The organism is Swingsia samuiensis (genome assembly GCF_006542355.1).
Lineage (GTDB): Bacteria > Pseudomonadota > Alphaproteobacteria > Acetobacterales > Acetobacteraceae > Gluconobacter > Gluconobacter samuiensis.
Map to the genome: position 1 here is coordinate 277501 of NZ_CP038141.1, position 57086 is coordinate 334586.

The window sequence follows — 57086 nt, forward strand, 5'->3', positions numbered from 1 at the left end:
ACAATATCGCCTAAAAACAGAATTCTCAATCTGGAACCTTTCAACAAACCATTACGTCTATTATTTAACCTGTATCGTTTCCCGTTCTGTAATAATTACCGATAGAGGAATATCGTATTCGTCTATCGGCACACTATTTACTTCCTGAAAAGAAAAACCGTAGCCTACTGTCATAACATTCGATTGTGTCAAAGTCCGGTCGTAATAACCGCCTCCGTAACCCAAACGATACCCTTTGCGGTCAAACGCCAAAAACGGAACTAATACGACATCCGGTTGCATCACACGCCCTTCTGGGTATTGCGTTCCATACAGACCATCTAACATTTTTGAATTTTTGGTCCATTGCCTGAAAATCAGCGGAAAGCCCTTCTTGGGGGTTTCAGGCAAAACGACAATTTTTCCCATCTCTTCCAATTGAGAAATCAACCAACGCAAATCAATTTCTTCTGGAAGAGGCCAAACTGCTGCAATAATCTGGAAATCATACACCAACAACGATTGAATAAGCCGCTGTAATAAAGCTTGCTCGCTCTCAAGAGAAAACATTTGCTTTCTCTTAACGGCCATAACTTTTCGTAAATCTTTTTTTGGGGAAAGTATCATTTAACAAATCAATAAAATGGAGCCACCAAAGCCGTTGGTTTGTTCAGCCCTCCTAGACCTGCAAGTGCAGGTGGGCGCCGGTTAACATGACCACGGCCACGACAGAGCCAGCTCCCTAAGGAATGCTTATCGGCCCGGGGGTTGATATACCTGACGCACCAGGCAGCTCCATCTTCATATTAGCAAAGCGCGCACGTTAATCAATATGATTAATTTTCACTCTCAATTTGTTGCGCTAAAAGTTCAGCTTTGTTCGCTAGATTTGACAGTCTGTCATTATTTTTAGCAGAGGCTTGCAACGCTTTTTGAGCCGTTTCAACGGTCTTCATCACTTCATCTGAAAGTGGTTTATTTTTCAACTCATAGATTTCATCTGCCATGAGCAAAGCTGCCATCACCAGCGTTTTAGATTCGCTCGTAACCCCGCCAAAGTTACGGGCCTTTTGCAGCCAACCTTCAACCTGACGCACCATAGCGTATAAATGGTGCTCCTCTCCGTCTTGGCAGCCTACATTATAAACATACCCATTTAACCGTATGGAAACTTGCCCCATCGAATTACCTTTCCTGTGGTTCAACCACGTTACGGATACGAACACACAAAGCATCAATTCCTGCGGCAAGCGCTGAAATTTCTGGCAAAGAAACAACTTCGTTTGCTACATCTTGTTTCTTCTTGGCTTCCTGCTTCTGTAACGCAACAGTAACCCGAATTAAGGCTTCCTCAAGACGATCTATCGTTTTATTATCAGACACCAGCCCTACATCTTTATTCAAAGCGCCTACGTCTCCCATGTCATTATACACTGACGAAAAAGCCAATACTTCCCTAACGCATAATATTCAACAGCAAAGACCGGAACATCTCTTTGCGTCAAGAAATAATCCAAGACAGATTTTCTGTATTTCGAATTTGTCTGAAAAAATATGGCTTTATAATAATATAACTCACTCAGAATTCTTACTCATCTCTCCTCTTAATGCGGGAGCAAGCTTTGGTATTCCATGGTGGCTATCCGTTACGCAGGAGCATAAACACCACTCCATCCTCGACTGCGGCTCTTCTGCAGCCCTAGCCCATATCGCTCTCAGTGAAGGAATCGGTTTCGTCGTTTGCTTCGCTGCCTCAAAACAGATTAGATCTTTACAAACAGATCATAATTTTCGAACACGAATCTTAACATCACGACCTCCTTCCCAACCGATCAGCCCTCAAACGTCTACTTGTCCGTCCTCATTCAAGAAAGCCTCCTCACGACCATGACAGCATTTGACCTATATCCAACTTTACCGCTCCATTATGAAATTAAAGATGCGTTAAAATTTTTACCTCCTCTTCTCTCATCTCCAAATGTCTCTGCCTTAAGATTGTCTTTTTCAACGCCACTAACGGAGGATCATTTCTTTCAATTACGAGATATTCTTCACCAAAATGATGTCGCCTTAATTCTTGATATTGGTGAAAATAAAAGCCCATCCATTCCGCCCTACATTTATAAAAGCCTTGACGGCCTCCATTCGTCTCTTGCTCAAAATATACAGCATCTTCGCAAAACAACCCCGGAAAATATACAACTCGGTTGTTTTTGCCATACACGCGATGAAGCTATGCAGGCGGGGGAATCTGGAGCCGACTATATTTCTTTTGGGTTAAATAATTTGGATTTAATCAAATGGTGGGGAAGTGTAATGGAGCTCCCCACAGTTGCCGAGGCAATCACGTCAACGAAAGATGCAATCAATGCAAAAACTGCCCAAGCTGACTTTCTATCTTTTGCATTAGAGTTTGACGGAAAAGATACAGATAAACTGTCCCATATCCTTTCCGCCACCTAATTATTTCACGTGAGAGATAGGTAACAATGCACCTTGAGTGAAATATAGAACACCATTCGATTGAGGGAACGAATGCCCCCAAAGCTTCGATACTTGACCCGCAGGGTTATTTAAAAACAACTCGCCTGTCTGTGGGTCTTCATGAACACTCAAAACCGTTCCGTACAGGGTTTTTAGCCCTACTCCCTGTCCCTTTCTACGAGCAATCGCTTTTCTAAGGGCTTTTTCATCCCATTTTCCTGAAACGATTGTATAACCAAGAATAGAAGTAAGTTGCCCTTTCATTGCTGGCGTCATCAAGCCACCGCGCCACCGAGCAGACATATCTTCCATGGCTTTATTCGGAATAGCAAAAACGGTAATCGGGCCAGGGCCTGTAATCCACGGCACCAAACCAGTATATTTTAATGCCGCAAAATAATCTGCCAACTCAACAGATGCACCAATATTTTCATCTAATGGACGATCTTCGTAAGAAGGACTTGGTGGACGATGATAAGCAACAATCGTGTTCGGTTCACCGTTTTTAGACGGCGTATAAGCTTGAGTCACCGTATCTGGCATATACCGCATTTTTGTACTGCTATGCGTCTCAAAACTATCTTGATAATTATGTGACCAGTCCGTCCCGTGCCAATCTGACTTATGGCAGGCGGCTAACGCAAGCCCCAACAAGAGCCCGCTTCCCAATCTAAGATGTTTACTAGACATCACATTCCGGAAAGAAGATGAAAAAGCGAATCGCTGAGGCATGTTTCGTTTTACCGCCCTAAATAAAATAAGATGTGTTCTTTGACCTAAAGGGAATGCATTCAGCACCCATTCCCTCTCATAGTCCACCCAATTACACGATCATTCACAAGCTCAAAAGTAGTTTGACAGCTTGTATTATAGTATGTGGGAGGAATTCCGCCACTCCATCCCATACCGGGGCCACCACCCCAGCCCCAGCCGGGACCTCCTCCCCAGCCCCAACCAGGACCACCGCCCCAGCCGTAACTATCCCAACCATACCCCATCCCGATGCTACCCGGAGAATACTGAGTTTCGTTATCAATATATGCTAAGAAAGAGTGTCCTTGCGCTTGATAGCTTTTTGAAGGAACTCCAAACTCGCGCACAATATCGACCTCACTTTTCCCAACCATCGAATTGAGAACTTGCTTTTGCTGCACGGTCGGAATGTCACATGCAGACAATGTCAAAAAAGACATTAGAAACAACAACTGCGTCTTCTTTGCTAACGTCATCTGATGCTTTAAAAATGTCACCAATCAACTCTCCAAACGAAGATAGAGCAAATTACTATCACCAATAGATTATTCTTTTGTAAATCTCTTATTGCTTAAAGTAACCACAAAACATCTCGAATTGATGGCGCTCCTGTGGCCAACATCACCAAGCGGTCAAACCCCAAAGCGATGCCAGAGCATGGAGGGAGTGCCTCTAAAGATTTCAAAAAAGCTTCGTCTAAGGGCCAATCCTGATCAGAATGGATCCTTAATCGATGCGCGCGATCTTTTTCAAAACGCTCTTTTTGTTCTTGAGAATCTGTTAATTCTTCAAACGCATTCGCTAACTCTATTCCACCAATATAAAGTTCAAAACGAAGCGCCACACGAGAATCAGTTGGATCTTTCTTTGATAACGCAGCCTGTTCAACCGGCCAGTGCGTTAAAAAAGTTGGCTTCTCTCGTCCAATACGCGGCTCAATACGCTCTAATAAGAGACGAAAAAACAGCTCCTCCCATGTTTCACCTGTTCTTAATCTGATTCCAGCCTGCTTCGCGAGCACATCGGCATCCCCATCTGTTGCAAGGATATCCAATCCCACATAACGCAAAAATGCATCTTGTACGGTTACGCGTTCAAAAGGAGCATCCAAACTAATCCACTGCCCCTCTCGATAAACACGTTCAGGAAGCAATGCCTTAACAAACGCCTCTGTTTCTTCCATCAAACCATCAAGATTTACATAAGGCGCATACCACTCCAGCATTGTAAATTCTGGCGCATGAGTATTGCTTGCCTCTCCGTTGCGCCACACCCGGGCCAACTGATAAATTGGCAATTTCGTTGCAGCTACAATGCGTTTCATCGCAAATTCTGGGCTGGTATGTAAAAACCGGGGTTCATGACGGCCATCCGGTGTTTCCAGTTCCGTCTTAAAGCACCGAAGATGTACTTCTTCCCCCGGCGTGCTCACAGCATAGGGGGTCTCAACCTCTGTGTACCCACGCTGATCAAAAAATGAACGCGTTGCTCGCATCATATGAGCGCGTTGCTGCAAAAGCGGCAGGCGATCAGCAATTAATTTTGTATCAAACGATATCTGAGCCATATAAATCAAAACATCCTGTTGCCTTAAAAGGCATACCAGCGTTAGAGCGTCTGTATGCAGGATACGGCTAAAAACACGATAAAGCGACACGTCTTACGCACAACGTCAGATCTTATTGACGCAGGCTTAGTCCCAGCATCATCGCGTGATCACCTTGAAGCTGTGAGTAAACATTATGCCACTGCTATCCCACCCGCCTTTCATGATCTGATATCCACACCGGATGATCCGATCGGAAAACAGGTTATCCCAAGTGTTTATGAACTCGAGACACAACCTCACGAGACCATTGACCCTATCGGAGATGAAGCCCTCTCACCCGTTAAAGGAATTGTGCACCGATATGAAGATCGGGCACTCTTAAAGCCGCTTCTTATTTGCCCGCTTTATTGCCGTTTTTGTTTCCGCCGCGAGCATGTCGGACCAGATGGCGGCCTTCTCACAGAAGCTGAACTTCAAAGTGCCTTTGATTGGATCCGATCTCATAACGCCATCCGGGAAATTATCCTTACCGGTGGCGACCCTCTGATGCTCGCACCACGGCGTTTATCGCATATCGTACAAACCTTATCAGCCATTCCCCATATTGAAACGATTCGTATCCACTCACGTGTGCCTGTCGCTTCTCCTGAACGCATAACTCCAGAACTTCTGGATGCTCTTGAAACAGATCGCTCTATGTGGGTCGTTGCTCACATAAATCACGCACGAGAAATCACCCCTCACGCACAAACAGCGATCCGCTCCATTCTCGCACGCGCCATTCCGGTTCTCTCACAATCCGTTCTCTTACGCGGCGTGAATGATACAATCCAAGACCTAGAGACCCTTCTTAGAACTCTTGTAAAAATACGTATAAAACCTTATTATTTGCATCATCTTGATGCTGCTCCCGGAACAAGCCATTTCCATGTTCCGATTGAAGAAGGAAAAGCTCTCTTAGCCAACCTCAGAGGAAGAGTAACAGGGCTCGCTTGGCCCACTTACGTTTTAGATATCCCTGGGGGCAAGGGGAAAGTGCCCATCGGTCCTGACTATCTTTTACCCAAACAGAACCATGAAAAAAACAGAGTCAAATCCCCAAAAGGAGATATTTCTGACTTTGTCTAGCTTGCCGAAATCCCCTTAGCAGCGCTAGAAACCCATTAAGACATCACACACTGTTCTTTATTTTTTAAATCAGGAAGCCCTAAATGAAACAACAAGCCAATCTTATTCGCGCAGGCCAAGTTCTTGAACATGATGGCCGTCGTTGGACCGTTCTAAAACAACAGATCATTACTCCCGGGAAAGGTGGTGCGTTCATTCAGGTTGAAATGCGTGACCTTAAGACTGGGAACAAAACCAATGAACGCTGGAGAACAGCAGACAGCGTTGAACGCCTGATCACAGAAGATAAAGACTACACCTATTCTTACATGGATGGCGATAACATCGTTCTGATGGACCCTGAAACATTCGAACAGGTTATTCTGCCTTCAGATATCCTTGGTGACCAGCTTCCATTCCTGCAAGACAATATGGAATTAAGTGTGAAATTGGTTGAAGGTGATGCTGTTGGTGTTTCTCTTCCACCTCAAGTAACACTTGAAATTGCAGAAGCTGACCCCGTTGTTAAAGGCCAAACAGCTTCTTCTTCCTATAAGCCTGCACTGCTTTCCAACGGTGTTAAAACACTTGTTCCTCCTTTTATTGAAGCTGGTGAACGCATCGTCGTTCGGACCGAAGATGCTTCTTATGTCGAACGCGCCAAGGACTAAGTAATGCGCCTTTCCCCGCATATGGCCGTTATGCAAAATGCTGCACAAAAGGCGGCTCGCCGCCTTTTGCGTGATTTTACAGAGGTCGAACAACTTCAGGTTAGCATTAAAGGCCCGGGGGACTTCGTCTCTCAGGCTGATATGCGTGCTGAATCTATCATTCGTGAAGAACTCGCTCGAGCACGTCCTGGATATGCCTTCCTCATGGAAGAAAGTGGAAGCTCCGGTGGAGAAAACTGGACTTGGCGATGGATTGTTGATCCATTAGATGGCACCAGCAACTTCCTCCACGGCATTCCACACTGGGCCATTTCAATTGGATTGCAACGCCGCCATACCGATGGTTCTGTCGAACTGGTTTCCGGCCTTGTTTATAACCCTGTCTCCAATGAAATGTTCTGGGCCGAAAAAGGCATTGGCGCCTTCTTAAATGAACGTCGCCTCCGCGTTTCTGCTCGCCGCAATATGAACGAAGCCGTTTTCGCTACCGGCATTCCTTTTGCAAAAGTACCGAGCCATCAACGCATGCCTTTTGCACGCGTGCTTGGCGCTCTTATGCCGCAAGTCGCAGGGATACGCCGCTTTGGCGCCGCAGCTCTTGACTTGGCTTGGGTTGCCGCAGGGCGATATGAAGGTTATTGGGAATTTGGCATCAAACCATGGGATTGTGCCGCAGGTTTGGTTATCGTTCGAGAAGCTGGCGGACACGCCACAGATCCGGACGGTAAGGAAATCCACGACCTACCAGATGACGTTAACGTTGTCGCAGGTAATGCAAACCTTCACTCTCCTCTTCGTTCTCTTGTTCACGAAGCTCTTAACCGCGAATAATTAACAGATTATGTCCTCTTGCCCATTGCGAGAGGACCAATCTTTTGGATAGGATCGTTCTTACAATGACACAGCAGATCCTTTACCCCCTCTCCCTTGCAGCTCTATTAACCTGCTTCTCAGCCGCTCCTGCGCTTGCTCAAGTGAGCAGCAACCTCGATAATCTGCCCAAAGGGACCTCTACCGAGCCGGCTAAGCATACTACATCAAAAAAATCTCATACTTCGACGTCACATAAAACGACGCATCATTCAGGCTCAGCCACGCCTCATGCGTCACATTCAACACCGACGCCCGCTAAAGAGCAGCACAACTCACCATCGTCTCAAAAAAGACAACCTATTCCTTCTGTCCCACAGGCTCCACCGCCTCCTGTTGTCATCCCACCGCCATTTGTGCCGGTACAGATCCACCCTCCCGTACCGCCCGAAAATATTAAAGCTGTTGCGAATGCTCAAACGCATGTCATTCAGATTCCAGATGACAAGCTGCGTGTTACTTTTTCATCCGAAAGTTCAGACTTCAACGACGCAGCTATAAAAGCCATCCAAAATTATGGGGCCACCTTAAAAGAAGAACCTGAAAAGCGTATTATCCTTGTCGCTTATGCTACGCTGCCGGGGGATGATATCTCCATGCCTCGTAGAATTGCGCTTGCCCGCGCTTTAGCCCTTCGCTCTATTCTTATTCAAAGTGGCATTGCCACCACGCGCATTTATCCTCGCGCTATGGGACGGCCAACGCCAGGGGATACCAACCCTCCTGATCGAGTAGAAGTCTTTACCGAAAGCAATCCTTCTCCCTCAGCTCCTGAGCATTCCTCTCCATAATATCCCAAGGTATAACGCTGTGACACGTCCCACCACATTCCTACTTCGTATGGGTGTCTTTTTAGCAGCCGTTGCTCTTATTGCAGCCTCTATGGCTACAACACTTCTTCACGCCTTTAATGCCAATCCTAAACTCGATGTGGTTATTATTGGTGTCTTATGCCTTGGAATTATTTGGAATCTACGCGTTGTTCAGCGGCTCATGCCTGAAGTCAAATGGGTTGAAACGCTCAAACAATCTCGCCCCGGTCTAAGCACCCCAAAACCGCCACGCTTGCTTGCCCCAATGGCAAGCATGTTGGCAGCCCGCAACCGTACAGACCGTTTATCTCTTTCGCCTCAAACCACTCAAGCCATGCTGGACAGCTTGTCCTCACGGCTTGATGAAAGCCGGGAAATTTCCCGGTATATGACCCAACTTCTTATATTTCTTGGACTGCTGGGGACATTTTATGGGCTGCTTCTTACCGTAAGTTCCATTGCCTCCGTCATCGGTGGGATGTCGGCAGGTAATGGTGATCTGGATCTGATGTTTAATCAGTTAAAAACAGGTCTTGCTGGCCCCTTAGCCGGAATGTCTACAGCCTTTTCAGGCTCCATGTTCGGGCTGGCAGGAGCATTGGTCCTTGGGTTTTTAGATCTAACCGCCGGACAAGCTCAAACACGCTTCTTTAACGAACTCGAAGAATGGCTTGCAGGGCTTACGCGTGTCAGCGCAGGAATGGCTATTGATCATGATGGCGCCCCCATTCCAGCGTATGTACAAGCTTTATTGGAACAAACGGCTGAAAATCTGGAAACACTCCAAAATGCTGTTTCACGAAGTGAAGAAGCCCGAGTTAGAGAAGTTCAACTTCTGGATACATTGCAAGAACGCCTCCGTAGCCTGACTGATCTGATGCAAAACAATCAACAGATCATGGCAGGATCGGTCGAAACACAAAAAACGCTTGCGCAACTTCTTTCACAAATGACTGATTCTGGACAACCGGGCTCACAGGGAACATCTCTTCTTCGTATTGAAAGCTATTTGGCACGGCTTGTGGAAGATGTGCAAAAGGGCCGTGCTCAGACAACAGGTGAGATCAGAAATGACTTACGACTGCTTGCTCGAACCATCGCCGCCTCATCCAACACTGCATCTTCTAACGGACAATAAGGCTTCGCCATGGCCCGCCGCAAACGTCACTCCCATAATAGCCTTGATGCGTGGCCCGGATATGTGGACGCACTGTCGACACTACTCATGGTCGTTACGTTTGTTTTATTAGTCTTTGTGATTGGGCAACAATTTTTATCCATTTCTTTAGCTCGGCGAGAGAAAGCTATGGATACACTACAAAAACAGATTGCCGAGCTGTCTCATACCTTATCGATGACAGAAGATAAAAACCGGGCTCTTTCTTCAAGTGTTTCAAATTTAACGCAAGAAAAACAACATAATGAAAGCCTGTTAAAAGCTCTTTCGGAACAGATATCTTCTCTTAATGGGCAAGTTCAATCTAAAGATCAGGCGCTTGCTGCATCCGATAGTAAAAACCAAGATCAAAATAATAAAATCTCTGATCTACAAAACCAAATCCAAGAACTAACCAAGCAATTACAAGCGATTAGCAATGCTTTGGAGCTTGAAAAAAAGAATGAGCAAACAAAAGATACGCAAATCCAAGATTTGGGTAACAAACTTAATATTGCACTTGCCAACAAAGTTAACCAACTTCAACGCTATCGCTCTGAGTTTTTTGGCCGCCTTCGAGACATTTTGAAAAACCAAAAAGGCGTCAATATCGTTGGTGATCGATTTATCTTTCAATCTGAAATTCTTTTTCCTCAAGGGAGTGCTGATCTCACCCCTGAAGGTAAGAATGAAATCACCACCCTAGCCAAGACATTTAAACAAGTAGCGCAAACCATTCCTCAGGATGTTCCCTGGATTTTACGAGTTGATGGCCATGCGGATAAACAACCTATACACACGGCTTTTTCTAGCAATTGGGAGCTTTCGTCTGAGCGGGCCATTACCGTTGTAAAGCTTCTTATTTCCCAAGGGGTCGATCCCAAAAGGCTCGCGGCAACAGGTTTTGCAGATTATCAGCCTCTTGAAACCGCTAACACTCCAGAGGCTTATGCGCGTAACCGTCGAATCGAATTTCGGTTAACGGACCGATAGAATTCTTGGCTTATTTTTTCTAAAATCATCTCTGCGATACGCAGATATGCTGACATTCTCATAATAATCTCGTATGTAGTCACACATGACCAATACCCCGCTCTCTCTTATTCGCAATTTCTCGATCATTGCTCATATTGATCACGGAAAATCCACGCTCGCTGATAGGCTCATACAAGCCTGTGGAGCTTTAACCGAGCGTGAAATGAAAGCTCAAGTTCTCGATTCTATGGAGCTTGAGCAAGAGCGCGGGATCACGATTAAAGCCCAGACCGTTCGCCTCACTTACCCAGCCAAAGATGGCAAAGTATATGTCTTGAACCTTATGGATACGCCAGGCCATGTTGACTTCGCTTATGAAGTCAGCCGTTCTCTGGCTGCGTGTGAAGGCTCTTTGCTGGTGGTCGATGCATCTCAAGGGGTAGAAGCACAGACATTAGCGAACGTTTATCAGGCCATTGATGCCAACCATGAAATTGTTCCTGTTTTAAACAAGATTGATCTCCCCGCGGCTGAACCAGAACGTGTAAGAGCTCAGATTGAAGATGTCGTCGGCATTCCTGCCGATGATGCTGTAGAGATCAGCGCAAAAACGGGCTTAAATATTGAGGGCGTTCTTGAGGCACTGGTTCAACGCCTCCCTGCTCCTAAAGGTGAAAGAGACGCTCCTCTTCAAGCTCTTCTCGTTGATAGCTGGTATGACCCATATCTCGGGGTGATTATTCTTATCCGCGTGATGAACGGAACTGTTAAGCGTGGAGATCGTATCCGGATGATGCAAACTGGATCAACCTACCATGTTGATCAAGTTGGTGTCTTTTTACCAAAAATGACTTCCGTTGATGAGCTAGGCCCGGGCGAAATGGGCTACATCAACGCCGCTATCAAAACTGTTGCGGACGTTGCTGTCGGCGATACCGTCACACTTGATCGGAAACCTGCTGAAAAAGCCCTTCCAGGATTTAAACCATCCATTCCTGTTGTCTGGTGCGGACTCTTCCCTATTGATGCTGATGATTTTGACAAGCTTCGTGATAGTTTAGGGAAGCTTCGTCTCAATGACGCATCGTTCCACTTTGAAGCTGAGAGTTCAGCCGCCCTTGGTTTTGGATTCCGTTGCGGTTTCTTAGGCCTATTGCACCTTGAAATTATTCAAGAGCGTCTCTCCCGCGAATTTAATCTGGATCTTATCGCAACAGCACCTTCTGTTGTGTACCGTATGACGCTCACAAACGGCGAAGAAGAAGAACTGCATAACCCAGCGGATATGCCAGAAACTGCTCAAATCGCTAAAATTGAAGAACCTTGGATTAAAGCCACGATCATGGTTCAAGATGAGTATCTTGGAGCTGTTTTAACGCTTTGTTCTGAGCGTCGTGGTGTGCAGGTTGATCTTACATATGTCGGCAACCGTGCTATGGCCGTTTATCGCCTTCCTTTAAATGAAGTTGTTTTCGATTTTTATGATCGGTTAAAGTCTCTCACACGAGGCTATGCATCATTTGACTATCAAGTCGATGGGTATGAGGAAAGCGACCTCGTTCGTATTTCCATTCTCGTCAACCATGAACCTGTCGATGCTCTTGCTTTCGTCGCTCACCGCAGTGTAGCTGAAACACGTGGCCGTTCTATTTGTAGCAAACTGAAAGATTTGATCCCTAAACAGCTCTTTAAAATTGCTATTCAAGCTGCCATTGGTTCAAAAGTTATAGCGCGAGAAACAATTGGCGCACTTTCAAAAGATGTTACGGCCAAATGTTACGGTGGTGATATTTCACGTAAGCGGAAACTTCTTGATAAACAAAAAGAAGGTAAGAAGCGTATGCGCCAATTTGGTAAGGTAGAGATTCCGCAAAGTGCATTCCTCGCTGCGCTAAAGATGGATTAATCTTTTATGATGAAAACAGCCGCCCTCTTATTTGTTCGTAATAACGCCAACAATATAGGATGGTGGCTGGCCCATCATATTGCACTCGGCTTCTCAACTCTTATCATTTGTGATGATCACTCTACGGATGGAACGTGGGACATCCTGTTAAATGCAAAACCTTTTTATGATCTGCGCCTTTTTCGCTCCAATCCCAACATAGAGAATATTACAGAGCGACAATTATTTTTCCAAAAAGAGGCCGTAGAGACAGGGAAAAATGAATTCGATTGGATGATTTTTCTTGCCAGCGATGAGTATCTAGATTTTAGCAATGATCTTACACTTGAAACATTTTTAGAACCACATAAAGAAAATAATATTATCCCTATTAATTGGTGCCTTTTTGGATCAAATGGACAGATAACCCCGTCCCCTCTCTCTCCTATTGAAACATTTACGTATCACGCTCCATTAGAGCATCATGACCATCGTATTGCGCGTTATTTCATTAACCCTACGGTGCAAAATACCCCTCCCTTTCCAGACCCATTTACGCATATAGACCAACCAGCAGACTGGTCGCATGCGCGTATCTTACACTTTGCGGCCGGTGATAAGACAAGCTTCTTTCAACACTGCACAGATGCCGCTCCAGCAGAAGCCTGGAAGCACTTTGACCGTAATGATATTCACGATGTCACGCCACACCGTTGGTTGAAGACAGCCCGCAACGTTGGAGCAACCATTACTCAAGCCAATTTAGCCGATTTATACTGGCGCCTGCATCAAATCAGTAAAGACCAAGACGAAAATGCTTTACACGCTTTAGGGCTTTCTCCGCTTATCTTTAATGATGACGGTCCTAATACGGCTCCTCCCAGCTTCCAGTTTTTCTCACTCGAAACCCCTTATGATCTCCTTTGGGATGCAAACAAAAACGAGCTGATTTCACCTAATATTACGTCTGACACACCGTCGAACTCCCATAAACTCATATTAGCGCTGGAGAATAATAGTCCTAGTCCGCATTTCAGTATCATTCTGTCAAAAGACATTATCCCGTCTACGTATATTCACTTTGATCAGATCCCGTCGCTTCTTAATATTATCCCTGTGAAAGTTCTCGTAAAAGAACAAGAAATAATTTGCGCCATTACAGGAAAAAATATTCAATTTAATAATAACGATATTATCTTCCATGTCCTAAATACATCTGATGACCTGTCAAATAGACTCACCCCTTTTATTCCTTTTATACAGGGCGGTCACACCCTGTCTTCTTTATTACGCGGGATAGAGCGCTCTCTTGCTCCAAATGCAACGGCACTCGGATATGCTATTGCTACTCTTCCTCAAGAAGATCTCAAACGTCTCACAGCACTTTTCCCAGGTCTCATTCCTGTCGGATTACAACCAGCTTATTCCATCTCAGATAAAGCAGATTCATAAAACAGCTCAAAAACAGCACGTGCGCCTGCTATAACATCATCCTGAAACGCCTCACCTTTATCGACCATCTGCGTTTGAATTTCAGACAAAAGCCTTGACCAGCTTCCTTTTTTTTGAGGCGCAGACAGGTAGGACGAAGGAAATCCGGCTCCCAAGCGAGATGATAAAAACTTTGCTCCTAAACGCGAACCATCAATAACATATAACCCACCAAGCGCCGCCCCTTCTTCTGTGCGACGCGCCCACCCCAAAGTCGGAGGGAAATCTGATTGTAAGGAAGCAAGATCGTGCCGTAATAACTCAGATCGACCTTCCCATTCAGGTAAATTCTGAAAAGATTTAAGCCAGTTTTCAACCAATGGTAATACTTTAGCATGAGCTTTCAAAAAGCTAATATATGATATTTTACTCTCTAAATTATAATGAGAAAACGCCTCATCAACACGTTCATGTGCAGCTCTGGTTGTAACTCTTAAGCGAGTTAACGCTTCATTTTTATGCTCTATTAAATTCACTTAAATATTTCCTCATTTAGCAACTGCTCTAACATAATTTCGTATTATTTTTTTATACCTACAGATCTCTTTTATCTTAGACCTTCCATAAGATATTTTTATACGGAGTTTTAAAGCGTGAGTGCCTCTCTTCCTCCCAAACGTACACACCGCACTCGTAAAATTATTATAAAAATATTCGGTATTTTCAGTATTGCGCTCTTTATTCTCATTCTTGTCTGGCAATGGGATTGGTTCGTTCCCCTCATTAACCGAAAAGCCTCTGCCGCTCTAGGGCGAGATGTCAGTATTTCTCATTTACATGTTTCCTTAGGATTGCGAACTGCTATCACAGTTGATGATCTGAAAGTCGCTCAGCCTAAAGAATTTGAAAGTGAGAAAACCGATTTTGCTTCAGCTCGCTCCATCACGGTAAGCGTTGACGTCTGGCGGTATTTAACAGGAAAAGGTCTTTCTCTCACCGACATTCGACTGGATACACCAAAAGCAGACATTGTTTCCCGTCTCAATGGCCAAAATAACTACTCCTTTGGAAGCGATCACGCCTCCAGTCAAAAGAGTTCATCTTCTTCAACGTCATCCCTGCCTGACATTGGCAACATTGAAATACAAAATGCAGATATCCGTTTAGCTTTAGCCAAGCTGAAAACAGATATGCATGTGTTTATTCACACCACTCCTCCCCAAAAATCAAACGATGGTAGTTTAGTCGTTGACGCAAAGGGGCTCTATGCTCGTCAGCCCATTACAGGACATATAGTCGGGGGAGCCCTTCTCTCACTCACTCATCCTGATAAACCATACCCTATTGATGGACGGCTTTCTAATGGCCCCACTTATATAACCTTAAAAGGGACTGTGGATGACCCTTTACATTTCAAAGGCACCAAACTTGCCTTGCATATGGCCGGCCCAGATATGGCCCTCCTATATGCCCTAACTGGCATCCCTATTCCTCATACGCCGTCTTATAGCATTACGGGAAACCTTGGTTATTCCAGCAATGCTATTTTATTTCAAAACTTTGTAGGTCGGTTAGGCTCATCAGATCTTAACGGCAATATTAGTGTCAAACCCGATTTAAAGCCGCCATTTGTAAATGCAAACCTACATTCACACCTTGTTAATTTAGATGATCTTGCCGGCTTCATTGGTGCAAAACCAAGTAAAAACACCAAAGCTGTTCCTCCCAGCAAAAATATTTTGCCGGATCAAAAAATTAACGTTCCCAAATTAAATAGTATCAATGCTCATCTCACATATCATGGAGATCATATTCAAAATAAAAGCTTACCTTTGGATAACATTGATACCGCTTTTGAAATTAAAGACGGATCCATCAACCTAGATCATCTTAATTTTGCCGTGGGGGCGGGTAAAATTACATCTCAAGCCACGTTTCAGCCCACAACACATCAAGAATTCAATACCCATTTCCGGCTAAACGTCTCTCAATTCCCTCTCTCGCGCATCATGCCATCAACGGCGATGTTTAAAGGCCATGGTGTTATTGGTGGACACGTTACCCTTACCTCAAGAGGAAACTCGGTCGCCAGCCTCGTGGCAAATGGTGACGGTGGTATCACTCTCGTGCTAGATCAAGGCGGGAATGTTACAGCACTTCTGCCAGATCTATTAGGCCTGAAATTGGGATCTGCCGTTCTTTCTGCATTGAACATCCCTAACCGATCCGAACTTTCCTGCCTCGTAGCTGACATGCCTTTGCAGCGTGGAATTTTAAATACTCATTCCCTGCTCATTCAAACAGACACAACACGCACAACGGGTAAAGGGAGCGTAAACTTTCGAAACGATACAATCGATTATTCCGTCACAACACGTTCGGTCCACCCTCAAATTTTATCCTTACCGGGCGCTATTAATATTACAGGCCCTATCGCAAATCCTACTGTTTTGCCAGGAGCAGAAATTATTGGCCGTACAGCTGCTGCTATTGGATTAGGTATCCTTTTCCCTCCAGCCGCTCTTATCCCAACAATTCAATTAGGAGTTGGGAAAGGCTCTTCTTGTGAACGGGCCATAACGGAAGCGAATGTTCACCCTGCTGCCGGTATCCCTGCTGGGAACAACACAACCCACATGAGCGGAACCCCTGGAGCAGATAACAATCATGCTACACATCTTTCACCGTCTCAAATTCGTCACCTTTGGTCAAAAAAGTTACATCACCACTAAAAAAAACGCATCTTCTGGTATGGCGGGAAAGCCTTTTTAGACTATAGCTGAGAAAAAATATTCTTTCCCGTCGGAGTGCCCGATCGTTGTTATCTGCTCTCGACCGCTGGTTTAGTATTTCCGCCCGCGGGTCTACTTTCTTTCGTGAAATTATAGCCGGATTAACTGTATTCGGCTCCATGGCTTATATCGTTGCCGTTAATCCTGCCATCCTATCAGCTGCAGGGTTAGACCGTCATGATATGGTGATGACAACAATTGCAGGAGCCGTTGCAGGCACATTACTGATGGCTCTTTGGGCTCGCCTGCCGATTGCCCTCGCCCCTGCAATGAGCAGCAACGTATTATTTTCACAAGTTGTCGTTCAACAAGCACATGTTAATCCACGCACCGCTTTTACTGTTGTTTTCTTTAGTGGGATTTTGTTTACCTCTTTATCCTTAAGTTCTATCCGTCAGAAAATTATTCAAGGTTTCCCGCCCACAATTATTCTGGGCATTCAGGTTGCTCTAGGCGCATTCATCGCACGAATTGGCCTTATAACAGGCGGAATTGCAACGCCTTCTCCTGATGGGCTTTCTTTTGGTTCTTTGCATGACCCACGTGTTATTCTCAGTTTGGCAGGCATCATTCTCTGTGCCATTCTGATCGTTCTTAGAGTACCTGCAGGATTATTTTTAACACTTATATCCATCACATTCGCAGGGTTATTTATCACTAAAAATCACGCTTATATTACAACCGTGCCAAACTCCATGATGGACTGGCCTCACTACCCAAGCCATTTATTTCTTCCCTTTGATTTTCAAGGTTTTTTTTCACATTTAGGCCTTCTTGTTCCAATTACACTCTATTTTCTTATTAGTGATTTTTTTGATGCGTCATCGACACTTATCGGGATCACTAACCGAGCGAATCTGGCCGATTCCTCAGATAAACTCACTCTCGATTATAGAGCGTTTGCCTCTGATGGGACTGCCAGCATTATCGGTGCTTGCTTAGGCACGTGTACTGTATCAGCCTATATTGAAAGCCTTGTCGGGGTTGAGGCTGGGGGACGTACCGGGCTTAGTTCATGCGTTGTCGCAATCCTTTTTGCCATCACAGCAATATTTTGGCCTATCATTACAGCCGTCCCCGCCGTCGCAACAGCGCCTGTACTCGTAATCGTTGGGTTAAGTATGCTCAACAATTTACACCTCATTTCTCCCAAAAACTCAGATGCGCTCCCTCCCCTCACGATGCTCCTCATCGCCAGTGTAACCGGAAACTTTATGTTGAGTTTATCTTGCGGTTTATTCCTTTATACGGGACTGGCTATTGCCTTGCGGGAGTTCAAAAAATTAAGCATTATCGTCATCAGCCTTGATCTTCTTTTCCTTTTTTATATGTTCCTTCAAATGCATATTGAGCATTAATTTTTAATCTTTCTTTTACTTTAATAGGTCATACTCACAACATGACCTCTGCACCCCATATCTTTATTGCTACTCCTTGTTTTAACAGCTCTGTCACTTTGCCATACATGCATTCTCTGATTGCCTGTATGGCCGAAGCATCTCAACACAACATTAAGCTGACCTTATCGACACTAGGGAGTGATGCTCTTATCACACGAGCACGCAATACTCTCCTGCATCAGTTCATGACAATGACAGACGCAAGCCATATTCTCTTCATAGATAGTGATATTGGTTTCGAGTTCTCCGATATTCTTGCGCTTCTTGCAGCACAAAAACCCATCATCGGTGGAGCATATCCTCTCAAAAACCATTACTGGGATGATGAGACAACTCACCGTATCCAACAAGGTGAACCCGCTCAAACAGCCAGTTTACGGTACGTGGGTGATAATAACAGCCTCAATCATGAAAATGCCTCAACCAACCATGTGGTAGAAGTTCCCTATATTGGAACAGGCTTTATGCTGTTATCACGAGACGCTATTCAAAAATTAATTGTCGCCTATCCCCAAACACAATACTCTAGAATTGATGCGAAACAGACAGGGCATACGGCCGCGACACACGCCAAAGCTTTCGCTTTATTTGATTGCATCATTCACCCTACAACTCAAACATACCTGTCAGAAGACTTTGCTTTCTGCCATCGCTGGGCCTCTCTCGGCGGCAAGATTTGGTTACATCGCGGTTTTAATCTATCCCATACAGGGAACACCACATTTTTTGGTCAGCTCAATAACCGTCTTACCAAAAAATTATAGCGACAAAATAATTCTACAGTCCTATAATTAGCTTATGTTTAAAAAACTTCTTTCATAACGCAATGAGTGACTTAAAAGAGACTTTTCTCGACTTGAAAGGGCTAATCTGTCCTATTCCTGTTTTAAAAACAAATCGTGCTTTACGTGATATAGAATCTGGTGATCGGCTTCGTGTTTTAACGACTGACCGTGCTTCTGTCGCAGATTTCCAATCTTTTTGTCGGGAAACAGGCCACTCTCTAATCGCTTTTACCGAAAATTCTGGTGTCTTTTCTTTTATTATTCGCAAAAAATAACCCCCACTCTTTTGAAAAAATTAAGAGTTTCTTTCCATTGGGGGGTGGAAAAAGGTTTAGTCTCCCTGTAATCCAATCCGTTGGTTACGTTATTCCCTAAGTATCTTGAGACGCCTCTATGCCTAAACCAATTGAAGCCATGTCTTTCGAAGATGCTCTTTCTGAACTCGAGCAAATCGTTCGGGGCTTAGAAGGTGGGCAAATGAAATTGGAAGATGCCATCTCAGCTTATGAGCGAGGAGCTGCATTGCGTAAGCATTGTGATGCCAAACTTGGGGAAGCGGAAATGCGTGTGCGTGCAATCGTACAAAAAGATGATGAAACGATAGGGACAGAACCTCTTGATTCTAGCGGAGAAAAAGCTCAATGAGCCCCAATAATCATTCTTCTGCTCTAAAAGAGTCCCTTTCGCACGCGTGCTCCGACATAGAACAAACCATTGATTCCCTTTTGCCAATGGTTCCCGGAGATGATGCCATTCTCCTCGAAGCCATGCGTTATGCAGCTCTAGGAGGAGGCAAACGCCTTCGTGGTTTTCTTGCCGTAGAAGTCGCCTCTCTCTTTGGTGCTTCCAGACAATCAGCGCTCCGCGTCGCTGCTTCTGTTGAATTCCTGCATGCATACTCCCTCGTCCATGATGACTTGCCATCAATGGATGATGATGATCTCCGTCGTGGACGCCCTTCAACACACCGTCAATTTAATGAAGCCATCGCCATTCTGGCCGGTGATGCGCTTCAAACGAGTGCGTTCGAAGTCCTGCTCGATCCTGAGACTCATTCAGATCCGCTTATCAGAGCTAATTTAGCTCTCGCCCTTGCTAAAGCTTCTGGCTCAGCAGGAATGGTTGGTGGACAAGTGATTGATATTCAAGGGGAAGGTCGTGCACTCCCTCTTAATGAAGTTCGTCGCCTCCATGCTATGAAAACAGGAGCTCTTATCCGCTACTCCGCAGAGGCAGGCGCCATTCTCGCAGGAGTAACAGATGAACGCCGTGACGCTATTATCTCCTATGGAAACAACCTAGGCACTGCATTCCAAGTAGCCGATGATGTTCTCGACTCAACAGCGAGTGCCGAAGAACTTGGTAAAACAGCTGGAAAAGATGAAGCCAACGGCAAATCAACTTATGTATCATTACTCGGCATTGATGGCGCTAAAGCCGAAGCGCGTCGCTTAAGTGAACAAGCGCGCGACGCACTTTCCTCTTTTAATGAAAAAGCCAACACCCTCAGAGCGCTTGCCGATTACGTTGTGGAGCGCAGGAACTAATTTCATGAGTGACTCAAATTCAAAAATCCCTACATACGGTCAATATCCAATTCTGGACCGCGTCACTCTTCCCTCTGATATGCGAAATCTTTCCGTAGATCAGCTGAAACAACTCGCTCACGAACTCAGATCCGAAACTGTTGACGCTGTTTCCACAACGGGAGGACACCTTGGTGCTTCTCTAGGAGTGGTTGAGCTTACTGTTGCTCTTCATGCCGTTTTTAACACTCCCGATGACCGGATTATCTGGGATGTTGGCCATCAGGCTTATCCTCACAAAATTCTAACGGGCCGTCGTGATCGTATTCGTACATTACGGCAACCTCACGGACTATCTGGCTTTACCCGCCGCTCAGAAAGTGAATATGACCCGTTTGGTGCTGCTCACTCCTCTACATCTATCTCGGCAGGCTTAGGAATGGCCGTCGCGCACCATCTGCGCGCTGAAGAAGACCCTAGCTATCATGAACGTAACGTAATCGCCGTTATTGGTGATGGTTCGATCTCCGCAGGCATGGCCTACGAAGCTATGAACAATGCTGCGGTAGCAGGCCCTGGAGCAAACCGACTGATTGTTGTTTTAAATGACAATGAAATGTCAATTGCTCCACCGGTTGGCTCTATGTCCAACTATCTTTCTAGGCTGATGACATCTCGCCAATTCTTCAATCTTAGAGACTTAGCTGGTAAGTTTGCCAAACGTCTACCCGGCAAATTTGAACGGACCGCTAAGCGCGCTGAAGAATATGCTCGTAGCATGATTACGGGTGGCACTCTCTTTGAAGAGCTTGGTTTTTATTATATAGGTCCCGTCGATGGCCATGATATGAACCAGCTAGTGCCTATCTTACGCAACCTTAGAGACGCAGAAGATCAAGGCCCTATCCTCCTTCACATCATCACAGAAAAAGGCCGTGGCTATAAGCCTGCGGAATCTGCTGGTGACAAATATCATGCTGTAAGCAAGTTTAATGTCGCTACAGGTGAGCAGAAAAAAGCACCTGCTGGCCCAGCAAGCTACACATCTGTTTTTGGCCGTGAATTAATGAGACGCGCAAAAACAGATGATAAACTTGTTACCATTACAGCAGCTATGCCGTCTGGGACAGGTTTACACGATTTCGCAAAAACTTATCCTGATCGCTTCTTTGACGTTGGGATTGCAGAGCAACATGCGGTTACCTTTGCAGCAGGCATTGCCTCTGAAGGTCTGCGCCCCATTTGCGCTATTTACTCAACCTTTTTACAACGCGCTTATGACCAAGTTGTACATGACGTTGCTTTACAAAACCTTCCGGTCCGTTTTGCCATTGATCGTGCAGGGCTAGTCGGAGCCGACGGAGCAACGCACGCTGGTTCGTTTGACCTGAACTACCTCTGTTGCCTTCCCAACATGGTTGTTATGGCCCCTGCAGATGAAGTTGAGCTTCTTCACGCCACTGCAACAGCGTGTGAGTATGACGCCGGCCCTATTGCCTTCCGCTACCCTCGTGGAAGCGGCATTGGCCTAGAACTACCAGAAGCAGGCGAAGTTCTTGAAATTGGAAAAGGACGTATCGTTCAAGAACCGCAATCTCCTTCAAAAGAAAAAGAAGGCGTTGCTATTCTCTCTTTAGGCCCTCGCCTGCAAGAAGCACTTCGTGCAGCAGGTCAACTCACAGCACAAGGCATCCCTGTTACTGTTGCAGATGCACGCTTTGCCAAACCAATCGATACAGATCTAGTCGAAAAGCTGGCTCAACAGCATGAAGTCTTTATCACGTTGGAAGAAGGTGCCATTGGGGGCTTCAGCAGTCTTGTTGTGCAGCACTTAGCAGATACAGGATTGCTGGATCAGGTAAAGTTCCGCCCCATGGCTTTCCCTGATAAATACATCGACCACAACACGCCTGAGGTTCAGTATGATGAAGCCGGCCTAACGGCTCCTCATATTGTAAAAACAGCGAAGGCTGCCCTTAGCCAATCTTCTCAGAAGTAACTTTTTCATGGCAAAACGCCGCGCAGACCAGCTCCTCGTTGATCGGGGGCTGGTTGAAAGCCGAACACGCGCTCAGGCCCTCATTATGGCGGGCTTAGCTTTTTCTGGTGATCGTAAAATTGCAAAAGCTGGTGATCAATTAAAAGAAGACGCTCCCCTATCTCTAAAAGGCCAAGATCATCCTTGGGTATCTCGCGGGGGGTTAAAACTGATCCATGGGATTGAGCATTTTCAGCTTGATCCAACAGATCGAATTGCTATCGACGTAGGTGCCTCTACGGGCGGATTTACAGACGTATTACTCACCCACGGTGCACGCAAAGTATATGCTGTTGATGTAGGGCACGGGCAGCTTGCTTGGAAAATACGCTCAGATGAACGCGTCGTGGTTATGGAAAAGACAAATGCACGCGCCCTAACGGCAGAGCAAATTCCTGAATTAGCTGATATCGTTGTCTGTGATGCCAGCTTTATTAGTTTAAAAACAGTTCTACCCGCAGCCCTCGCACTAACATCCCCAAGGGCTTGGGTAATTGCGTTGATTAAGCCCCAGTTCGAAGCCGGTCGATCCGAGGTTGGCGCGAAAGGCGTGGTTAGAGATGCGGCAGTCCATGAACGCGTCTGCCATGAAATTCAGGAATGGTTTTCCGCTCTCCCAGATTGGGAAGTATTAGGTATTGAGCCAAGCCCCATCACAGGGCCTGAAGGCAACCGTGAATTCCTGATTGCCGCCCGGCGTAAAAACTAAAGTGTTATAATCCTAGATCCGTTAACCCCGGATGGTCACTCGGTCTCACATGCCCTTGCCATAAAAAGAGGCGGTCTCTTGATTCTATTGACACATCGTTAATACTTGCATGGCGTTCCTCCATGAGACCTTCCGCATTAAATTGCCAGTTTTCATTCCCATAAGATCGCCACCAACGCCCGTTTACGTCGTGCCATTCATAAGCAAAACGCACTGCGATACGATGATCCTGAAACGACCATAGCTCTTTAATAAGTTTATACGATTTTTCCTGCTCCCACTTTTGCATCAAAAAATGAATTATTGCAGAATGGCCCTGTAAAAAATGGCTCCTGTTCCTCCAGCGGCTATCCTGCGTATAGGCTTGAGCAATCTGCTGCGGGACTTGCTGATTCCATAAATCTTCAGCGGCTCTTACCTTTGCTTGTGCTGCTTCTAAATCAAAAGGCGGTATCAGTTTTTGATCGCTCATAAAATTACCCTCAAAAATAGATGATTATTATAAAATCCAATATATTTTCATAATAATCCTACCATCACTTAATTTTCCTTGGAAATGTGATCCTTCTCCGTGCTATGGCTCCGCGCGCCATGACCGTGCTCAAACATCCCGACACTCCCCCACGTATCAACTCAATTGAAGCTGATTCGCTTAATACTCAAGAACGTGAGCGTATCCACGCGAAATCCGCGTTATTTGCTCCTCCGGAAGCCAAGCTGGCTGATGGCCGGCGTGATCTTGTCGGCCTATCCCGTGAAGAGCTGACAGAACTTCTGGTTGACATTGGAGAGAAGCCTTTCCGGGCCAAACAACTTTGGCACTGGATTTATCATCAAGGGGCCACTGACTTCTCGAAGATGAGCACAATTGCCAAGCCTCTTCAAACAAAGCTTGCAGAACATTTCATTGTCGGCCGCCCCAGCACAACACTGGAACAAACATCCGTCGACGAAACACGCAAATTCCTTTTCCGCTTCCGGGATGATCAGGAAGCAGAAACCGTTTATATCCCCGATCGTCGCGAAGACCGTGGGGCGGTGTGTATTTCATCACAAGTGGGCTGCACGCTTTCCTGTACCTTTTGCCATACGGGAACGCAAAAGCTCGTTCGCAATTTAGGATCGGCTGAAATTGTCGGGCAATTCATGGCCGCACGTGACAGCTATAACGAATGGCCAAGCCCCACGGGGGATACTCCTCGCCTTCTCTCCACAATCGTGTTGATGGGCATGGGCGAACCTCTCTATAATTATGAGAACGTTGCCAAGGCCATGCGCATCATCATGGATGGTGATGGTATTGCCCTCTCCCGGCGCAGAATTACCCTCTCTACCTCAGGCGTTGTTCCTATGATGGATCGCTGTGGAGATGAACTTGGCATTAACCTTGCCATCTCCCTCCATGCTGTCACCAATGAGCTACGGGATAAGATTGTCCCTCTCAACCGTAAGTACCCTATCGAAGAACTGATGGCGGCCTGTAAGCGTTACCCGGCTGCTTCCAACTCTCGGCGCATTACCTTTGAGTACATTATGCTTCGTGATGTGAATGATAGCGAAGCCGATGCACGCGAACTCGTCCGGTTGATTAAAGATTTGCCCGCCAAAGTGAACCTTATCCCCTTCAATCCTTGGCCTGGTTCTGACTTCCGTCCATCCACAAAAGAGCAACTCGCAAAGTTTGCCAAAATTGTTATGGACGCTGGGTTTTCTTCACCTATTCGTACACCACGAGGGCGAGATATTCTGGCTGCATGCGGACAACTCAAAACCGAAAGCGAGCGCCAGCGTAAAAGTCTATAAGAGCAGACTTTCCTTTCTTTGAAAGGGAATGCTACAAGTCCCTTTTTTTATACCAATAATCGTTCTCTAACTTTTAAGGATACAAACACATGAGCACCCATCAGGATGTCAAGAAAGTTGTGCTGGCCTATTCTGGCGGCCTAGACACTTCGGTCATCCTGCGATGGCTGCAAAAAACATATAACTGTGAAGTGGTAACTTTCACAGCGGATCTGGGCCAAGGTGAAGAATTAGAGCCTGCCCGTAAAAAAGCAGAAATGTTTGGCGTTAAGGAGATCTTTGTCGATGATCTACGCGAAACTTTCGTTAAAGACTATGTCTTCCCAATGTTCCGGGCGAACACTGTTTACGAAGGCCAATATCTTCTTGGAACCTCTATTGCTCGTCCCCTAATCTCCAAGCGTCAGATTGAAATTGCTGAAGCTGTTGGAGCAGATGCCGTTGCACACGGTGCCACAGGAAAAGGGAATGATCAGGTCCGCTTTGAGCTCAGCTATTATGCTTTAAAGCCTGATGTAAAGGTCATCGCTCCGTGGCGTGAATGGGATTTGACCTCCCGCACTAAACTTTTGGCCTTTGCTGAAGAAAATCAGATCCCAGTAACCAAAGATAAACGTGGAGAAGCTCCCTTCTCTGTGGATGCGAACCTTCTGCATTCCTCTTCTGAAGGAAAAATTCTGGAAAACCCAGCAGAAGCCCCTGATGAAATTGTCTTCCAACGCACAATTTCTCCAGAAGCGGCTCCAGATAAAGCAACTGAAATTAGCATTGATTTCGTCGAAGGGGACCCTGTAGCAATTAATGGCGTTGCTATGAGCCCCGCCACTCTTCTGGCTCGTCTGAATGAACTTGGACGTGACAACGGAATTGGTCGGTTAGATATCGTTGAGAACCGATTTGTTGGTATGAAATCCCGTGGTATTTACGAAACACCAGGTGGAACCATTCTGCTTGCCGCTCACCGGGCAATGGAAAGCATTACACTTGACCGGGAAGCTGCTCACCTTAAAGACAGCATCATGCCACGCTATGCTGAGTTGATTTATAACGGTTTCTGGTTCTCTCCAGAACGCCGTATGCTGCAAGCTCTTATCGACACAAGCCAACATTCCGTCACAGGCCGTGTCCGTATGAAACTCTATAAAGGCAATGTCGTTTGTGTAGGACGCGAGAGCCCCAATAGCCTTTATGATGCACGCGTTGTCACCTTTGAAGACGATGAAGGCGCCTATAACCAACAAGACGCTCAAGGCTTTATCAAGCTAAATGCTTTGCGTCTGCGGATTGGAGGGCAAATTGGCCGACGTGGTGGTGCGCTTTAAAATGAGGGAATATATGAAACGTTTATTTCGTCTTACCCCTGCATTAGCTCTTTGTAGCCTCTTTGCATTGACAGAAACAGGGTGTGCTCATGATCACGACGCACCCGAAATTTCTGCAGATCAATTCATGAAAAAAGTCCAATCTGAGCCGGGCGTTAAAACTCTTCCAGATGGACTAGCTTATAAAGTGCTTAAGTCTGGCCCCAAGGACGGGGATAGTCCTCACCGTGGATCCACTGTTATGGTGATTTATGAAGGACGTCTTCCAGACGGAGGGATCTTCGACAGTTCTGACCAGCATGGTAATGGCACCTATATGGAAATGCCTCTGGATGGACTTGTAGAAGGCTGGCTTGAAGCTCTTCCTATGATGCACGTTGGAGACGAGTGGATGCTTTACCTTCCACCGAAGCTGGCGTACGGCAATCGTTCTATGGGTATTATTCCTCCAAACAGTCCACTGATATTTAAAATTAGACTGCTTGGTGTCAATAACGGCCCTACAGCAAACTAATATAAACTACCCTCCCTCCCGAGAGATAAGCCATAGTTATTATCTCGGGAGGCTCCAATGTCGATCACAACGAGCCTGATACATTTCCTGATCCCCTGTTTGCAGTCTCTGACCTGTCTCCAGTATCTTTGCTGTCCAAGACGCAGGATGGGAGCACACTGAACATTCAGCCTTCAAATGCACAACGTCATCAGCAATACATGATAAGTCCCGTACTACGGAAAAAGGCTTCCTCTGGTAGTCCGTATCAAGACCAGCGACCGCTATAAATCCTCCAGAATTTTTAAAACTCTCTAACTCAGCAATAATATTCCCCTGATAATAGGGTGCTGTCATAAACTGAAACTCATCCAATATAATTTCGGAAGAATAACGCGCTATATCTGGCCATTTTGTAATAGAAAGTGCCTTTTTCTGGATCCCATTTCGACTGGCCAAGAATGAGCCATCTCGTGTATCAAATACCGGTTTTAATATAAGGGCTTTGGGGTATTCCTCTGCAATAGCAAGCAAATGAGCTGATTTTCCCGAAAACATTGGCCCAACATACAATTCCAAACGGCCCTTTTTATTCATAATCTAGCCCTTACAAAAATGCAGTAATCTACCTTCCAGAACAAAAAGTCACGATATAAACATACCCATCACCCTTTTCCCTACAAGGTCTTTATTATAAGATTAAAGTTCAATAAATGGACCTCCTTCCCATGAAACGCTTTCTTCTTTTTCTATGCATCTCTTTGGCTTGCTGTGGAAAGAAATCTCCGGGGCAGACGGCTTATGGCCCTAACTGCGGAATTTGCCATCATGGTGGAAAAGGTATGCCGGGTGAAATCCCACCTCTTGTTGGGCGACTAGATATTATCGCCCAATCCCCTGAAGGGCGGCGCTATCTAGCCGATGTACTCCTCAATGGTTTACATGGACCATTCACAACACAAGGCTATACTTATAATTATAGCATGCCTTCTTTTCGTGATCGTTTAAATGATCAGGAAATTTCTGAAATTCTTAATTGGCTTATTTCTCGTGGTGAGACTAAACCTTCTCCAATTATTACGCCTCAGGATATTGCCCACGCTCGCCTCCTCTCTGGGGACCCTGCCTTAACCTACAAAGAGCGTCAGAACCTTAACCTCAAACATCCTCTTCCTTAACTCTATCAACAGAAGATCTCATGCAACGCGTATTTTCCGGTATTCAGCCTACAGGCATTCCCCATCTTGGTAATTATCTTGGAGCTATCCGTAACTGGGTGAAACTTCAATCTGACCATGATTGTATCTTTTGCCTTGTCGATATGCATTCCATCACTATGCCATGGTCTCCAGAAGAACTCCGGCAACAAACGCTTGGATCTGCTGCTTGCCTTCTCGCTGCGGGGATTGAACCAACACGGCTATATAACCAATCCGCTGTCAGCGCACATGCGCGTCTAGGATGGATTTTCAATTGTGTTGCACGGTTAGGCTGGCTCAACCGCATGACTCAATTTAAAGATAAAGCGGGAAAGAACAGAGAAAATCATTCAGCAGGTCTGTATGTTTATCCTAACCTCATGGCGGCGGATATTCTCGCTTTTCATGCAACGCGTATTCCTGTTGGTGATGATCAAAAGCAACATATTGAACTTGCCAATGATATCGCACAAAAATTCAATCATGATATGGGAGTTGATTTCTTCCCAGAAATCGAAGCATTTATTCCCCCCGCTGCTGCACGCGTTATGAGCTTACGTGACGGAAGCAAAAAGATGTCCAAGTCTGATCCGTCAGAACAAAGCCGCATTGTTTTAACCGACACAGCTGATGAAATTGCTCTTAAAATACGGCGCGCCAAAACCGACCCAGAGCCTTTGCCAAGTGAGATCGATGGTCTGGCTGAAAGGCCAGAGGCACGTAACCTAGTCACAATTTATGCTGCCATGTCAGAAACAACACCTGAAGCCATCTTGCAACAATTTGGCGGTGAAGGCTTTGGTCAATTTAAATCTGCTTTAACGGACTTACTTGTCGCCAAGCTGGCTCCAGTGGCGACCGAAACTCAGCACTTACTCAAAAATAAAGATCATCTTATTTCTGTTCTTCGTACAGGTGCCGAACATGCACGCAGCATTTCTGAACCTATCGTTCAGGAAGCAGAAAAACTCGTTGGTTTTATTCGCTAAATTTCTCCCTCTTGGATGAATGTTATTGCTTTTCATCCAAGAGGTCTAAAATTTCTTCTGCAGCAGCATCTGCTGGAGTTTTATCTCCCCCGGGAGACAGCATTTCTGGCAGTTTACTGAATGCGGTACGCTGCTTTGCGATTTCGTTTTGGTCTTCAAGCAGCTTAATAACCACCCCAGCCAGCTTCTGTGGAGTACAGTTTTCCTGAAGCATTTCAGGAACCACTTCCTGCTGGCTTAAAATATTCACCATTGCAACATATGGCACTTTAATCATACGGCGGACGATAGCTGCCGTTATTGGATTAACACGATACGTCACCACCATGGGAACATTCCCCATCGCCAGCTCTAAGGTTGATGTCCCAGATTTGGTTAAAGCACACTGAGCCGCAGCAAACGCATCATGCTTATCGTGAATATCCGTTACAACATAAGGGTGAACATCCCACTTCCGTATCATCTGACGAATAGCAGGTGCAATAACTGGAGCAATCGGAATAACAGGGCAAATATCAGGATATTTCTTTTTAAGAATATCCAGCATTTTACGAAAAACTGGTAATAAACGAGACGCTTCCGAGCGTCGGCTTCCTGGCATGAGAATAACGATTGGAGCGTCTTTAGGAATATCATGCCGCTTACGGAAGCGATCTCCCTCTCCTTGCCTCACACCCGATTGTAAAACAGGATGCCCTACAAAGTGGGCTTCTATTCCCCTCTCAGCGAACCATTCTTTCTCAAAAGGCAACAAGCACAAGAGACGGTCCCATAGCCCAGGGAACTCTTTTACCCGGTTTTCACGCCAAGCCCACACTTGAGGCGCAACATAATGAACGCGCTTAATTCCAAGATGTTCTATTTTCTGGAGCAAACGCAGAGCAAAACCGGGGCTATCAATCGTCACGATAAGGTCTGGCTTACGTAATTCGATATCTTGTACGCATTCCAGTAAACGCTGGGAAAGCATTCTCACCCGTGGCAGAACTTCAACCAGTCCCATCACGGCAAGATCACTCATAGGAAACAGACTTTGAAGCCCTAATGCTCCCATTCGTCCACCGCCAACACCAGCGAACACCAGCGTTGGGTCTTTAGCAGCCAAAGCGAGCATTAATCGCGCACCAATAACATCTCCACTGGCCTCTCCAGCCAAAATCCAAATCACACGTCCATGCTGTGGCAAAACATTTTTTTCAGATGTTTCGATCGGTGCACTGGACTGTTTTTTGAATTTAGAGAAGAACTTCATCGACGCAACACAGCTCCTGTCGCTTTCAGAACAGCGGCCTCAATCGCTTGAGACACCGCTTCAAGGCGCGCATCTGTCAAGCTTTCTGTCTGAGGTTGTAGCGTAACCTCTATTCCGAGAGATCGGTACCCTTCTGGAAGAGTTTTGCCCTCAAAGATGTCAAACAATCTTACATCCTGAATCAGATTCCGATCTCCAGCACGCACCGCTTTGATAACAGCTTGTGCCTCAACATCATTCTTTACCAAAAAGGCAAAATCACGGCGTACAGGTTGTAATGTTGACAGAACAATAGACGTTTTACGCTTTGCTTTAGGCAACGGCACCTTATCAAGGTACAACTCAAACGCAACAACTGTTCCGCTTAATCCTAGAGTACGAACCACACGTGGATGTAACTCCCCAAAACTGCCTAATACCAGCTTAGGGCCTTGCGTTACATTCCCCGCACGACCGGGATGATAAAACATCGGAAGATGATCTGTCGTCACTTGTAAGGATGCTTCAGGAACCCCTAAAGCATTCAACGCAGCGAACAAGTCAGCCTTGGCCTCCCAAATACTCGCATCCTGAGCAGATTTTCCCGGTTCTCTGGCCGTTAAACCGCCCCTCAACCCTGCTAATCTGAGGTGCTGCCCCTCTCCATCAAAACAAGGACCAAGTTCAAAAAGCGCAGCTTCTCCTGAGAAGCCCAACCCTCTCGCAAGATTGCGGCTTAAAGCCTTGGCTAAATTAACTAATGGTGTTGGCCGTAACTGATTTAAATCCGTAGCGATTGGATTTAATAAACGCTGGCTTTCTGGAACCTCTCCAAACAACACAGCATCATCATATGCGACAAATGAAAAGCCAACGGTCTCCATCAATCCACGTTCAGCACAAACACGCCGCAAGAGTGTGGAGCGTGCTTGTTTGGGCGTAACAGCCGAAGGAGGAACTAAACTGAGTTGAGGCAATGCGACTGGCTCAACATTATCTAGTCCATAAAGACGAAGAATTTCTTCTATAAGATCATTCTCTGCCTCCATCCGCTCTACATGCGCAGCAGCTTTCCGAGCAATGACCTCATCAAGAGTAACGCCCTGAGACAGGAACTTTCCAGAAGCAACATCATTCCGCCAAGAAGGCACTGAAAGCGTTACACTTTCATCATTTTGTTCAACAACCTCAAAGCCTAAATGCTCTAATGAACGAATAGCCTCATCAGGTTGAATTTTTACACCCCCAAGCGTTTCTAACCGTTCAAAACGAAGGGTCGCCGTACGCTCCCATTGAGGCAGAGCCCCCACTTCTGTGACTTCGCTGGCTTCTCCACCACACAGTTCTTGGATCATCCCTGTCGCAGCTTCAAGACCATTGCGCACAAGCGCAGGATCAATCCCTCTTTCGTAACGCTGGCGTGCATCCGTATGAACGCCTAAACGACGCCCTGTTAATGCAATCTTTACAGGATCAAAAAGTGCTGCTTCAATGAAAACATCTGTCGTATTTTCATCTACGCCACTTGATTTCCCGCCGATAATTCCCGCTAGAGACTGCACCCCAGCATCATCCACGATAACAAGATCGTCCGTTCCTAGAACATATTCATGATCATCAAGAGCGGTGAAGGTTTCACGTGCAGCCTGCGTCACGGTCAACACATTCCCAGACAATTTGGCTACATCAAAAACATGGAGAGGTCGTCCCAAATCATATGTTAAATAATTTGTTACGTCGACCAAAGCTGAAATCGGCTTTACACCGACAGCCTTCAGCCTTTTCTGAAGCCATTCAGGGCTTGGACCGTTTTTTACCCCGCGAACAATGCGTCCAACGACGAAATAACAGCCCTCCTCATCCTTCTTCCATGTAATAGAGGGTTCAAATTTGCCTTCAACAGCCTCCGTCAGAAATGGCTTTAAATGACCAATCCCTGAAGCGGCAAGATCACGCGCAATGCCGCGGATACTTAAGGCATCCCCTCGGTTAGGTGTAATCGATATTTCTATAACCGGGTCATCTAAATCGGCATAAACCGCATAAGGCTCTCCAATCGGAGCCGTTGGAGAAAGCTCGGCAATACCACCTGTTTCCTCACCAAGGCCTAACTCTTTAAGTGAGCAGAGCATGCCTCCACTCTCTTCCCCCCGGATCTTCCCTTTTTTTATCGTGATATCCAGTCCGGGAACATAAGTCCCTGGAGGTGCAAAAATTACATGCAATCCCGCGCGCGCATTGGGAGCACCACATACAACCTGTAAATCTTCATAACCTGCACCCGCAGCGACACGACATAACTGCAGCCGATCTGCATCTGGATGCGGGTGTGCTTCCTTAATTTTTGCAGTCCTGAAACCTGCCAGTTTCTGAGCTGGGTTTTCAACACTCTCAACTTCAAGGCCAATTTTATTAAGACGAGCACAAATCTCATCAAGGGAGGCCGTAAAGTCCAAATGCTCACGTAGCCAAGACAGAGAAAATTTCATCTTAAAATCCCTCCGTCAATGTCGCAGGAGATAGGGCAGAAAATCCGTAATGCCGTAACCAACGAAGGTCACTTTCGTAAAATGAGCGTAAGTCAGGAATGCCATTTTTTAACATCGCCAAACGTTCAATCCCCATTCCAAAAGCAAATCCTTGCCATTCTGTTGGATCAATCCCACAATTTGCTAAAACCCGAGGATGAACCATTCCAGAACCCAGAACCTCTAACCAATCCGATCCACCACCTATTTCACCTGTCGCTTTTGACCAGCCAATATCCACTTCCATTGAAGGTTCTGTAAAAGGAAAATAAGAGGCTCTAAAACGTACTGGCAAATTCGGTTTATCAAAATAAACTCTTAAAAATTCAATCAAACAGCCCTTTAGATGACCAAGCGTAATGTGCCGATCAATCACCAAGCCCTCACATTGATGGAACATTGGAGAATGCGTCGCATCATGGTCCGCACGGTAAGTGCGTCCGGGAGCGATGATACGAATAGGCGGCTTTTGTGTCATCATCGTACGGATTTGCACACCGGACGTCTGGGTTCGAAGAACGCGTGGCTCTTCCCCTTCTGCTTTCGGTGGCAAATAGAAAGTGTCATGCTCTGTACGAGCAGGATGATGATCCGGCGTATTAAGGGCCGAAAAGTTATGCCACTGACTTTCAACATCAGGGCCTTCTGCAACAGAAAAACCCATTGATCCGAAAATAGCCGTCATCTCTTCAATGGTTCGGCTAATAGGATGAATCGCACCCGCTTTAGTTGAACTAACCGGAAGCGTCACATCAATCCGTTCAGAACTCAGGCGTGCTTGTAAAGCTTCTTCTTCCAGTTCTCGACCGCGCTCTTCAATAGCTTTTGTCAACTCATCACGAAGGCGGTTTAGTGCTTGGCCTCTTGCTTTTCGCTCTTCTGGCTCAAGCTGGCCTAACTGTTTTAACAAACCAGTTAATGCACCAGATTTCCCTAATGTTCCTACTCGTATAGCATCCCATTGCACACGATCACGTGCCTCGGAAAGAGCAGTTAGAGTATTATTTTTCAGCGCGTCGAGATCGTCAGCCATATCGTCCATCGCTTAACAGCACAAATAGAAAGCGGGCTGCCCTGATAACAGAGCAGCCCGCTGGCTACCAGTCCCTTCAAAAATTTAAAGGTTCTGATAAAAATTAGCCGAGAGCGGCTTGAGCTTTCTTTACGATCTCTGCGAATGCAGCAGAATCATCAAAAGCTATTGCAGCAAGAACCTTACGGTCAATCTGGATTCCAGCTTTATCCAGCCCATTGATAAACTTGCTATATGTCAGACCGTGTTCACGAACTGCCGCATTAATACGTTGAATCCACAATGAGCGGAAATCACGCTTTTTGTTACGACGGTCCCGGTATGCATAACGCAGCGCTTTTTCAACGCGCTCCATAGCAATACGATAGTTCGTAGACGAACGACCGCGATAACCCTTCGCAAGTTCAAGAACTTTTTTGTGACGGGCGTGCGTCGTTACGCCCCGTTTAACACGTGCCATATTACCTTATCTCCTTACGAAAGCCCGTAGGGTGCCCACTGCTTAACTGTTTTTGCGTCCATTTCTGTCATGGTTTGAGGACCACGATTAGTACGCTTCATTTTTTTCGGGCGGTTGATAAGGCCGTGGCGCTTGTTACCCGGTCCACATGTGACTTTGCCTGTAGCGGTAATTTTAAACCGCTTTTTGACCGATGACTTGGTCTTCATCTTGGGCATTTCGGTCTCCTTCACCGTAAAACGATTAGTCTGACAGTTATCTTACAACGCATCAGATTATACGGCCGGGCATGCCACATTTGGCCCGGACGCGTATGGTGCGCGATTCTCTACCCTATCTGCCTCTTCAGGCCAAGAACTTTATTTTATAATAAGAGAAATTAATGTTTTGTGTGTTTTTTATTAAAATTTAGTATGATACTCACAATGACGTGAGCAACATGACGCTTATGACATCTTGACCCGATGAGCATAATCATGTGTTTTTCAACAGTTCAAGTGCTATATCCGAAATAACAACTCTAGGGAAATTATGAGCACTCAATCTCGGTCCGGGCCCTGGACCCTGATTACCGCCGCAATATTTGCTCTTTGCGGAGCGATATTGACTATTGGCGGGATCATGTCCGTATCTCACGGTGGCCCTGTTTATTACTTATTCGCCGGCGTTGTCTTCTTGGCAACAGCCCTTCTTGCATGGCTTCGCAACCAAGCAGCTCAGTGGCTTTTTGCTGCTTTTGCGCTTGTCACAGTTGCATGGGAACTCTCCATTGTCGGTCTTGACTTCTGGAGCCTCGTCCCTCGTTCTGACGTTGTCATTATTCTTGGTATCTGGCTATTGCTGCCTTTTGTATCGCGCAGCACTGGTGGTACACGTTCTTCCAGCCTACCTCTGGCTGGTTCTGTTGGTGTAGCGGCCCTTGTACTTCTAGCCGCAGCGTTTACAGACCCACACGATATCAGCGGAACCCTACCAAATGACATCGTAAACGCTTCTCCTGACAATCCAGAAAACGTGCCTGACAATGAATGGCATGCCTATGGACGCACAAGTGCAGGTGATCGTTGGTCTCCTCTAAAACAGATCAACTCAACAAACGTTCAGAACCTTAAAGTTGCTTGGCACATCCATACCAAAGACTTGATGGGTCCGAATGATCCTGGTGAATCCACAAACGAAGCAACACCTATTGAGTTTGATAACACTCTTTATCTTTGCTCTCTTCACCAGAAGCTTTTTGCAATTGATGCAGCAACAGGTCACGTCAAATGGACGTTTGACCCTCACCTACAAGTCAACCCTGGCTTCCAGCATTTAACGTGCCGTGGCGTTAGCTTCCATGAGACACCAGCAAATGCTGTTGACAGCAGCGGTCAACCAGCACCAACAGATTGTGCTAAGCGGATCATCCTGCCAGTCAACGATGGTCGTCTTGTTGAAGTAAATGCTGAAACAGGTGAAAAATGCACAAGCTTCGGTGATAATGGTGAAGTTAACCTTCGTGAACCTCATCAACCATTTACTGAGCTCGGTGTTTACGAACCAACCTCTCCTCCAGTTGTCACTGATAAATACATCATTGCCAACAGCGCTGTAAGAGACAACGGTTCGATCAAGCAGGCATCTGGTGCAACTCGCGCTTTCGATGTTTACACAGGCAAAATGGCTTGGGTGTTTGATGCATCTAACCCTGATCCAAATCAGATGCCAGATGAAAACCATCCCGTTTTCCACCCTAACTCACCAAACTCCTGGATCGTATCCGCTTACGACAAGAAGCTAAATCTTGTTTATATTCCAATGGGTGTTGGCACACCTGATCAATGGGGTGGCGACCGTACAAAAGAATCTGAACGTTATGCTCCTGGCGTCGTAGCTCTAAATGCTGATACAGGTAAGCTCGCTTGGTTCTACCAGACAGTTCACCATGACCTTTGGGACATGGACGTTGCTTCACAGCCAAGCCTAGTTGATATTACCCAAAAAGACGGATCTATCGTTCCTGCGATTTACATCCCTACAAAAACAGGCGATGTTTTTGCACTTGACCGTCGTACAGGTAAAACAATCGTAGATGCACCTGAAACACCAGTTCCTGGTGGTGCAGCTCCTGGTGACCACACCAATCCAACCCAGCCAATGTCTAAGCTGACACTTCGTCCGAAAGATCCTCTTTCAGACAAAGACATTTGGGGTGGCACCATCTTTGACCAAATGTTCTGTAGCATCTACTTCCATTCGCTACGGTATGAAGGTCCATTCACACCTCCTTCCCTTCAAGGAACACTCGTTTTCCCTGGAGACCTAGGAATGTTTGAATGGGGTGGCCTATCAATTGACCCACAACGTCAAATTGCATTTGCCAACCCAATCTCCTTGCCTTTCGTTTCTCGTCTTGTTCCTCGTGGGCCAGAAAACCCACTATGGCCAGATAAAAACGCAAAAGCTTCTGGTGGCGAAGGTGGACTACAGCCTAACTACGGTATCCCATATGCTGTTCACCTAGGTGCTTTCCTTGACCCCGTATTGTTGAAAATTGGTCTTCCTGTTCCTTGCCGTACTCCACCTTGGGGAATGGTTGCTGGTATCAATCTGCGCACAAACAAAGTTGTTTGGGAACATCGCAACGGTACTCTACGTGACTCTCTCCGTGGTACGGCTTATCCAATTGGGCTCCCAGCAATTAAAGTTGGTATTCCAAGCCTTGGTGGTCCGCTTTCAACAGCTGGTAACCTTGGGTTCTTGACCTCGACAATGGATTACTACATCCGTGCATATGACCTAACGACAGGGAAAACCCTGTGGCAAGATCGCCTACCTGCAGGTGCGCAATCAACGCCTATGACATATGCCGTTAATGGTAAGCAGTTCGTTGTTACCTATGCTGGTGGTCATAACTCATTCATGACAAAAATGGGCGATGACCTGATCGCTTATACATTGCCAAACTAAGCCTAGCTTAGTTCACGCAAGAAAGGGCACCGAAAGGTGCCCTTTTTTATTATCTTCATTACAATTGATACGGCTCTAATCGAGTAACAGGCTTACAAGATCAGCTCTCTCGCAGCACCATAAATATGATAGAGTGAACTTGCCGGCATATAATCAACTAAAGGCTGAGAGGCTTGATCCAATCGATCGACCCATCCACCAGACAACTTTTCAGGAATATAACACTGAAAGAAAGATTTACTCGCCAACTGTAAGAAATCAATATTTTGAGTGCTGCTTCCAGCATTATAACGCTGGCACAATAACCGCATCAGCTCGGTTTGAGGCCAGATCCGGGTTGAACGCTCCGATATTACTCCCCTTTCTGTCATCGCATCAAATACAATGCCTGTCTTTTTATCCGTTCCTTTTTGATAGCCTCTCAAAAAAAGCTTCTCAGCAGCATCATGAATACGGTCATCATTCGAAGCATTTTGATTGGTTAGTCGGCGATATTCTTCCAGCAACCATGACCATTCAAATAGATGGCCCGGCTCAACACGGTTTTCCCCCCATTCTTCTTGCGAAGACCAGTCACTCTTAAAAAACTCCAAGAGCATATCCGATTTTTTACAAATAAAATGTTCTAAGGCGAGTTCCACCAGCTTCTCAGCTTGATCCAAATAAAATGGCTCTGATGTCACTTCAAACAAGGCCAAATACGCCTCGAGCAAATGCATATGAGGGTTTTGACTCCGAATAGTGCTTTGCGCTGGAGCCATATCATGAAAGCCCTTATTCGAGGCTCCAAAAATATGCTGCACTTCCCCTGCTGTCTGACGCGCCGTTTGTTTGTAGTGATTGTTGCCGGTTAAGCGATACGCCCACGCATAAGCCAGCAAAATAAAAGCATGAGCATATAAATCACGAGTTGTGTTTGAGGGCGTACCATCCGGTGCTAAAGCAAATATCCACCCGGGAAGTCCATCTCGCTGGTAGTACAACCTCTCTAAAACATCTATGCAGCGAACGGCATTTTCTGAAGCATCATAAATGTTATCTAACGCAGCACGACAATAGGTTACGACTTGCCGTGCCTGCACCATCAGCCGTAAATGCTCTACATTCACCGCTGAGCCATCCCAATTTAAACGCTCATAATAAAGAAAACGTTTAGAATCAAACCCTTGATTGGCCCATAAAGGTAATGCTTGTGTTGAGGTCCAGTTATTCCACTCTTTTCCCAACTTTTGATCGATCGAAAACAAAGCTGAACCTCTATACAAATTTTATCATGACCGAACTGGCGGAGATTTCATTTTTTTTACGATTGATGTTGTGGAGCGGCCTTGAAGCACATCAACCAAAACAACGGCTCCGCCATAAGATTTAACATAATCACCGCCAACAACCTGATCTTCTGTATAATCAGAGCCTTTAACAATAATATCTGGCCGAAGCTCTTTTATAATTTCTAAAGGCGTATCCTCTTCAAACAAGACGACCAGATCTACATCACGGAGCGCACTCATAACGGCAGCTCGTGCGCCTTCATCCTGTAATGGCCTTTCCTCACCTTTTAAACGCTTGACCGAGGCATCACTATTTAAGCCAACAATTAATTTATCCCCTTGACGGGCTGCCTGCCTTAACAAGGCCACATGCCCGGGATGCAACAAATCGAAGCATCCATTCGTAAAGACGACACGTGCTCCGTGATGGCGCCATTCATTCACAAGCGCACAAGCTTGAGACATTGAGACAACACGTTTGTCTTCTTCGCTTTCAGATTGAATAATAGATTCTGCTTTCAAGGCTGCGCTTAGCTCCTCAATAGACACCGTTGCTGTTCCAAGTTTTCCAACAACAATTGACGCAGCACTCGTGGCAATCACAATCGCTGTTTCTAAATCATAACCGGCAGAAATAACACTCGCAATTGTTGCAACCACTGTGTCCCCTGCACCGGAGACATCATAAACCTCTGATTTCCTCACAACAGAATGGGTCACTTTTCCATCCGTCTGAAAAAGGGTCATCCCCTCTTCTGAGCGAGTGACCAAAACATGCCCACCAAACTGCCGCGATGCTTCCCGCGCAGCCAATTCAATCTCTGCATCTGACTTTAACGGGACACCAACGGTAAGCGCCAACTCGCCACGATTTGGTGTCACAAGCCATGCACCACTATACGCAGAAAAGTCCTTCCGTTTAGGATCTACAATAACAGGAATATCCCTTGCCTTGGCAAAGGTAAGGATCCCTTCCAAAACGTCGTCTGTTAGAACGCCTTTTGCATAATCAGAACAGACGACCACATCGGCATGCTCTATCAATCGATGTGCTGTTTTGATTAATTTATTCTTAATCTCATCAGACAGCGGAGCAACATATTCTTCGTCAATACGAACAATCTGCTGGCGGCCACTCAAAACTCTGGTTTTTGTAATCGTCGTCCAATTTGAATCTGTTACCAAGCCTGAAATATCAAGATTAGAAACTGTAGCCAGCTCTTTTCTTAACGTAGCTGCAGAAACATCATCTCCAACAAGACCAACAAGACAGACATCACACCCAAGGGCGGCAGCATTCATAGCAACGTTAGCTGCACCTCCCGGCACCGCATGGCTCTGCTTGCGCAACAACACAGGGACTGGTGCCTCAGGGGAAATTCGATTAACTGCCCCGGTTACATAGCAATCCAATAACAGATCACCAATAATCACCACTCGGCCAAAGTTAAAATTCTCGATCATAATCTACTAAGTACCTGAACCGACATACGGTTCAAAAATATGCTGCACAAAACTATATAAATCTGTGCCATCAAAAAGATAACCTCGTATGCCTGCTGCGGCGGCAGCCTGCACGTCTGTTTCTTTATCCCCTATTAGGAACGACTGCTGTCGATCTATTCCAAAATCTGAAATAGCGCGCTCAATCATCCCAGGATTGGGCTTTCGATCAAAATGATCTTCTTTAAAACACTTAATCGTCGCTTCCGGGTGATAGGGGCACATATAAAAAGCATCAATTTGTGCCGACTTCGGGACTAGCTGTCTCTGTAATTCTGCATGAAAATTTTCAACATCTTCAACAGAAAACATTCCACGCGCAACACCTGATTGATTCGTTACTACAATAAGTAAATAACCCTTATCCCTCAAAAATGATAAAGCTTCTTCTACGCCCTTAATTAATACGAGGTCTTTAACCCGATGAGGATATCCCGTATCAACATTGAGCACCCCATCTCGATCTAAGAAAACGGCTTTTTTACTTGTTAAAATATCGCTTTTTTTATCTCTTTTGTATGTCATAAAACCTCATATTAACAAAATAAATTACATATTATTTTTATATATCGGCCAACTACAGAGAAGAAATTTCCTTTTGAAAAGTTCAAAAAATATCTTACTCAATCAAAACATTTTAATAATTGCACATTTTAAACTAAATTATTATCTATGCTTGCTTAAAAGCTTGCTCCACAGGCTTTTCTTTTGAGGAGTTTAACATGATTCGTAAAGTTTCCATTGCAGCTTTAGCTATTCTTGCTTTCGGTGGCCAGATTGCTCACGCAAAACAACCTTGCCGTGACGCTAAAGGGCGCTTTGCAAAATGTGAAACCGTTAAGAAGCCTAAACACTGCCGTGATGCTAAAGGTAAATTCACAAAATGTGATGTTCCTAGCGCTTCAACTCAAGAGAAAGCTCCAGTGACAACGGCTCCAGCTCCTGCCAACCCTGCGCCTGCAGCAGCAGCTCCTGCGACAGCGCAACCTGCTGCGCCTGCAACGCACTAATATAATAAAAGCTCTGTCAGCCCCTAAAGACTGACAGAGCTTTTTATTTTTTAAACAGATGCACGCTTTTGAATAGCCTGAGCCATAGCCTCAACACCATTTCCTCTATTGGCTGAGAGCGCTTTTACCAAACCCATTTCATGCAAAAAAACAGGGTCTGTCTTTAAAATCTCTTCTTTGCTACGCCCTGAATAAACACGCAAAAGCAAAGCAACCAAACCTTGTACGATGGTGGCATCCGAAGCCCCAGCAAAATAAAGCTTCCCTTCGCGCTCCTCCGCCTCAAGCCACACTTGGCTCTGGCACCCTGGTACGCGATGCTGTTCATTTTGCCATTCAAGTGGGAATTCAGGTAATTTTTTACCCATCTCTATAATATACTGATACCTTTCCATCCAATCATCAAACATCATCATTTCTGCATTAATATCTTCTATGGCCGCAGCAGCCGTGTCTTCTTGTGGAATAAGAAAAGTATCAGTCACTCTTTTTCCCTTAACTATAAAATGAATCGACTCAAATCGCCTTTTTGAGCAAGCGGCGCTACTCTGTCATGAACATCTTGCGCCGTCACTTTTACAACCTCTCCTTTACGATCAGATGCTGTAAAAGAAATTTCCTCTAATAGCTTTTCGAGCACTGTCGCAAGACGTCGTGCCCCTATATTTTCAACACGATCATTAATATCACTTGCAAGTTCAGCGATAGCATCAACCGCATCATCACCAAACTCCAGCACCACATCCTCAGTTTTCATGAGGCTCACATACTGCTTTAACAGCGAGTGCTCAGGCTCTAGAAGAATTCGTTTAAGATCATTTTGAGTTAAACCCGACAGTTCAACCCTAATCGGTAAACGTCCCTGTAGTTCTGGCAACAAATCTGACGGCTTGGCAATGTGAAAAGCACCCGAGGCAATAAACAAAATATGATCCGTTTTAAGTGGCCCATATTTCGTATTAACTGTTGTCCCCTCAATCAGAGGCAGTAAATCTCTTTGAACCCCTTCCCGAGAAACATCCCCTGTCCTGCTCCCGTTCTCAGATGTAGCGCAGACTTTATCAATCTCATCTAAAAACACGATCCCATGATTTTGGGTATGTTCCAGCGCGTCACGCTTTAAAGCCTCGTTATCAAGAAGCTTATCTGCTTCTTCGCGAATAAGCTGTTCACGCGCAGCAGACACTTTCAACTTCTTTGACGATGGGGAGCGGTTCATTAAACCAGACATCATGTCATTAAAGCTGATCACCTGCCCCGGTTGAATACCCGGTATATCGAGCGAGCCTTTTCCAGCGCCTTGAGGATCAGGAGCAATCTGGATTTCGATCTCTTTTTCTTCTAACGCTCCATCGCGCAACATCTGCCGAAACTTTGCTTTTGTATCAGCCGTAGCTTCTTCCCCAGCGAGAACATCTACCAGTCTATTCTCAGCCGCGTCCTTAGCTTTTTCCTGAACATCGTTGCGGCGTATCTCACGCAACATATTCAGTGATACCTCAACAAGATCCCGAACGATGCTATCAACATCCCGGCCAACATAGCCAACTTCTGTAAACTTCGTCGCTTCCACCTTTAAAAATGGAGATTGTGCAAGCTTAGCTAAACGACGGGCAATCTCTGTTTTACCGCAACCAGTCGGCCCAATCATTAATATATTCTTAGGGACGACTTCTTCGCGCAACTCATCAGAAAGCTGCGCCCTCCGCCAACGATTACGCATTGCCACAGCGACCGCACGTTTGGCATCATTCTGGCCAACAATAAAACGATCAAGCTCTGAAACAATCTGTCGAGGAGAGAAATTAGGGATCGTCATATTATTTACCCTCCTCACCTAATGTTTCAACCGTAACAGAGGCATTCGTATACACACAAATATCGCCTGCAATTTTCATAGCCCGGCGAGCAATTTCAAGCGCACTCAAGCCATCAACCGTCATCAGAGCGCGCGCCGCAGATAGGGCATAATTCCCACCAGAACCGATTGCAATAATTCCATCTTCCGGCTCAAGAACATCACCATTACCTGTAAGCGTAAACGACCGATGTTCATCTGCAACCGCCATCATTGCTTCCAACCGACGAAGATACCGATCCGTACGCCAATCCTTTGCAAGTTCAACACATGCACGTTCAAGCTGACCGGGATACCTCTCCAGTTTTGATTCTAAGCGCTCAAGAAGCGTGAAAGCATCAGCAGTTGCTCCGGCAAACCCTGCCAGAATATTATTCTGAGGCCCTATCCGGCGGACCTTCCTCGCGTTGCCTTTTATAACCGTTTGTCCGAGTGAAACCTGCCCATCGCCGGCCATGGCAACCTGGCCTCCGCGACGAACGCATAAGATGGTCGTGCCGTGCCAGCCGACCGGATCATACGAATGATTTTGATAAGACATCATACCATAAATAGGTCTAAAATTTATGCAAACAAGAGGAAATATTATATCATTCCTATAGGCTCAAATTGCCAATAGCTCCACTCAGCTGTTCTTTCGTGAAAGGTTTGGAAAGAAGGGGTATATTCTTGTCTTCAATCTCTATTTTAGTATGCCCACTAATAAAAAGGATTTTTAGAGACGGCATACGCTCTTTCAAAATTGCAGCACAAGTCGGGCCATCGTAATCTGGCATCATAATATCCAACACGGCTAGATCAAACCCGTTCTTTAATTGATCTTCCTGTTTCAGAATATCCGATAAAGACCCTACAGCTACAACGTTGTGCCCTTCTTGTTGAAGGAAGCCCTGCGTAACCAAACGTACTGAAGGATCATCATCAATAATTAAAATATTTAAATTCCTATTAGCTAATTCCTTTTCAGGTCCTGACTGTGCACGAGGAGGCGAAAGCCGTACGACCTCATCCCGAATAGCAGCTAAAACAACCGTCATTCGCGTACCTGCTCCGGGGGTACTCTCAACAAATATATCTCCAAAACTGCGCTTCAAAAAACCATAAACACTCGAAAGCCCCAAGCCCGTTCCTTTTCCAACTTCTTTGGTGGTAAAAAAGGGGTCAAAAACACGGGAAATCACATCAGGTGGCATACCCTCGCCCTGATCCTCCACATCAATAGCAACAGCATATTCTGTACAGCATTCAGGGGGTAAATCTGTCTGCCCCTGCTTCACCAGCCGAACTGAAATAGAGAGGTCTCCTCCCTTTTTCATGGCATCCCTTGCATTAATACATAAGTTTAATAATGCCATTTCAAGTTGATCAGCGTCGGACCAAACCTGAGGAATATTATCATCAACAGAGCTTAACTTTAAATGACACTCTACCGCAGACTTATCTTTCTGACTACTTTTCAAGCTTTGAAGAAGCAAAGCTTCCAGTTCAGATAAAAGCTTTTGTAAAGATACCGGGCCAAGCTGAGATTCCTTAGGCCGCCCAAACTGTAGCAGCCGTCGTGTTAGTGTTGCCCCTCGCTGTGCAGAATCCATGGCGTTTTTGACAAGCGCTTGCGCGGTTTCATCCAGTTCTGCAATATCTTCTAAAAGCTCTAGCGACCCCGAAATTGCAGCTAATAAATTATTAAAGTCATGCGCTATTCCCCCCGCCAACGTTCCGAGAGATTGTAATTTATCTGATTGTCTTAAATGATTTTCCATTAATACGCGGCTTGTAACATCACGATCCATCGTAACATGCCACCGTTTTTCCAAAACTTCATCTTGGGGCCATGCAAGAGAGAAACGTGTTAATTCGTGCCACTTCTGAGACGTCTTCCCATCTTCATCGCTCACCGTCTCGGCCACTAAACTCTCTACGTGTCCATTCTTCTTGACTACATCTCTCATTCGAGTGACTTCATCGCGCAAGACATCTGGGAAATACGCCAGTTCATCTTCCGAGGCACCGGAGCAATCATGTGCACAATTATTCCGAATACTACGCCCATTAGAATCAGAAAACACCAAACGCAAAGGCAAACTATCTATCAAACCACGCAATAATGCCTGCTCTACCCGTAAAGCTCTTTGTGCTAAAGAATGTTGCGTTACTTCCGCAATAAGGGATCGTAATGTTTCGGAATCCCACGGTTTATGAATATAGGCCTGTATCTGCCCTTGATTGAGAGCCGATACAACGGCATCCAAATCAGCGTATCCCGTCAGCAGAACACTACGCGCATCTGAAATTTTGCGCGCACGCGTTAAAAGTTGATCTCCAGTCAAAGCTGGCATTCTTTGATCTGAGATAATTGTTGCGACGTCTGTATGATATTTTAATAAATCTAAAGCCTGTAGAGGATCTGTTGTCGAAATGATCTCATACTGATCCTCAAGCAAATCTTCTAAGGCGACGAGAATTTCTTCCTCATCATCTACAAGTAAAACCTTAGGGCGACCATGCTTTATACCATTCAATACTATCGTCATTGTGTATATCCGATTGCAACCGGTCCTTCTTCAGTCATACGTACTGGGAGACTTAAACGAAAACATGTCCCGACTCCCTGACCATCAGGCAAATTCGCATCACTAATCTCAATCATGCCATCGTGTGCTTCCATAACACTATAGGCGATGGTCAGCCCTAACCCGGTTCCAGTTCCAACGGGCTTTGTTGTAAAAAACGGGTCAAATACACGGCTTCGCAAATGGTCGGGGAGTCCCGCTCCATCATCACTAATTGAAATTTCGTATGAATCGTTATGCAACCGGGAAGCAATAACAATTTTTCCTTTTATAACCTTGGGTTGCCCCTCATACCCTTCGTTCATATCAGCAAGAGCATCTGCTGCGTTAGAAATCACATTCATGACCGCTTGATTCAGAAAAGCAGGCTGACACACCAGTTGATTAGGAGCCTGCAAATCCTTCTCTATAATTATTCCGCCACCTAATTTATGTCCCAATAAAGCGAGGGCTATTTCAAGCGCATCCGCGACATCTACCGTTTGGAAAGAACTTTCATCCAAATGAGAAAAACGTCGTAAATTCAGAACCAGATTCTGAATACGTTGCAGCCCCAACTTCATAGAACCCAACCGCGCAACTCCTTTATCAATGACAGGCTGCGCATCATCAAGATTACTAATTTGTCGTAAACGCTTCAGATTTCGTTCAACTGTTTCGGCATGAGCAACCGTAAAAGCCAATGGATTATTAATTTCATGGGCAATCCCCGCTACCAGCTCACCAAGAGATGCCATTTTTGCTGTTTGAACAAATTTTGACTGCGCTTGAATAAGCTGCTCATTCGTTCGAGCCAATTCCATATTCGCTTGAGCTAAAGCTTCTGCCATTTCTGCTTTGGCGCGGGTCGCTTCCAAGATAAGAGCACTTTGTTGACGCTCTATTTCCTGCTGTCGAAACTCATCCTGCGCCATCCGACGTTGTGCCAAAGTCCGAATACGCATAGCCAAAGCTTCAAGCGCAATATCACTGGGGACCAGATCATCAATCCCAGCCTCAAAAAACTCTCCTGAAGACTGCTTACGAAAACGAGACGCTTCTACAATCCCTAAAGTTCGAAATGGAATCCCCCCAGCATCTAAAATGGCCTGCCGTCTTGCATCCAGTAATCGGCAAAATTTTATATCATCAAACCCACTATTCAACTCCAGAACCAAACAGTCTGGACTATCAACCCCGCGTAACCAACCACCTTCAATCAAATCTTCTGAACGCTCAATCGATGTCACCGTATGGCCGTCTCGCCAGAGCAACTCTCCCAAAGAGGCTCCAGAAAGATCGCTATCTAATACGTCTTCGTCTTCTTCTGTTGGGGAGTTAACAATAACAATACGAGAACGACGTAACCTTGCCGCCTCATCCACCTGCACCACTTCCGGGCCAGCGCGTAACAATGCACGCATCCGTAATACCAGAAGGTCCGGGTGAGCAGACTTCGATATATAAGCATCTGCGCCACTTTCCAGTCCCTCACGGTCTGCTCCCAAGGGCACATCAGCCGTTAACATCAACAAAGGAATGTTACGTGTTAAAGGTTCCAGACGTAACCGCCGCGCTAACTGCCCCCCTGTCATTCCAGGAAGCTCAGAGCACACAACGATCAGTTCAGGATCCAAGTCCTCAACGACTCTTAATGTAGATTCTCCACTCTCAATGCACGTAACAGCAAAGCCTTCTTTCAGAAGAACTCGCCACATTTTTTGTGCATCCTCTTGGTTTGCATCAACCAAAAGTACACGAGCGTTCTCGACCTCAGAACCAGAGGTTTTTAAATCAAATGACGACATATCTAACAAAGAAGATTTGCATTAAATGTCTCTTCCCGCTAGTGAAAAGTGAGCATTATACCTATTTTTTGGAAATAATGCTCCCAATTCACATGACCGGACCAGTGGAAAAAACACAATGGACATGCAACCTCCCCGCCATATCACGGAGCGTCTTCAACATATCCGTAGCGGAGACAACGGACCATTCTCAACGGCTGGACTCATAAAAACAATCATCTGGTCTATATGTTATTTCTTCTTTTATTTTGGGCAGCAGGTTGCTGAGCTTCTCGCACCTATTTTCCTGATTCTCGGAATTGGTTGGTATTTATTACCTCATATCGTAAGTGCCATTACCACAAGTGCTGCAAGTGCTGATCCACAAGCTAAAGACATTATGAATCATGTTGCCGGAACTCTTCCAACGCATTTACAAATCGCTGGACATTACGTCACAGCAACATCGCTGATTTTTGACGGGTTTCTACTGATGGCTCTCGCAGCAATCGGTGCTACTCTTTCCGCACTAACCGCTCGTCAAATGTAATAATGTTTTAGGAGAAGTTAAGAAACTAAGGCTCGACCAAAAATCTGTCACTTCTCCCCCCTGTTGCCAATGCCATGCAGCCAGCGCAGCACCGCTTACAAGCATGGCACTCGCTCCCCAAGCTGCCAGCCAGCCTGCAACATTTCCATTATTTCCAGATTTTTGGAATAAATAGCCTGTTTTTTTTATATTCTCATTCTGAAACAAATTAATATAATTTGGCTTCGCTCCCCCCTCAGTTACAGAGGCATGTTTTTTCAAAAGCGTTTGTGGCGCAATAACATTAGCCTCCAATCCCTCTGGCAAAGACCAACTCTCTTTACAATTTGCACATCGTAGACGATGGGCTTGTTCTATGACATTTTGGGGAACTTCAAATACGGCGTGGCAATGAGGACATTCTAAACGCATGAAATTATCTTTCGGATCATTATCAGAAATAATCATAAGCTAATCTGGACACCTGCCAGACCTTAAAATATTATTATTAACAGACGATTAATGGCGCCCTATTTGTGATGTTCTTCTAATGATTTCCCTCCATGATGTTTCCATGAAACCCCCGGGGGTAGGGAAACCTGTCCTACACGGCTTAACATTGCATATTCCGCAAGGAGAGTTTCGTTGGCTCCTTGGGCCTTCAGGCGCAGGGAAATCAAGCTTTTTAAAACTTTTGACCTTAGGAGCCAAACCCTTTTCTGGCCATATGGAAGTCCTTGGGGTCCCCGTAAGTAGAGCCAACAGAAGCACACTTAGAGATTTGCGCCGCCGCATCGGCTTTGTCCCTCAAGATTATCGCCTCATAAGTGAATGGTCTGTTTACGACAACATTGCTTTACCACTCCGACTCAAAAACCATAGTGAGCGCAGCATTCGTAAAGAAGTCTTTAATGTTCTTGAGTGGCTCGATGTCGCTACGCATACTTATTCACTTCCCACCACTCTTTCCGGTGGAGAACAACAGCGTGTTGCCATTGCGCGTGCTTTGATTAATCGACCCGAGATCCTTCTTGCCGACGAGCCCACAAATGCTCTTGAAGCAGATCAAGCACGGCATTTACTAACAACGTTCCAAGAACTTATTGACCTTGGCACAACCGTTATCGTCGCAACCCATAACGAATTTTTGGTTCAGGAAGCCCCGCCGGCTCAAGCCATTATGCTTCGAGACGGAACACTAGATCGGCAGACCGTTTTATGAGTAGGCGTATTTCCCCCGGATTACGATCGGGTAGTTTACCCATTCTTGCTGCTTTAATGACAATGCTGGGTGGGTTTGCTCTTGCAGGTCTGACGGGCGTACAAACACTTGCATCAGAATGGTTAAAAGCAGCTCAAAGTGCTGCTACAATTGAAATTCCTAGCGATATTCCTAATTTCTCTGCTCGGAAGACCAAACTCCTTCTATCATTCCAAAATGATCCCAATGTTCTGAAAGTTGATGAGCTGAGTTCTGAACAAACTCAAGACCTCCTAGCACCATGGCTGGGCAAATCTGAAAACGATAAAAAACCCCTTTTTGGACTTACCCTCCCTAAGGTTATTATCGTCAGTCACAAGCCGACGGCTCATTTAGAAGGCATATTAAATGAGCTGATCCCTGAAGCCACGTTGCAAGAAGATATGCAGTGGGGAGATCGATTAAACCAACTGGGAAATAGCCTTGTCGTCTGTGCATGGTTCACCGTTTTGCTAATCATGATTGTAGCTGTGTTATCTATTGGCATCACCGTGCGTCGATCTGTTGCTTCCCAAAAACGTGCAACAGAAATAGTCCATTCGCTTGGCGTGGCAGACTTTACTATTTCCAGTCATATTGCTGGGCATACTGCTATCTTATGCTTCCTCGGAAGCCTCACCGGCCTCATCTTCTTGGCTCCCATAACCATTTACATGGCCGAAATTCTTGCACCATTTAGCCAACAGGCTATTATACTTCACAATTTCCCACTGTCCTTCAGTGAATGGAAAAACGCCTTAACTTTTCTCCCTTCTATTCTTGTCAAAGAACTTGTTTTTTTACCGATTATCGCCACTCTTTTAGGCTGGATCACTGCGCAAGGTGTCGTTTTATCATGGCTTCGCCGACTACCTTGAAAAAAGGGATATTGAGTATCCTGTTTTTACTGGGCCTTCTATGGACAGGCGGTTTCGTGTGGTTTGTCGATGATGCAAAACACCCCTCTCCCGTTGCCTCTGTCTGTGATGGCATCGTGGCCCTAACAGGTGGGCAATCTCGTATTGATACATCAATCACACTTTTAAAGGGAGGTTATGGGCAACTGCTTCTCATTTCAGGTGTGAGCCGACATGTGACATTAGAACAGTTAACACAGGCACAACAGCAGGTCGTTTCTGATAATCTGGCGTCACGTATTACACTCGGCCATCGCGCCACAAGTACAATAGGCAATGCAAACGAAGCTGCTGAATGGGCCTATTCTCATCACCTCACAAGCTTACTTGTTGTCACAGCAGGATATCATATGAGACGCGCTATGATTGAGTTACACAGAACAATGCCTGATATTCATTTGGTTCCTTATGTTGTAATACCTCCCGCACTTAACAATTCTTTCTCTCGCCACACCCTGTTGCTCATGCTCAAAGAGTATTTGAAATTTCTTAGAGCGGAACTTGGCAGTGTAACGGGGCTGCCAGATGGACGGCAGGGCTTACTTTCCTCCTAAACATAACTTACTTATCTCCCTCACTTTGCTATTCTTCCGGTGCCATTCCATCATGACCAGTTTATTCCGTGGCTTATGTTTCAACCTTTATTTGTTAATTCTTACCCTTACCATGGGACTAGGGGCTCTCCCCATTCGTCTATTAAAGAATAAAAGATGGGCTTTATCATACGCCAAACTCTGGTCGAAGGCCGTGTTATATGGTTTCCAGCGCATTTGTTCGGTGCAAATTGAGGTACTTGGACAAGAAAATATTCCTAAAGGCCCTGTCATTATTGCCTCTCAGCATCAGTCTTTTTTTGATGGTTTTGTCTGGATGAACCTTGTTCCGCTTCCAGCATATATTATTAAAAAAGAGCTTACAAAAATTCCTCTTGTAGGACCTATGCTTATTCTGTCAGGCATGATCCCTGTGGAACGGAGTGCCGGCTCAAAAGCTTTACGTGACATGATTAAAACCACAACCGAAGCGCATGCACAAAACCGACAAATCATTATTTTTCCCGAAGGGACGCGAACTCTTCCTGGGGAACGTCATCCTGTTCAACCAGGAATTATTGCACTAGCCCGTCAATCCAATGTGCCTATTATTCCTGTGGCCACAAATTCTGGAATATTTTGGGAGCGCAATCCTTGGCGTAAACATTCTGGTATTCTAAAAGTCGTGATCGGTAGCCCCCTATCATCCACAACCAGCCGCCAAGGCTTTATCAATAATCTGGAAAAGAACTGGGAAACATTGTGTAAGTCCCACAATCTTCCATTTTATGTTGTGGATAAGTCTGTGGAATGACTTTTAAACTCTTGACTATGCTCGTCATGCAAAAAAGAACTCTTATCATCTCTTCATATTACTTTAATAGAAAGGCTCTATTTTAAAATAAATGTTTTTGTTGATTTTCTGCGAATTTTAACAAATTATTTTGTTCCACACCTTCCTAAGATGACTGCCTTTAGTCATACTTTGATAAAATATTCTTCCTTTGATTACTTTTTTAGTGATTGGGGATAATATTCATCATCTTTACATTAGAGTTGCTTGAGTTTTGAAGAAAATAACCTCTCTCTTTGCCAAAACCATTACTCAACATAGAAAAAAACTGCGTCTTTTTTCTATATGTCTTGTTGCTCTTCTCGGTATTGATACAGCCGCATGGCTTCTAACAACATCACACTTAAAAAAAGAAACCATTCACTTCCTTAACAATATAGATTCTGACGGATATAATGTTTCATTCTCTCATATAAATGCCAAAGGCTGGCCATTCGGAGCATGGGTCGAACTCACAGCCCCACACATCAAACACATACATTCACCTAATATTCCCTTGGATATTGGCTGGCAGGGCGACACTGTTCAAATTGGTGGGGCATGGCCAAGCCTGATTACCAGCACATTACATATCCACTTTAATAAACGACACGCTTTACGGTTTATCTCAGGCGACAATCAGCTCACTCTTGTTCTGGATACTCTCAATTTAAAATATTCCCGCGCAAATACAGATATTTTATTTAATATACATTCATTGGAAGGTTCTTTTTATAGCCCTTCTCTTGAGCAACGGTTTTTGTCTCATCACCTCTTCGGACGAATAATCATCCCGTATAATGTAAAGCCCGGCCAAACTCGTGTAGGGGCCAACCTATATGCCTCCAACACACTGCTTCCTATTATAAATAAAACCTCTGTAGAGCTGGAAAACACTCACCTATCTATCGCCCTTAGTGCATCAAATATTGATGCGCCACTCTTTAATCCAGATGCTTTTAAACGCCTCTTTATTCAAGATTTTTCAACATCCTTTGCTAACCTCCCCAGTTCCGCACGGATCAAAACTGCCGGGGTGCTAAGTTATCCCCAATGTAATGGCTCGCTTTTTGTTACCTTACTAAACTGGCAGGCTATGGCTCACAAAGCGTTAACTCTTCCTGTCTTGCAAAGCTCAATAAGCCCAGACCTACAAAGTATCATTCAAAAAATGCTTCATACTCAACCATCATACTCTATATCCAATGCTCCTTTAACGGTTGAAATACCTTTGCAAAATCACTCTTTCCCCCCTGAAATTATAAATCTTTTCCGTTTAATATCTTCAAAAAAAATTGACGTCTTATATCAACCTGAGTAGAGAGTAATCAGTTAAATTTGATATTTATCAAATGACTGTGATGAACATGGGTGCTCCCATTCATCATTTAAATCCCTCAATATGAAGGTATATTTTCATATATCTTCTTTTCTTCAAACCTAAACGGCCTGAACGCAGAACGCAGGAACTTAATTGTTGCCCTTCTCGCTGCGCTCCGTCGTTAAAGCAGAAGGCGCTCCATAATGTTTGGCCTGACGGCTTTATTTCTCGCGCGTTTTCAATTCGCCTTTACAGTCGGATTCCATATTGTGTTTCCGGCGTTTTCGATTGGACTAGCCGCTTATCTTGCAGTTCTTGAAGGGTTATGGCTCAAAACTGGCCGTAGCGCTTACCTAGATCTGTTTAAATATTGGTTAAAAATCTTCTCTATCGTGTTTGGTATGGGAGTGGTTTCTGGCCTTGTGATGTCCTACGAGTTTGGAACCAACTGGTCCCAATTCTCCCAAAAGGCAGGGCCAATCCTTGGGCCCATGCTCGCTTATGAAGTGATGACAGCCTTCTTCTTGGAAGCTGGTTTCTTAGGCGTCATGATGTTTGGCTTAAACCGTGTTGGTAAGGGCCTACATTTTGCATCAACATGCTTGGTCTCCATCGGAACACTCATTTCCATGACGTGGATCCTTGCCTCCAACTCTTGGATGCAAACGCCACGCGGTTACATCATCGATAAAGCAACAGGCCGCTTCCTTCCGGGGGATTGGCTGCAGATTATCTTTAACCCATCCTTCCCATATCGTTTGGTTCATATGGGCCTTGCAGCATTCCTATCGGTTGCGTTTGTCGTTGCAGGCGTTGCGAGCTGGCACTTCTTAAAAGCGCGCCGGGAAGGTCGTCAGGCGTCTGAACAAGTGCGTCTGATGTTTTCCATGGCAATGTGGATGGCAGCGATTGTATCCCCTATTCAGTTCATAGCGGGAGACACTCAAGGACTAAACACCCTTGAATATCAACCAGCCAAAGTTGCCGCTATGGAAGGCGACTGGGAATCTGAAGGCCGCGCACCTGAGATCCTGTTTGGTATTCCTGATATGGAACACGAAACAACTCATTACAAAGTGCAGATCCCTTTCCTTGGCTCCCTCATTCTTACTCATAGTCTTGATGGTAAGGTTCCTGGCCTCAAAGACTACCCGAAAGATATTCGCCCTTATTCACCACTCCTGTTCTTCTCTTTCCGTATCATGGTGGCCTTAGGCTGCTTGATGATTTTGGTTGGACTGTGGTCTCTATGGCTTCGGTGGAGAGGTCATCTCTACACGAATACTCTTCTGCAACGCCTTCTTATCCTCATGGCACCTTCTGGTTTCGTTGCATTGCTTTGCGGATGGACGACAACAGAAGTTGGACGACAACCCTATACCGTTTATGGGCTACTCAAAACGGCAGATAGTGTTTCTCCTATTTCTCTTCCCAATCTCGAAACATCCATGACTGCGTTTGTTATCGTCTATTTCATCATCTTTACGGCTGGAATAGTCGTGCTCCTACGTAGCTTTGCCCAAGAACCTCATAGCAATGAAGAGGGCCCTTCTGAGCATGAACCTCAGATGGCAGCGGGAACAACGCAAATTTCTCATCATCCACATCATTGGGCGGAGTAAGAAATCATGATGGAAACCGCTTCTTCTTGGCTTCCTGTTGTCTGGGCAGTTCTCGCTGCAACGGCAATATTTATCTATGTTATTCTTGATGGCTTTGATCTGGGAATAGGCATACTCTTTCTAAAAGAACGCGATCATGAAAATCGCAGTGTCATGATGAACACAATCGCTCCGGTTTGGGACGGGAACGAAACGTGGATGATCTTTGGAGGAGCCGCATTATATGGTGTCTTTCCTGTTGCTTATGGCACCATCTTACCCGCGCTATACTTACCCCTGCTCTTCATGATGCTTGCGCTTATTCTGCGCGGCGTTTCTTTCGAGTTCCGTTTTAAAATGACCTCTCCCTTTGGCCGTTTCTTCTGGGATACAGCTTTTTGTGGAGGTTCTTTTGTCGCCGCCTTCATGCAAGGCATTATCCTTGGCACTCTTATCCAAGGTATTCCCATCAAGAATGAAAATAATACTTTTACATTTATTGGCACATCACTGGATTGGTTGACACCTTTTGCACTCTTCTGTGGGCTAGCGGTCGCTATTGGCTACAGCTTACTCGGTGCTACATGGCTCATCATGCGATGTGAAGGGGCATTGCAAGAGACAATGCGTCGAGCTGCTTATGGTTTAGGGGCGCTGACACTGCTTGCTATTGCGATTATTTCAGTATGGACACCTCAGCTTCATGCAACATATATGCAGCGTTGGTTTGAATGGCCACAGATTGCACTCGTTGCTCCTGTTCCTGTAGCTGTGGTTATCGTTTCACTTACCCTCTTCTTAGGCCTACGCAACAAAAACTCTGAAATCCTTCCTTTTGTTGCAACGCTTTTGCTTTTCTTCCTGTGCTTTTCAGGATTAGGCATCAATATCTGGCCCTACATCGTACCACCTAGCATTACGATTTGGATGGCCTCCTCTCCTCCTGCCAGCCAAGCCTTCCTGCTTTGCGGTGCTATGTTCTTACTACCCGCGATTTCTGCTTATAACATTTATTCCTATTATGTTTTCCGAGGAAAAGTGACAGCAGACCATCACTATCATTGATTTTTGGGAGTTCATGTCATGCGTATTGAATATGGCAAACTCAGCCAAAAAACAGGCCCTCTCTCTTGGATGAACCGACTGGGATGGTTTGTCCTTCTCTGGCTTGGTGGGGTCTCTGTTGTTGGGATCGGTGCTGAACTCTTGAAAGTTATTATTTTTGGTAAACACACCTGAAATACAAAAACCCCCGTCAATGCTTTGACGGGGGTTTTTGTTTAAAAAACATCTTTTTCACGTCTTAACTGAGCAAATATATCAACATTAAGAGCGCGCAAGAAAGGATTTGTCCGCCTTTCCTCGCCTAATGTAACAGGTAATGTTGGCTTCCTTTCTGATAATAATTTTTCAACCTCTTCTGAACGTCGTTTTAAATCCAAATTATCCGGGTCCACAGACCGGGCGAATTTTATATTCGAACGAGTATATTCATGCCCAGCGCAGACTAACGTTTCATCTGGCAAATCATCATATCGATGAAGGCTTCTAAAAAGCTCCTCTGCACTCCCTTCAAGTAACCGTCCACACCCTGCACTAAACAAAACATCACCAGAAAATAGTGCCGGAACATCCCTAATCACAAAAGAAATATGACCAACCGCGTGCCCTGGTGTCAAAAGAACATCAACCTGATGTTTGCCCAATAAAAAACTCTCTCCATCACCTAACGAACGATCCAAAGGCGGTAGTAAATCTAAATTCTTTTCTGGACCAAAAATTTTTGCCCCATATCGTTCTTTCAGTTTTTCAGCTCCCATAGTATGGTCTGAATGATGATGGGTTAGTAAGATTAAATTAAGTTTTTCACCGCCAAGCACTTCCATGATAGGCTCAGCATCACCCGGATCAACAACAGCGCGTATTCCATCATCCGTTGTCAGTAACCATGCATAATTATCAGTCAAAACACGAACTGGTCTAATATCGATTGCCATATAATCCCTTCTTAATAATTGTGCGGAACGTTCATGCGAAAACATCTGATTTATAATCAGTTCAAAGATGCAGCGTCATTCTATGACAGTCCTCTTGGTCACCGCACCGCAAATCTCATCTTCTCTAACCTTACAACGTTACACCCCAAAATTGTATCAGAACATATTCTTGGAATCGGATATCCTGCCCCTTATTTAGCGTCCAATCCGAATTCTATTTGCGCTCGCATCAACCACGGACAAACCTATAGATCTACCCTTCGTGCGAGCAAAGAATGCTTGATCAGTAGCGAGTGTCTTCCTTTTGATGATTTATCAATCGATACCACCCTCGTGATCCATGGTCTGGAATTCAGCCACTCACCGGCTAATTTTTTACGCTCTATCTGGAAAATCATGAAAGATGACGGCGTACTCATCCTTGTGGTGCCCAATCGGCGCAGTGCTTGGGCGCATAACGATTCTACGCCCTTTGGCCATGGAACCCCTTTTAGCCGCCAACAGTTAAATAACTTACTCAAACAATGTTTCTTTAGAACAGAAATATATCATAAAGCGCTTATTCTTCCGCCTTCTATCCTTTCAAAAGTTTCGGGAACTTTTGCTGAAAAACTAAACCAATTTGCAGTCTACCCCTGCGCTGGTGTACACATTGTCCTCGCGCACAAAAATATTCATGCAGGCATTCCTGCGTTAAAAGAGGAAAAAAACTTCTCCATTTCACGTCAATTAATTAAATTCGCCTGAAAAAGGCCTTCTTTGTAACAAATTATTGACGTTAATTTTCTGGGCTCTAAAAGTAGTTGTCATGTCATTAATTCAATCTTTTAAATTTGTTCTCTCTCCTCCTCACCGTGCAGCACTTCCTTTCATTGCTGCGGGAACGGCCATTGGTTTTTTAGGGAGAATTACCCCTTGGCGTTTAACGCGCCTCATCGGGAAAGCCGGTTTCGCTTTCAGTGCATTTTCATTTTATTTTTTCCGTGACCCAAAGCGTTACTCCCCTCAAGAAGCGGACCTTGTTTTGGCTTCTGCTGATGGTCGCGTAACATCTATCGCACTGGTTCCCCCACCTCATTCTTTGGAAATGGGAACAACACCCGTATGGCGTGTTTCAACATTTCTTTCTGTTTTAGATGTCCATATCAATCGTATACCTGCAGCTGGGCAAGTTACAAAAATTGTTTACCACACTGGTAAATTTTT

At 45.3% G+C, this 57086-nt stretch carries 61 protein-coding genes and 1 other RNA gene (2 of these 62 only partly in view); 36 read left to right on the top strand and 26 right to left on the bottom strand.

Features of this window, described 5'->3' with window-relative positions:
* The 5 genes from E3D00_RS01275 to E3D00_RS01295 form a co-directional block, all read right to left on the bottom strand.
* Positions 1-29, bottom strand: the beginning of a protein-coding gene (locus tag E3D00_RS01275) for a TIGR00282 family metallophosphoesterase (RefSeq protein WP_141459225.1). Its footprint begins 787 nt before the window's first position; the window shows 29 of its 816 coding nt (coding positions 1-29); it begins with the start codon at positions 27-29; the stop codon falls past the left edge of the window.
* Between the two features lie 31 nt (positions 30-60).
* Entirely contained in the window at positions 61-549 is a 489-nt protein-coding gene (locus tag E3D00_RS01280; protein WP_246091456.1) for a 5-formyltetrahydrofolate cyclo-ligase, read from the bottom strand.
* 72 nt (positions 550-621) lie between these two features.
* Positions 622-778: non-coding RNA, 6S RNA (ssrS, locus tag E3D00_RS01285), on the bottom strand.
* A 37-nt stretch (positions 779-815) separates the two neighbouring features.
* Positions 816-1160, bottom strand: coding sequence for a cell division protein ZapA (locus tag E3D00_RS01290; RefSeq protein ID WP_141459228.1), 345 nt, complete (start codon positions 1158-1160; stop codon positions 816-818).
* 4 nt (positions 1161-1164) lie between these two features.
* The gene (locus E3D00_RS01295) at positions 1165-1401 is read right to left on the bottom strand and encodes a hypothetical protein (protein ID WP_141459230.1); all 237 of its coding nucleotides are present in this window, start codon (positions 1399-1401) and stop codon (positions 1165-1167) included.
* On the opposite strand from E3D00_RS01295, the gene E3D00_RS01300 reads away from it, so the two are divergent.
* Both E3D00_RS01300 and E3D00_RS01305 read left to right on the top strand, forming a co-directional pair.
* Positions 1400-1870 carry a hypothetical protein gene (locus E3D00_RS01300; protein WP_141459232.1) on the top strand — a complete coding sequence of 157 codons (471 nt, stop codon included), beginning with the start codon at positions 1400-1402 and terminating at the stop codon, positions 1868-1870. The two genes, E3D00_RS01295 and E3D00_RS01300, sit on opposite strands and share 2 nt — an antisense overlap.
* Positions 1867-2442: a thiamine phosphate synthase gene (locus E3D00_RS01305; protein WP_141459234.1), complete on the top strand. Its 576-nt coding sequence runs from the start codon at positions 1867-1869 to the stop codon at positions 2440-2442. Before E3D00_RS01300 ends, E3D00_RS01305 begins: the two co-directional genes overlap by 4 nt.
* Here E3D00_RS01305 and E3D00_RS01310 read toward each other — a convergent pair whose 3' ends face one another.
* The 3 genes from E3D00_RS01310 to epmA form a co-directional block, all read right to left on the bottom strand.
* The gene (locus E3D00_RS01310; RefSeq protein ID WP_141459236.1) at positions 2443-3195 is read right to left on the bottom strand and encodes a fasciclin domain-containing protein; all 753 of its coding nucleotides are present in this window, start codon (positions 3193-3195) and stop codon (positions 2443-2445) included. It abuts the gene before it with no gap.
* 59 nt (positions 3196-3254) lie between these two features.
* Complete coding sequence (locus tag E3D00_RS01315) at positions 3255-3692, bottom strand: hypothetical protein (protein ID WP_141462318.1); 438 nt, start codon at positions 3690-3692, stop codon at positions 3255-3257.
* 95 nt (positions 3693-3787) lie between these two features.
* Positions 3788-4783: an EF-P lysine aminoacylase EpmA gene (gene epmA, locus E3D00_RS01320; RefSeq protein WP_141459238.1), complete on the bottom strand. Its 996-nt coding sequence runs from the start codon at positions 4781-4783 to the stop codon at positions 3788-3790.
* A gap of 54 nt (positions 4784-4837) precedes the next feature.
* Between epmA and E3D00_RS01325 the strand changes: the two genes are divergently transcribed.
* From E3D00_RS01325 to E3D00_RS01360, 8 genes are all read left to right on the top strand, one after another.
* Positions 4838-5893: a lysine-2,3-aminomutase-like protein gene (locus E3D00_RS01325; protein WP_141459240.1), complete on the top strand. Its 1056-nt coding sequence runs from the start codon at positions 4838-4840 to the stop codon at positions 5891-5893.
* Positions 5894-5976: 83 nt separating this feature from the next.
* On the top strand, positions 5977-6543 hold the full coding sequence (efp, locus tag E3D00_RS01330) for an elongation factor P (RefSeq protein WP_141459242.1): 567 nt from the start codon (positions 5977-5979) through the stop codon (positions 6541-6543).
* Positions 6544-6546: 3 nt separating this feature from the next.
* Positions 6547-7374: an inositol monophosphatase family protein gene (locus tag E3D00_RS01335; RefSeq protein WP_141459244.1), complete on the top strand. Its 828-nt coding sequence runs from the start codon at positions 6547-6549 to the stop codon at positions 7372-7374.
* A gap of 65 nt (positions 7375-7439) precedes the next feature.
* Positions 7440-8204, top strand: coding sequence for an OmpA family protein (locus E3D00_RS01340; RefSeq protein WP_141459246.1), 765 nt, complete (start codon positions 7440-7442; stop codon positions 8202-8204).
* Positions 8205-8223: 19 nt separating this feature from the next.
* Positions 8224-9363 carry a flagellar motor protein MotA gene (locus E3D00_RS01345; RefSeq protein ID WP_141459248.1) on the top strand — a complete coding sequence of 380 codons (1140 nt, stop codon included), beginning with the start codon at positions 8224-8226 and terminating at the stop codon, positions 9361-9363.
* 9 nt (positions 9364-9372) lie between these two features.
* Positions 9373-10374 carry a peptidoglycan -binding protein gene (locus E3D00_RS01350; RefSeq protein ID WP_141459250.1) on the top strand — a complete coding sequence of 334 codons (1002 nt, stop codon included), beginning with the start codon at positions 9373-9375 and terminating at the stop codon, positions 10372-10374.
* Between the two features lie 85 nt (positions 10375-10459).
* Positions 10460-12262, top strand: coding sequence for a translation elongation factor 4 (lepA, locus tag E3D00_RS01355; RefSeq protein WP_141459252.1), 1803 nt, complete (start codon positions 10460-10462; stop codon positions 12260-12262).
* A gap of 6 nt (positions 12263-12268) precedes the next feature.
* Positions 12269-13693 (top strand): glycosyltransferase family 2 protein, encoded by a 1425-nt coding sequence (locus tag E3D00_RS01360; protein WP_141459254.1) that lies wholly within the window; start codon positions 12269-12271, stop codon positions 13691-13693.
* Here E3D00_RS01360 and E3D00_RS01365 read toward each other — a convergent pair.
* Positions 13663-14208, bottom strand: coding sequence for a biliverdin-producing heme oxygenase (locus E3D00_RS01365; protein WP_141459256.1), 546 nt, complete (start codon positions 14206-14208; stop codon positions 13663-13665). The two genes, E3D00_RS01360 and E3D00_RS01365, sit on opposite strands and share 31 nt — an antisense overlap.
* 117 nt (positions 14209-14325) lie before the next feature.
* Between E3D00_RS01365 and E3D00_RS01370 the strand changes: the two genes are divergently transcribed.
* The 8 genes from E3D00_RS01370 to E3D00_RS01405 all read left to right on the top strand — a co-directional run bounded on the left by E3D00_RS01370 (position 14326) and on the right by E3D00_RS01405 (position 22922).
* Positions 14326-16404, top strand: coding sequence for an AsmA family protein (locus E3D00_RS01370; protein ID WP_246091457.1), 2079 nt, complete (start codon positions 14326-14328; stop codon positions 16402-16404).
* Positions 16405-16490: 86 nt separating this feature from the next.
* The gene (locus E3D00_RS01375) at positions 16491-17822 is read left to right on the top strand and encodes an NCS2 family permease (protein ID WP_141459258.1); all 1332 of its coding nucleotides are present in this window, start codon (positions 16491-16493) and stop codon (positions 17820-17822) included.
* A 41-nt stretch (positions 17823-17863) separates the two neighbouring features.
* Positions 17864-18628 (top strand): hypothetical protein, encoded by a 765-nt coding sequence (locus tag E3D00_RS01380; protein ID WP_141459260.1) that lies wholly within the window; start codon positions 17864-17866, stop codon positions 18626-18628.
* 62 nt (positions 18629-18690) lie between these two features.
* Positions 18691-18924, top strand: a complete 234-nt coding sequence (locus E3D00_RS01385; RefSeq protein WP_141459262.1) for a sulfurtransferase TusA family protein — start codon at positions 18691-18693, stop codon at positions 18922-18924.
* 118 nt (positions 18925-19042) lie between these two features.
* Complete coding sequence (locus tag E3D00_RS01390) at positions 19043-19294, top strand: exodeoxyribonuclease VII small subunit (RefSeq protein ID WP_141459264.1); 252 nt, start codon at positions 19043-19045, stop codon at positions 19292-19294.
* Positions 19291-20196 carry a polyprenyl synthetase family protein gene (locus tag E3D00_RS01395; RefSeq protein ID WP_141459266.1) on the top strand — a complete coding sequence of 302 codons (906 nt, stop codon included), beginning with the start codon at positions 19291-19293 and terminating at the stop codon, positions 20194-20196. The genes E3D00_RS01390 and E3D00_RS01395 overlap by 4 nt, the downstream gene beginning before the upstream one ends.
* Positions 20197-20200: 4 nt before the next feature.
* Positions 20201-22174: a 1-deoxy-D-xylulose-5-phosphate synthase gene (gene dxs / locus E3D00_RS01400; RefSeq protein WP_141459268.1), complete on the top strand. Its 1974-nt coding sequence runs from the start codon at positions 20201-20203 to the stop codon at positions 22172-22174.
* A gap of 7 nt (positions 22175-22181) precedes the next feature.
* Positions 22182-22922, top strand: coding sequence for a TlyA family RNA methyltransferase (locus tag E3D00_RS01405; protein ID WP_141459270.1), 741 nt, complete (start codon positions 22182-22184; stop codon positions 22920-22922).
* A gap of 4 nt (positions 22923-22926) precedes the next feature.
* Here the strand turns inward: E3D00_RS01405 and E3D00_RS01410 are convergent, their stop codons facing one another.
* Entirely contained in the window at positions 22927-23394 is a 468-nt protein-coding gene (locus E3D00_RS01410; RefSeq protein ID WP_141459272.1) for a nuclear transport factor 2 family protein, read from the bottom strand.
* Between the two features lie 119 nt (positions 23395-23513).
* Between E3D00_RS01410 and rlmN the strand changes: the two genes are divergently transcribed.
* From rlmN to E3D00_RS01425, 3 genes are all read left to right on the top strand, one after another.
* Positions 23514-24725, top strand: a complete 1212-nt coding sequence (gene rlmN / locus E3D00_RS01415; RefSeq protein WP_141462320.1) for a 23S rRNA (adenine(2503)-C(2))-methyltransferase RlmN — start codon at positions 23514-23516, stop codon at positions 24723-24725.
* Positions 24726-24814: 89 nt separating this feature from the next.
* Positions 24815-26047, top strand: a complete 1233-nt coding sequence (locus E3D00_RS01420; RefSeq protein ID WP_141459274.1) for an argininosuccinate synthase — start codon at positions 24815-24817, stop codon at positions 26045-26047.
* A 13-nt stretch (positions 26048-26060) separates the two neighbouring features.
* The gene (locus tag E3D00_RS01425; protein ID WP_141459276.1) at positions 26061-26561 is read left to right on the top strand and encodes an FKBP-type peptidyl-prolyl cis-trans isomerase; all 501 of its coding nucleotides are present in this window, start codon (positions 26061-26063) and stop codon (positions 26559-26561) included.
* A 39-nt stretch (positions 26562-26600) separates the two neighbouring features.
* On the opposite strand, the gene E3D00_RS01430 is transcribed toward E3D00_RS01425, so the two are convergent.
* Entirely contained in the window at positions 26601-27137 is a 537-nt protein-coding gene (locus E3D00_RS01430; RefSeq protein ID WP_141459278.1) for a thymidine kinase, read from the bottom strand.
* A 131-nt stretch (positions 27138-27268) separates the two neighbouring features.
* On the opposite strand from E3D00_RS01430, the gene E3D00_RS01435 reads away from it, so the two are divergent.
* Both E3D00_RS01435 and trpS read left to right on the top strand, forming a co-directional pair.
* Positions 27269-27718: a c-type cytochrome gene (locus E3D00_RS01435; RefSeq protein WP_141459280.1), complete on the top strand. Its 450-nt coding sequence runs from the start codon at positions 27269-27271 to the stop codon at positions 27716-27718.
* 20 nt (positions 27719-27738) lie between these two features.
* Complete coding sequence (gene trpS / locus E3D00_RS01440; RefSeq protein WP_141459281.1) at positions 27739-28728, top strand: tryptophan--tRNA ligase; 990 nt, start codon at positions 27739-27741, stop codon at positions 28726-28728.
* 22 nt (positions 28729-28750) lie between these two features.
* On the opposite strand, the gene lpxB is transcribed toward trpS, so the two are convergent.
* The 5 genes from lpxB to rpmI all read right to left on the bottom strand — a co-directional run bounded on the left by lpxB (position 28751) and on the right by rpmI (position 34198).
* Positions 28751-29980, bottom strand: coding sequence for a lipid-A-disaccharide synthase (gene lpxB, locus E3D00_RS01445; RefSeq protein ID WP_141459283.1), 1230 nt, complete (start codon positions 29978-29980; stop codon positions 28751-28753).
* Complete coding sequence (gene pheT / locus E3D00_RS01450; protein WP_141459285.1) at positions 29977-32448, bottom strand: phenylalanine--tRNA ligase subunit beta; 2472 nt, start codon at positions 32446-32448, stop codon at positions 29977-29979. Before pheT ends, lpxB begins: the two co-directional genes overlap by 4 nt.
* Position 32449: 1 nt before the next feature.
* Positions 32450-33520 carry a phenylalanine--tRNA ligase subunit alpha gene (gene pheS, locus E3D00_RS01455; protein ID WP_141459287.1) on the bottom strand — a complete coding sequence of 357 codons (1071 nt, stop codon included), beginning with the start codon at positions 33518-33520 and terminating at the stop codon, positions 32450-32452.
* Positions 33521-33623: 103 nt separating this feature from the next.
* Positions 33624-33980, bottom strand: a complete 357-nt coding sequence (rplT, locus tag E3D00_RS01460) for a 50S ribosomal protein L20 (protein ID WP_141459289.1) — start codon at positions 33978-33980, stop codon at positions 33624-33626.
* A gap of 14 nt (positions 33981-33994) precedes the next feature.
* Positions 33995-34198 carry a 50S ribosomal protein L35 gene (gene rpmI, locus E3D00_RS01465; RefSeq protein ID WP_141459291.1) on the bottom strand — a complete coding sequence of 68 codons (204 nt, stop codon included), beginning with the start codon at positions 34196-34198 and terminating at the stop codon, positions 33995-33997.
* A 313-nt stretch (positions 34199-34511) separates the two neighbouring features.
* Between rpmI and E3D00_RS01470 the strand changes: the two genes are divergently transcribed.
* Positions 34512-36932 carry a glucose/quinate/shikimate family membrane-bound PQQ-dependent dehydrogenase gene (locus tag E3D00_RS01470; protein ID WP_141459293.1) on the top strand — a complete coding sequence of 807 codons (2421 nt, stop codon included), beginning with the start codon at positions 34512-34514 and terminating at the stop codon, positions 36930-36932.
* 92 nt (positions 36933-37024) lie between these two features.
* Here the strand turns inward: E3D00_RS01470 and E3D00_RS01475 are convergent, their stop codons facing one another.
* The 3 genes from E3D00_RS01475 to E3D00_RS01485 are packed head-to-tail and all read right to left on the bottom strand — an operon-like array spanning position 37025 to position 40231.
* Positions 37025-38179 carry an AGE family epimerase/isomerase gene (locus E3D00_RS01475; RefSeq protein ID WP_246091458.1) on the bottom strand — a complete coding sequence of 385 codons (1155 nt, stop codon included), beginning with the start codon at positions 38177-38179 and terminating at the stop codon, positions 37025-37027.
* Positions 38180-38203: 24 nt separating this feature from the next.
* Entirely contained in the window at positions 38204-39667 is a 1464-nt protein-coding gene (gene rfaE1 / locus E3D00_RS01480; protein ID WP_141459295.1) for a D-glycero-beta-D-manno-heptose-7-phosphate kinase, read from the bottom strand.
* Between the two features lie 6 nt (positions 39668-39673).
* A complete protein-coding gene (locus E3D00_RS01485) occupies positions 39674-40231 on the bottom strand; it encodes a D-glycero-alpha-D-manno-heptose-1,7-bisphosphate 7-phosphatase (protein ID WP_141459297.1) in 558 nt (185 codons plus the stop codon).
* 197 nt (positions 40232-40428) lie between these two features.
* On the opposite strand from E3D00_RS01485, the gene E3D00_RS01490 reads away from it, so the two are divergent.
* A complete protein-coding gene (locus tag E3D00_RS01490; RefSeq protein WP_141459299.1) occupies positions 40429-40716 on the top strand; it encodes a hypothetical protein in 288 nt (95 codons plus the stop codon).
* 50 nt (positions 40717-40766) lie between these two features.
* Here E3D00_RS01490 and E3D00_RS01495 read toward each other — a convergent pair whose 3' ends face one another.
* From E3D00_RS01495 to E3D00_RS01515, 5 genes are read right to left on the bottom strand one after another with little or no spacing between them, the layout of a single operon-like run.
* On the bottom strand, positions 40767-41201 hold the full coding sequence (locus E3D00_RS01495) for a SufE family protein (protein ID WP_141459301.1): 435 nt from the start codon (positions 41199-41201) through the stop codon (positions 40767-40769).
* Positions 41202-41215: 14 nt separating this feature from the next.
* Positions 41216-42535: an ATP-dependent protease ATPase subunit HslU gene (gene hslU, locus E3D00_RS01500; RefSeq protein ID WP_141459303.1), complete on the bottom strand. Its 1320-nt coding sequence runs from the start codon at positions 42533-42535 to the stop codon at positions 41216-41218.
* A gap of 1 nt (position 42536) precedes the next feature.
* Complete coding sequence (hslV, locus tag E3D00_RS01505) at positions 42537-43118, bottom strand: ATP-dependent protease subunit HslV (protein WP_141459305.1); 582 nt, start codon at positions 43116-43118, stop codon at positions 42537-42539.
* Positions 43119-43170: 52 nt separating this feature from the next.
* Positions 43171-45105, bottom strand: a complete 1935-nt coding sequence (locus E3D00_RS01510) for a response regulator (protein WP_141459307.1) — start codon at positions 45103-45105, stop codon at positions 43171-43173.
* A complete protein-coding gene (locus tag E3D00_RS01515) occupies positions 45102-46931 on the bottom strand; it encodes an ATP-binding protein (RefSeq protein WP_141459309.1) in 1830 nt (609 codons plus the stop codon). The genes E3D00_RS01510 and E3D00_RS01515 overlap by 4 nt, the downstream gene beginning before the upstream one ends.
* A 118-nt stretch (positions 46932-47049) precedes the next feature.
* Here E3D00_RS01515 and E3D00_RS01520 point away from each other — a divergent pair, with 118 nt between their 5' ends.
* Positions 47050-47460: a hypothetical protein gene (locus E3D00_RS01520; protein ID WP_141459311.1), complete on the top strand. Its 411-nt coding sequence runs from the start codon at positions 47050-47052 to the stop codon at positions 47458-47460.
* Here E3D00_RS01520 and E3D00_RS01525 read toward each other — a convergent pair.
* Positions 47440-47907 carry a zinc-ribbon domain-containing protein gene (locus E3D00_RS01525; RefSeq protein WP_141459313.1) on the bottom strand — a complete coding sequence of 156 codons (468 nt, stop codon included), beginning with the start codon at positions 47905-47907 and terminating at the stop codon, positions 47440-47442. The two genes, E3D00_RS01520 and E3D00_RS01525, sit on opposite strands and share 21 nt — an antisense overlap.
* 82 nt (positions 47908-47989) lie before the next feature.
* On the opposite strand from E3D00_RS01525, the gene E3D00_RS01530 reads away from it, so the two are divergent.
* The 8 genes from E3D00_RS01530 (at position 47990) to E3D00_RS01565 (ending at position 55122) form a co-directional block, all read left to right on the top strand.
* Positions 47990-48661 (top strand): cell division ATP-binding protein FtsE, encoded by a 672-nt coding sequence (locus E3D00_RS01530; RefSeq protein WP_141459315.1) that lies wholly within the window; start codon positions 47990-47992, stop codon positions 48659-48661.
* Positions 48658-49557, top strand: a complete 900-nt coding sequence (locus E3D00_RS01535; protein WP_141459317.1) for a cell division protein FtsX — start codon at positions 48658-48660, stop codon at positions 49555-49557. Before E3D00_RS01530 ends, E3D00_RS01535 begins: the two co-directional genes overlap by 4 nt.
* Complete coding sequence (locus E3D00_RS01540) at positions 49536-50150, top strand: YdcF family protein (RefSeq protein WP_141459319.1); 615 nt, start codon at positions 49536-49538, stop codon at positions 50148-50150. The genes E3D00_RS01535 and E3D00_RS01540 overlap by 22 nt, the downstream gene beginning before the upstream one ends.
* 52 nt (positions 50151-50202) lie before the next feature.
* Positions 50203-50943: a lysophospholipid acyltransferase family protein gene (locus tag E3D00_RS01545; protein WP_141459321.1), complete on the top strand. Its 741-nt coding sequence runs from the start codon at positions 50203-50205 to the stop codon at positions 50941-50943.
* Between the two features lie 253 nt (positions 50944-51196).
* Positions 51197-52282, top strand: a complete 1086-nt coding sequence (locus E3D00_RS01550; RefSeq protein ID WP_141459323.1) for a hypothetical protein — start codon at positions 51197-51199, stop codon at positions 52280-52282.
* A gap of 203 nt (positions 52283-52485) precedes the next feature.
* A complete protein-coding gene (locus E3D00_RS01555) occupies positions 52486-53904 on the top strand; it encodes a cytochrome ubiquinol oxidase subunit I (RefSeq protein WP_141459325.1) in 1419 nt (472 codons plus the stop codon).
* Positions 53905-53910: 6 nt separating this feature from the next.
* Positions 53911-54948: a cytochrome d ubiquinol oxidase subunit II gene (cydB, locus tag E3D00_RS01560; protein WP_141459328.1), complete on the top strand. Its 1038-nt coding sequence runs from the start codon at positions 53911-53913 to the stop codon at positions 54946-54948.
* Positions 54949-54966: 18 nt separating this feature from the next.
* The gene (locus tag E3D00_RS01565) at positions 54967-55122 is read left to right on the top strand and encodes a DUF2474 domain-containing protein (protein ID WP_141459331.1); all 156 of its coding nucleotides are present in this window, start codon (positions 54967-54969) and stop codon (positions 55120-55122) included.
* Positions 55123-55163: 41 nt separating this feature from the next.
* Here the strand turns inward: E3D00_RS01565 and gloB are convergent, their stop codons facing one another.
* On the bottom strand, positions 55164-55880 hold the full coding sequence (gloB, locus tag E3D00_RS01570; RefSeq protein ID WP_141459333.1) for a hydroxyacylglutathione hydrolase: 717 nt from the start codon (positions 55878-55880) through the stop codon (positions 55164-55166).
* Between the two features lie 33 nt (positions 55881-55913).
* Between gloB and E3D00_RS01575 the strand changes: the two genes are divergently transcribed.
* Together E3D00_RS01575 and E3D00_RS01580 are read left to right on the top strand one after the other, a co-directional pair.
* Complete coding sequence (locus E3D00_RS01575; RefSeq protein ID WP_141459335.1) at positions 55914-56627, top strand: methyltransferase domain-containing protein; 714 nt, start codon at positions 55914-55916, stop codon at positions 56625-56627.
* 61 nt (positions 56628-56688) lie between these two features.
* Positions 56689-57086, top strand: partial view of a phosphatidylserine decarboxylase gene (locus E3D00_RS01580; RefSeq protein WP_141459337.1) — the 5' portion only. It continues 280 nt past the right edge of the window; the window shows 398 of its 678 coding nt (coding positions 1-398); the start codon lies at positions 56689-56691; the stop codon falls past the right edge of the window.

Bases quoted from the DNA above. Each gene is read 5' to 3' on its own strand.
- pheT (WP_141459285.1), bottom strand. From the start codon at position 32,448: ATGAAATTTTCTCTGTCTTGGCTACGTGAGCATTTGGACTTTACGGCC.
- E3D00_RS01540 (WP_141459319.1), top strand. From the start codon at position 49,536: ATGGCTTCGCCGACTACCTTGAAAAAAGGGATATTGAGTATCCTGTTT.
- E3D00_RS01555 (WP_141459325.1), top strand. From the start codon at position 52,486: ATGTTTGGCCTGACGGCTTTATTTCTCGCGCGTTTTCAATTCGCCTTT.
- E3D00_RS01510 (WP_141459307.1), bottom strand. From the start codon at position 45,105: ATGACGATAGTATTGAATGGTATAAAGCATGGTCGCCCTAAGGTTTTA.
- E3D00_RS01390 (WP_141459264.1), top strand. From the start codon at position 19,043: ATGCCTAAACCAATTGAAGCCATGTCTTTCGAAGATGCTCTTTCTGAA.
- E3D00_RS01485 (WP_141459297.1), bottom strand. From the start codon at position 40,231: ATGACATACAAAAGAGATAAAAAAAGCGATATTTTAACAAGTAAAAAA.
- E3D00_RS01565 (WP_141459331.1), top strand. From the start codon at position 54,967: ATGCGTATTGAATATGGCAAACTCAGCCAAAAAACAGGCCCTCTCTCT.
- E3D00_RS01310 (WP_141459236.1), bottom strand. From the start codon at position 3,195: ATGCCTCAGCGATTCGCTTTTTCATCTTCTTTCCGGAATGTGATGTCT.
- epmA (WP_141459238.1), bottom strand. From the start codon at position 4,783: ATGGCTCAGATATCGTTTGATACAAAATTAATTGCTGATCGCCTGCCG.
- E3D00_RS01520 (WP_141459311.1), top strand. From the start codon at position 47,050: ATGGACATGCAACCTCCCCGCCATATCACGGAGCGTCTTCAACATATC.
- E3D00_RS01435 (WP_141459280.1), top strand. From the start codon at position 27,269: ATGAAACGCTTTCTTCTTTTTCTATGCATCTCTTTGGCTTGCTGTGGA.
- E3D00_RS01430 (WP_141459278.1), bottom strand. From the start codon at position 27,137: ATGAATAAAAAGGGCCGTTTGGAATTGTATGTTGGGCCAATGTTTTCG.
- E3D00_RS01420 (WP_141459274.1), top strand. From the start codon at position 24,815: ATGAGCACCCATCAGGATGTCAAGAAAGTTGTGCTGGCCTATTCTGGC.
- lepA (WP_141459252.1), top strand. From the start codon at position 10,460: ATGACCAATACCCCGCTCTCTCTTATTCGCAATTTCTCGATCATTGCT.
- gloB (WP_141459333.1), bottom strand. From the start codon at position 55,880: ATGGCAATCGATATTAGACCAGTTCGTGTTTTGACTGATAATTATGCA.
- E3D00_RS01295 (WP_141459230.1), bottom strand. From the start codon at position 1,401: ATGGGAGACGTAGGCGCTTTGAATAAAGATGTAGGGCTGGTGTCTGAT.
- E3D00_RS01325 (WP_141459240.1), top strand. From the start codon at position 4,838: ATGCAGGATACGGCTAAAAACACGATAAAGCGACACGTCTTACGCACA.
- E3D00_RS01575 (WP_141459335.1), top strand. From the start codon at position 55,914: ATGCGAAAACATCTGATTTATAATCAGTTCAAAGATGCAGCGTCATTC.
- hslU (WP_141459303.1), bottom strand. From the start codon at position 42,535: ATGACGATCCCTAATTTCTCTCCTCGACAGATTGTTTCAGAGCTTGAT.
- pheS (WP_141459287.1), bottom strand. From the start codon at position 33,520: ATGGCTGACGATCTCGACGCGCTGAAAAATAATACTCTAACTGCTCTT.
- rfaE1 (WP_141459295.1), bottom strand. From the start codon at position 39,667: ATGATCGAGAATTTTAACTTTGGCCGAGTGGTGATTATTGGTGATCTG.
- E3D00_RS01490 (WP_141459299.1), top strand. From the start codon at position 40,429: ATGATTCGTAAAGTTTCCATTGCAGCTTTAGCTATTCTTGCTTTCGGT.
- E3D00_RS01350 (WP_141459250.1), top strand. From the start codon at position 9,373: ATGGCCCGCCGCAAACGTCACTCCCATAATAGCCTTGATGCGTGGCCC.
- E3D00_RS01545 (WP_141459321.1), top strand. From the start codon at position 50,203: ATGACCAGTTTATTCCGTGGCTTATGTTTCAACCTTTATTTGTTAATT.
- E3D00_RS01335 (WP_141459244.1), top strand. From the start codon at position 6,547: ATGCGCCTTTCCCCGCATATGGCCGTTATGCAAAATGCTGCACAAAAG.
- E3D00_RS01305 (WP_141459234.1), top strand. From the start codon at position 1,867: ATGACAGCATTTGACCTATATCCAACTTTACCGCTCCATTATGAAATT.
- E3D00_RS01410 (WP_141459272.1), bottom strand. From the start codon at position 23,394: ATGAGCGATCAAAAACTGATACCGCCTTTTGATTTAGAAGCAGCACAA.
- dxs (WP_141459268.1), top strand. From the start codon at position 20,201: ATGAGTGACTCAAATTCAAAAATCCCTACATACGGTCAATATCCAATT.
- E3D00_RS01425 (WP_141459276.1), top strand. From the start codon at position 26,061: ATGAAACGTTTATTTCGTCTTACCCCTGCATTAGCTCTTTGTAGCCTC.
- E3D00_RS01395 (WP_141459266.1), top strand. From the start codon at position 19,291: ATGAGCCCCAATAATCATTCTTCTGCTCTAAAAGAGTCCCTTTCGCAC.
- E3D00_RS01290 (WP_141459228.1), bottom strand. From the start codon at position 1,160: ATGGGGCAAGTTTCCATACGGTTAAATGGGTATGTTTATAATGTAGGC.
- E3D00_RS01380 (WP_141459260.1), top strand. From the start codon at position 17,864: ATGACCTCTGCACCCCATATCTTTATTGCTACTCCTTGTTTTAACAGC.
- E3D00_RS01385 (WP_141459262.1), top strand. From the start codon at position 18,691: ATGAGTGACTTAAAAGAGACTTTTCTCGACTTGAAAGGGCTAATCTGT.
- E3D00_RS01525 (WP_141459313.1), bottom strand. From the start codon at position 47,907: ATGATTATTTCTGATAATGATCCGAAAGATAATTTCATGCGTTTAGAA.
- E3D00_RS01530 (WP_141459315.1), top strand. From the start codon at position 47,990: ATGATTTCCCTCCATGATGTTTCCATGAAACCCCCGGGGGTAGGGAAA.
- hslV (WP_141459305.1), bottom strand. From the start codon at position 43,118: ATGATGTCTTATCAAAATCATTCGTATGATCCGGTCGGCTGGCACGGC.
- trpS (WP_141459281.1), top strand. From the start codon at position 27,739: ATGCAACGCGTATTTTCCGGTATTCAGCCTACAGGCATTCCCCATCTT.
- lpxB (WP_141459283.1), bottom strand. From the start codon at position 29,980: ATGAAGTTCTTCTCTAAATTCAAAAAACAGTCCAGTGCACCGATCGAA.
- E3D00_RS01315 (WP_141462318.1), bottom strand. From the start codon at position 3,692: ATGACGTTAGCAAAGAAGACGCAGTTGTTGTTTCTAATGTCTTTTTTG.
- E3D00_RS01300 (WP_141459232.1), top strand. From the start codon at position 1,400: ATGTCATTATACACTGACGAAAAAGCCAATACTTCCCTAACGCATAAT.
- E3D00_RS01360 (WP_141459254.1), top strand. From the start codon at position 12,269: ATGATGAAAACAGCCGCCCTCTTATTTGTTCGTAATAACGCCAACAAT.
- efp (WP_141459242.1), top strand. From the start codon at position 5,977: ATGAAACAACAAGCCAATCTTATTCGCGCAGGCCAAGTTCTTGAACAT.
- rplT (WP_141459289.1), bottom strand. From the start codon at position 33,980: ATGGCACGTGTTAAACGGGGCGTAACGACGCACGCCCGTCACAAAAAA.
- E3D00_RS01405 (WP_141459270.1), top strand. From the start codon at position 22,182: ATGGCAAAACGCCGCGCAGACCAGCTCCTCGTTGATCGGGGGCTGGTT.
- rpmI (WP_141459291.1), bottom strand. From the start codon at position 34,198: ATGCCCAAGATGAAGACCAAGTCATCGGTCAAAAAGCGGTTTAAAATT.
- E3D00_RS01515 (WP_141459309.1), bottom strand. From the start codon at position 46,931: ATGTCGTCATTTGATTTAAAAACCTCTGGTTCTGAGGTCGAGAACGCT.
- rlmN (WP_141462320.1), top strand. From the start codon at position 23,514: ATGACCGTGCTCAAACATCCCGACACTCCCCCACGTATCAACTCAATT.
- E3D00_RS01340 (WP_141459246.1), top strand. From the start codon at position 7,440: ATGACACAGCAGATCCTTTACCCCCTCTCCCTTGCAGCTCTATTAACC.
- E3D00_RS01280 (WP_246091456.1), bottom strand. From the start codon at position 549: ATGTTTTCTCTTGAGAGCGAGCAAGCTTTATTACAGCGGCTTATTCAA.
- cydB (WP_141459328.1), top strand. From the start codon at position 53,911: ATGATGGAAACCGCTTCTTCTTGGCTTCCTGTTGTCTGGGCAGTTCTC.
- E3D00_RS01470 (WP_141459293.1), top strand. From the start codon at position 34,512: ATGAGCACTCAATCTCGGTCCGGGCCCTGGACCCTGATTACCGCCGCA.
- E3D00_RS01535 (WP_141459317.1), top strand. From the start codon at position 48,658: ATGAGTAGGCGTATTTCCCCCGGATTACGATCGGGTAGTTTACCCATT.